The organism is Hymenobacter negativus (assembly GCF_016056375.1).
Lineage (GTDB): Bacteria > Bacteroidota > Bacteroidia > Cytophagales > Hymenobacteraceae > Hymenobacter > Hymenobacter negativus_A.
In genome coordinates this window covers 455037-511440 of sequence record NZ_JAEDAE010000001.1, presented here as the reverse complement: position 1 = coordinate 511440, position 56404 = coordinate 455037, and the positions used below count along the sequence as shown (strand labels likewise).

Sequence of the window (56404 nt, the reverse complement as noted above, 5' to 3'; positions counted from 1 at the left end):
AATACTGCCAACCGTTCAGCGGTGATAAGGTCCTTCGCTGCGCTTAGGATGACAGCGGCCCCGTTACTTTAGCCCCCTCCTCCCGCTAACCATCCTATTCAACCACTCATGCGCCCCCTCCTTCTCCTCGCTCTCATCTTCCTCACCGCCACCACGGCCCGCGCCGCCCGCGTCGATACCCTGGCCATCCCGAGCGCGGCCATGCACAAAACCTACCGCGCCGCCGTGGTGCTGCCGGCTTCCTACGCCAAAAATAAAAAGGCGAATTACCCGGTGCTGTACCTGCTGCACGGAGCCTGGGGCCACTTCGACAACTGGCTGAGCAAAACGCCCGACAAGCAGCTCCTGCACCGCCTCGCCGACCAGTACAACCTGATTATCGTGAACCCCGAGGGCGAAACCTTCAGCTTCTACCTCGACAGTCCCGTGAAGGCTGACAGCCAGTTTGAGACCTACCTCACCAAGGAAGTTATTCCGGCCATCGACCAGGCCTACCGCACCGTGCGCGACCGCAAGGGCCGCGTCATCACGGGGCTTTCGATGGGTGGCTTTGGCGCCTTCTACCTCTCGGCCCGCCATCCCGATTTGTACTGCGCCGCCGGCAGCATGAGCGGCGCCCTGGAATTGAGCAGCGCCAACCGCCATTTCACGCCCGACGAAGTGGCCTGGCGCAACAAAAATATGGCCCCCATCCTGGGCAATGAGGCCGACAATCCCACGTTTTTCAGCGCCAACTCGGTCATCAACATGGCCGACCAAATCCATAAAAATGGCCTGCCCATCATCTTCGACTGCGGCGTGGATGACGGCCTCGTCGACATCAACCGTGAGCTGCACCGCCGCCTCGTGTACAACCATACCCCGCACGACTACACCGAGCGCCCCGGCGGCCACACCTGGGAATACTGGCAAGCGGCCCTGCCCTACCAAGTGCTGTTTCTTACCAATGCATTACAGGCCAACGGGGTGATGGTCCCACGCTAAACTCGGCGCGCATCAGCGGAATAATTACCGCCTTGACCTAAAAACTCCTGCCTCATACTGAGGCAAACAGAAAAAAGGCCCGCTGGCAATGCCAGCGGGCCTTTTTTCTGTTTGTGAATGACCACACCAGCGCGGCAACCTACCGCCGCCGGCCGAAAATGCGCAGCAGAAACAGGAACAGATTCACGAAATCGAGGTACAGCGTGAGGGCGCCCAGGATGGATGCCTTATTGCTTACCTCCTCGCCTTCCGTGATGCCCAGCAGCGCCAGCATCTTCAGCTTCTGAGTATCGTAGGCCGCGAGGGCCGTGAAAATAAGCACACCGACGAAGGAAGTAATAATTTCCACCACCGGGTTATTGAAGAAAAAATTGACCAGCATGGCAATTACCAACCCGATAACGGCCATGCTCAGCAGCTTGCCCCAGCCCGACAAATCGGCTTTGGTGAAATAGCCGAAGAGGCTCATCACGCCAAACGTACCCGCCGTAACAAAGAACGTGGAGGCGATGGACGAGGACGTGTAAGCCAGAAACACGCAGCTCAGCGTCACACCATTCAGCATAGCGTAGCCCACGAAGGCCGCCTGCACCTTGCCCAGGCTCCAGTCGAAAATGCGGGCCGAAAGAAAGCCCACTACCACCAACTCCAGGATAATCAGCCCCAGAAATACGAAAGGCGTACCAAAAACGAAGTTTATCAGCTCCGGCGACGTGGAAGCAAACATGGCAATGCCGCCCGTCAGGCCCAGACCAGCGGCCATCCAGCCGTACACCTGTGCAAAAAAGCGGGCCTGGACCTCGGCGGCTTCTTCGGCCGAAATTTGTATCCGCCGGGGCTCCGGCGTGAATTGGTTGTCTTCCATAAAAACAGTTGGGGTGAAAGGTTGGAACGATGAATAAGTGCGGCGAAGCTACGCAATGGTTTTTCACTTGGTCAAGTGGGGCCGGGCCGGCGCATATCTTCGCCCCATGCACGCTTCCGCCTATCTCACCCTTGCCGCGTTTGGCCTCCTGGCCTGCGGGCAGCAACCAGCCGAAACCGCCACTGCCACTCGCCCGCCTGCGGCCCGTACCGCCCAGCAGCCCGCCCCGGCTCCGTTCCCCGAAACCTTCGAGGCCGGCAGCAAGGGCGCTTACGAAGAGGCCGACGAACCGCTGGCCACCGGGGCCTGGCATTTTCAGGATGCCCTCATTGGCAGCAGCCCGCAGGACCATAAATCCGGCGAGCGGGCCGCCCGCCTGCGCAACCTGGGCCGTATTGCTATGCGCTTCGATGCCAAGGCCGGGGTGCGGCGCATCACCATCTCGGCTGCTGCCTATGGCCAGGACGGTCCCAGCACTTGGGAGCTGTGGCTGAGCCGCGACGGCGGCCGCACCTACGCCCGCACCGGCGCGCCGGTGGTCACCAGCGGCCCCAAGCTCACGCCCCACGTCTTCGCCGGCCTGGCCAACGAGCCGCTGCGCCTGGAAATCCGCAAAACCAGCGGCCCGAAAAACCGGCTCGATATCGACGACATCGTGCTCGAAACCGCTGCCGGCCCGGCCATAGCCGTAGGCGCGGGAGTCACGGGCGGCTATTTCGAGAATCGAAATCAGCCCCAAAACACCCAAAACCCAGTACCCAACACCCAAAGCCAAACACCCAAAACCCAATACCCGGCTGGCACTGGCACCGGCCAGGCCCAGGACCCCAACGATGCCAACCTGGCCTTGGGCAACCCCAGCGGTGCCACTTCCGACCCCAACAACGCGAGCAATTACCTGCTGGTCCACCCCGAATTCACCATCGGCTACAACGCCGCGCGCGGCATTCCGAACTGGGTAAGCTGGCACATCGATAAAGCCGACCTGGGCCAGGCCCCTCGCCAGAACAACTTCCGGCCCGACGCGGCCCTGCCCCGCCAGTTCTACCAAGTAACGCCCGCCAGCTACGCCCGCTCGGGCTTCGACAAAGGCCACAACTGCCCGAGCGGCGACCGTACCGCCGACCTTGACGCCAACGCCAACACCTTCCTGATGACCAACATGGTGCCCCAGGCTCCGCACAACAACCAGCAAACCTGGGCCCACCTCGAAGAATACGGCCGCTCGCAGGTGCAGCGCGGCCAGGAAATCTACGTGATAATGGGCAGCTACGGGCGCGGCGGCACCGGTAGCAATGGCTTCGTCGAAACCCTCGACCAGGGCCGCGTCACGGTGCCGGCCCGCATCTGGAAAGTCATGGTGATACTGCCCGACGGTACCAACGACCTGCAGCGCATCGCCACCGACCCCGCCGTGCGCGTGCTGGCCGTGGATACGCCCAACGACAACAATACCGTGAGCCCGGACTGGCGGCAATACCTCACCTCGGTCGATAAAATTGAAGCCGCCACCGGCCTGGATTTGCTGAGCGCCCTGCCCCGCGTCGCACAGGCCCGCCTGCAAAAGCTGGTAGACAGCGGCCGGGCGGAATAGTTTGGTAGCGTGGACGCTGCGAGTCCACGCATCGTTCTGCCATCTTTCGCCTTCGCGCGGACTCGCAGCGTCCATGCTACCATACGTTATGCACCGCCTCTTCACTTACCTCATTGCCCTGGTTTGGCTGGCCAACGGCCTGCTCTGCAAGCTGCTGATGCTTGTGCCGCGCCACGCGGCCATCGTGGCGCGCATCCTCGGGCCAGCGCACGCGGGCCTGCTCACGCGCCTCATCGGGCTGGGCGAAATCGGCATTGGCCTGTGGGTAATCAGTGGCATAAAGCCCCGCTGGTGCGCCTGGGCTCAGATTATCCTGGTGCTCACCATGAACACGCTGGAAGCCGTACTCGCGCCCGACCTGCTGCTCTGGGGCCGAGCTAATGCCTTGTTTGCCGTGCTATTCTGTGGTTTTATCTACCTTCACTACCTGCGGCCGTCCCGGCTCGCAGCCGCCTAGTTTCACGCATGCTCGCCTGGCTCAAAACCCACCCGTTTCCCGTCGAAGCGTTTTTCGAGCATTCGCTGGTGCTCACCTTTGCCGTGCCCGGGGCCGAGCTGGCGGCCCTGCTGCCCGCCCCGCTGGTGCCCGACACCTTTGCCGACAAGTGGGGCTTCCTGGCCGTGGCGCTGGTCCAGACCCGCCAGCTACGGCCCCAAGGTTTTCCAGCCGCGCTGGGGCAGGACTTCTTTTTGATTGGCTACCGGGCCTTTGTGCGTTACCCCTCGCCCACCGGCAAGCGCCTGCGCGGCCTCTACATCCTGCGCTCCGAAACCGATAAGAAGCGCATGACCCTGCTCGGCAACCTGATGACGCACTATCGCTACCACACCGTCGACATCGCGCAGCAGCACACCGCCGGCCGCTTGCGCATTGCATCGCAGCAGGCCGATTTTCAGGTCACGCTGGCCCCGCCGGCCTCGGAAGTCGTGCTGCCGCCGCAGTCGCCCTTCGCCACCTGGGCCGAAGCCCGGCGCTTTGCCGGCCCCCTGCCCTTCACCTTTTCGGCCGATGCCGCGGCCGGCAGCATGCTGATAGTAGAAGGCGTGCGCCAGCATTGGGAACCGCAGCCCGTGGCCGTAGAGAGCTACCACGTCGGCTTTTTGCAGCACCTCGGGCTCAGCCAGCTGGTGTTGGCCAATGCGTTTTCGCTGCGCGATGTGCCCTATTACTGGAAGAAAGGACGCACCGAGCAATGGCGCCGCTAAGAACCCCGCTGCAAGGCGTCTGGAATGTGGTGCGGTTCAACTGGCATTTCTATCTCGCGGCGGGTGGCGCCGCGCTGGTGCTGGCGGGGCTGTGGCAGGCAGGCCCGTCGGCATTGCGCCCCTACGCCGGGCTGCTGCTGGTTTTGGCGCTGGTGCCCATGCTTGTTTCGCTGCTCATCACGGCCTACATCTACGATTTTTCCGGATTATACCAGTTCAAGTGGCTGCAGGCCGCCGGCCCGGTTCCGGCGGCACTGCTCACAGTCAGCGCCGGGTTCGATGAAATAAGTGCCCCGCTGGCCCACCAATACCCCAATGCTAACCTACTGGCAGCCGATTTTTACGACGCCGCCCGACACACAGAGGTTTCTATTCAGCGGGCCCGCCGGGCGTACCCGCCCTACCCCGGCACGCACGCTGTCGATACCCGCGCGGAGTTGCCGCTGCCTGCTGGTTCCATTGATTTGGCCGTGGCATTTCTGGCAGCCCACGAAATCCGGGATGCCGCCGAGCGGGTAGCTTTCTTCCGCGAGCTGATGCGGGTGCTGGCCCCCACCGGCACGGTGGTCGTAACCGAGCACCTGCGCGACCTGCCCAATTTTCTGGCTTACACCATTGGCTTTCTGCATTTTCATTCACGCCAAGCCTGGTTGGCTACCTTCCGGGCGGCCGGACTGCGGGTTGCGCACGAGGTCAAAATCACGCCCTTTATCACCGCCTTTTTCCTGCGCAAGCATGGTCCTGCAGCTTAGAATTATTGGCTTGGCCCTCGTCGTGTTGGCGCTGTTGCACGCGGCTTTCGCCCGCTACTTCAACTGGCGCACCGAATTCGCACCCGTCAGCCTCATCAACCGCCAGATGATGTACGTGCACACCTTTTTCGTCGCCTTTGTGGTGCTGCTGATGGGCGTGCTCTGCCTCACTTCAGCTCCCGAACTGCTGGGCACGCCACTGGGCCGCCGCGTGGCGCTGGGCTGCGGCATCTTCTGGCTGGCCCGGTTGCTCATTCAATTTTTCGGCTACTCCCCCGAGCTCTGGCGCGGCAAGCGTTTCGAAACCTGCGTGCACCTCATCTTCATCGCCTGCTGGAGCTACCTGAGCGGCGTTTTCCTACTGGCTGGCTTGGGTTGAAGCACGTTATGCCAACTGCTCTAGCTCCGCTTGCGGTCCAGAAAGCGCGTCACCTCCCGCACGTATTTGTCGCCGTACTCCGCCTCGCTCAGCTTATAAAAGCCTTCCCCATGGCCGCCCTCGAAGCTGAGCACCTGCCGGCGCTGCAACCAACGGGCTTGCCGCGCTATCACCACGGAATCGGCTAGCGGCGTGTTGTGGTCGCCGGTGCCGCCTATCAGCAGCCAGGGGCAGTTCACGCGGCGGGCCACCAGCGTGTAGTCGGCGGCTTCGGCAGGCAGCGTCACCGTTTTCTGATAGCGCCCGAATTGCTCGGCCACAATGCGCTGCGGGCTGGCCACGTAGCCTTCGGCAATCAGGAAATCACACCCACCCCGGGCCGCTACTTCCGAGCCCATAATGGTGCCCATCGAGTAGCCGATGATGCCCGTGCGGCTGCGCGGGTAGCGGTGCCGGGCATCGGCCAGCACGGTGCGCAGGTCAGTGCTGAACTCGGGATAATAGAGGTGTTGTCGGTCGATGGCAAAGTCGCTGCTGTGCCCGAAGCCGCGGTAGTCGAACAGGTACACCCTGTAGCCGCCCTGGCTCAGCGCCCGCGCCTGCCAGAGGAAATACGACATATTATTCATGTCGCCGTAGGCCATTACCATTGTGGTATGCCGGTCGGGCACGTTGGCGGCGGGCTCCACTATCCAGCCGGTTAGTTGGGCGTGGTCGGGCGTGGTGAGGGCCGTGGTTTGGTAGCGCAAGCCCAGCGAGTCGGGCGTGGCTATCCACTCGCGGGTGGGTTTCAGCGCACAGGCCCCCAAACTCAGCAATAAGAAACAGCTTACCAGTAAAACGCAGCGCATAAGTAGGAAATGAAAGTGGGGATGAAAGACTGTCGCTACAGACAGCCTTTCACCCCCACCGTTGCAATCGTGCCCCAAAAGGCAGGGTCCGTTAGTTAGTATTAGGTTTCAGTCAATACGGTTTTGAAGCCGGCTAGCGTGCCGTCCATCATTCGCCCCAAAGCGTAGGCGTGGATTTGCGGCCCCGCGCCCACGCGGTAGACCTGCACATCGTTCATGTCCTGTTTCATAAACATTTGCAGGGCCTTGTAGCGGTTGGCCTGGGCTACATCGCCGAGCACGCCATCGTCGGCCGTGTGGTTGCGCAGGAACTGAGTCAACTCTACGGTTTCCACTTTGGCATCGGCGGGCTCGCCCAGCAGCTTTAGCAGCGCGGCGTTGCTGAGCTCGCCGCCCGGCGCGGCGTAGGCCACGGCTTCCAGCGGCGCATCCGATTCGCTCATAAAGTGCAGCCCGGCCACTTGCTTTTGCAGCTCGGCAGGCACGGCGGCGCTGGCATCGGCCCCGGCCGGTTTGGCCTCGGCCAAGCCGCTGCCGCCCTCCACTTTGGCGGCAATGGCAGCCGCCAACTCCTTCATCCGCTCCTCAGGCACCTTGATTTTGGGATTAGCAAAGTTCATGTCCGACACTTTGTTCATCGGAATGAGGTGAATGTGCGCGTGCGGCACTTCCAATCCAATCACGGCCACGCCTATGCGCCTGCACGGCACGGCCGCCTGCACGGCCTTGGCCACGCGCTGCGCAAACACATGCAGGGCCGCCAGCTCATCGGCGGGCATATCAAAAATGTAGTCGACTTCCTTCTTCGGAATCACCAGCGTGTGGCCTTCCACCAGCGGCGTGATATCGAGAAACGCCAGGTGGCGGCCGTCCTCGGCCACTTTATACGCCGGCAGTTCGCCGGAAACGATGCGGGAGAAAATTGAAGGCATGGGAATTGACGCTTGGTTGTTGGAGCTTGTTGCATGGTTTCACGCAGCACAAATAACGGTCTTTCGCGGAAAGCAGCACAAAAAAAGGGCTGCCCCTTTCGGAACGGCCCTTCTGGTAAATTGCCAGGCGCCAAGCACCGGCAACCAGGCACCTATTTGCTAGCGCGAAATCTCCAGAATCTGAAACTGCAGCTTGCCGGCGGGCACCACAATTTCGGCCGTGTCGCCGGCCGATTTGCCCAGCAGGCCTTTGCCAATGGGCGACTTCACCGAGATTTTGCCAGCGGCCAGGTTGGCTTCTTCCTCGGCCACCAGGGTGTAGTCGAGCACCATATTGTTCTTCAGGTTTTTCAGCTTCACTTTGCTCATGATGAGCACCTTGCTGAAATCCATGTTGGTTTCATCGATAAGGCGGGCGTTGCCCAGCACTTCTTCGAGCTTGGCAATTTTAAGCTCCAGCAAACCCTGCGCGTCCTTGGCGGCGTCGTATTCGGCGTTCTCGCTCAGGTCGCCCTTGTCGCGGGCTTCGCGCAGGTCTTCGGCGGCCTTGGCCCGGCCCCGGATTTTAAGGTCCTGGAGTTCGTCCTTCAGTTTTTGCAGGCCTTCGGGGGTGTAATAATTGATAGTAGCCATGGTGGGAACGGATGCGGAACGGAATGGGTAAAAAGCAAGGAGAACGGCTGGCACTGCCAACCGTTCTCCCTTCTTAGGTTCCTGGCAAAGATACGCAAAACGAATTAGCTCCCCGCGTTTGCGCCGAACGTGCCCGCCCGAAAAGCCCGAATTTTCTCCACCAGCACTTCGTTGATGCGGGCATAACTTTCAAATGTCCAGCCGCCTACGTGCGGCGTGAGTACCACATTGGGAGCCGCTCGCAGGAAATCGAACGTGGCTTGCTGCGCCGGGCTGAGGGTATTGAGCTTTTCGTTATCGAGCACATCGAGGGCCGCGCCGCGCACCGTGCCATTTTGCAACGCCCGCACCAGCGCGGCCTGGTCCACTACCTCACCCCGGGCCGTGTTCATCACCCAAACCGGCTTGGCGAAACCGGTCAGGAATACTTCATCCACATAATGGTGGTTGGCTGCCGAATACGGAATATGCAGGCTGAGCACGTCGGCCCGCGTCTGCAGCTCGGCCAGCGGCACCAGCGTGGCGTGGCCGTCGGTGCATACAGCCGGGTCATTGTCATGCGCCAGCACCGTGCAGCCAAACGCCCCCAGCCGCCGCGCAAACGCCCGCCCCATGTGCCCGTAGCCCAGCAGCCCGATGGTTTTGCCGCCGATTTCGGTCCCCCGATTGGCCTCGCGCCGCCATTGCCCATTGCGCACCTCGTGGTCGGCCCGCGCGATGTTGCGTAGCAGCCCCAGCAGCAGCCCCACGGCAAATTCGCCCACCGCGTCGCGGTTGCCCTCGGGTGCATTTAGCAGCGCCACGCCAGCCGCCGCCATCGCGGCTTCGTCGATGTTATCGGTGCCGGCGCCGGCGCGGGCTACGTAGCGCAGCTGCGGGCCGTGGGCCAGCAGGTCGGCGGTTACACGCAACTTGCTGCGCACTACCAGGCCTTCGTAGGGCTTCGCGGCCAGGGCGGCCGGTACCTGGGCGGCCGTCAAGCTGGGTTGGTAATCGATTTCGACGCCGATGCTTTGGAGCAGCGGCTGCAGCGAAGGGTGCATTTCGTCGACGACGAGGCAGAGGCTCATGGTTGGGAAGCGTTAGCGGGCCGGAGCTTCCATGGTGAACTCGCTTTCTGTAAGTGCCATTGCCTCTACGGAAGTGGCTTCACAGTTCATTATATATCCCTGCTTGCGGTCAGTCATGATAAACTTTAGGGGAAGTGCGCCATGGCTGGCTTTTAAAAAAGCGTACCAGTTACCTGCCAAGTGTTTTTTATACAGCTCTGGGTTCACTCGCAGTTTAGGTGAATAATAATACACTGTCGTGATGCCGTCAGTATCAATTTGCAGACTATGACAACCGTAGCCAGCAATAGTCGTCTCACCGGTAAGCGGCTTTATTGTTGCGCCGGGCGTGTCTGTGGCCGCGTCAACCGTGCTATGCTGCCCGTTAATAACGTATTGCATCTGATTGGTCTTAGCCGTATAAAGCTCCAGCATCAGCTTCTTTTCGGTGTAAGACTTATAGTTTTCCCCACTGATGTAGTAGAGGTTCTCAAGACCGAAAATTGGGCTCAACTTTTCGGTGATATCCTGGCCGGCCAGAGTGCTGAACGTGTTGTGGTACACGATTTTGCCGCTAAACCACGGACCATCGGCCGACATGGTAAAGGAGCACAGCAACAGGCTAACGGCAACGAAAACTTTTTTCATTGGAGGAAAATGAAGGAGTTAACTACTGAATTGCACCGAGAAATTAGGCGGTGATGTCGTTGGGGTTCAAATCCGACAACGACGCACCGCCCGCCTGATACTGCTCTACGTGCCGCGTCAGCGCCACAAAATCAGCCACGCTTAGAGTCTCGGCGCGGCGCTCAAAAATGGCGTCCGTCGTCGCCTCGGCAGGGATCCCGAACGGTTTCAGCGCGTTGCGCAGCGTCTTGCGGCGCGTTTGGAACGCCTGTTTCACCACCCGGAAAAACAGCTTCTCATCGCAGTCTAGCTGCTGCACGTCGTTGCGGGTGAGGCGCACTACGGCCGACTCCACCTTGGGCGGCGGGTTGAACACGTGCGGCGGCACCGTAAACAGATAATCTATCTTATAGAACGCCTGCAGGAGCACGCTAAGGATGCCGTAGGTTTTGGAGCCGGGCGGCTCGGCCAGGCGCTCGGCTACTTCCTTCTGAATCATGCCCACCACCTCGCGCACCTGCTGGCGGTTGTTGAGCACGGCGAAAAAAATCTGGCTGCTGATATTGTAAGGGAAGTTGCCGATGATGGCTAGCGGCTGGCCGGGAAACAGCGTGTCCAGGCTCTGCTTCAGGAAGTCGGTGGCATAAATGCGTTCAGCCAGCCCCGGGTAATGCACTTTCAGGTAGGCCACCGACTCAGTATCAATCTCGACCACGCTGGTCTGGTAGGCCGGGTTCTGAAGCAGGTACTGCGTGAGCACGCCCATACCCGGCCCGATTTCGAGCACTTCCTTCACCCCGTTGGGCAGCTGCAAAGCGCCCACGATGTTGCGGGCAATATTCGGGTCGGCCAGAAAGTGCTGGCCTAAGTGCTTTTTGGGGCGGACGGTATTCACGAGAGGAAGATTTTAAAGAGTGTTAATTGCCCGTCGTGTAGGGCGCAGCGCAGCATCCTTACCGCTTCGTTGCAGCAGCATTATTTACTAATGCGATAAAGATGCTGTGCTACGCCCTGCACGACGGGCTGTTTTGGCCGAGTACGACGCACTATTTCGAACGTCAGAAAAACCTCGCTACCTAAACAGTACCTTGCGGCCTCAAATCTACGGCCTTCATCTCCGCTTATGTCCTTAGCCCTCGCTCACGCGGCCGCCGCGCCGGCCCAGTCCACCCAGGTCTTCATCCTGCCCGCTGGCACCACTACCCTGCCCGATGCCGCCGCCGGCGACCTTGTGGCTGCCGCTCGCCAGTACGTAAACGCCGCCCTCGCCGACGAGCAGAAGCTCGTTCATCTCAACCATTTCAGCCACCACCACTACTTCGTGGTGCTCGCCGACAAGCCTACCTCCGCCCAGGTAGCCGAGCAACTGCGCCGCGCCGGCCACACCCTGCACGCCCAGCTGAAAGCCGAAAAAGTAGCCGAAGTTTTCATCCAGAACCTCAGCGCCACGCCCAACGCGGCCCTGCTACTGGCCGAAGGCCTAGCCTTAACAGCTTACCAGTTCGAAGGCTACAAAACCGACGAGAAGTCGCTCAAAGCTCCGGCCCTAAAAACGGTTTACCTGGTGAATGGCCAAACCTCAGTGGCCAAAATTCATGAGCTTGCCAACCTGCTCGCCGGCGTGCAGCTGGCCCGCGACCTCGTTAACGCCCCGCTCAATAAGCTGAATGCCGTGCAGTTTGCCGAGCGCATGGCCCAGGCCGGCGACGAAGCCGGCTACACCACCGACATCCTCGACCTGGCCAAAATTGAAGCCCTGCGCATGGGCGGCCTGCTTGCCGTCAACCTCGGCTCACCGGAGCCGCCCACCTTCAGCATCCTCGAATACAAGCCCGAAGGCGCCAAAAACGAGAAGCCCTACGTCCTCGTCGGCAAAGGCGTGGTATTTGACACCGGCGGCCTCAGCCTCAAGCCCACGCCCAACAGCATGGATATGATGAAGTGCGACATGGCCGGCGGCGCAGCCGTGGCCGGCACGCTCTACGCCCTTGCCAAAAACCAGGTACCGCTGCACGTCATCGGCCTCGTGCCCGCCACCGACAACCGCCCCGGCGGCCTCGCCTACGCCCCCGGTGACGTCATCACCATGCACTCCGGCCTCACCGTGGAAGTGCGCAACACCGACGCCGAAGGCCGCCTGCTTCTGGCCGACGCCTTGAGCTTCGCCAAACGCTACGAGCCCGAACTGGTTATCGACCTAGCCACCCTCACCGGCGCCGCTGTGCGCGCCCTCGGTACCGAGGCCAGCGCCTCAATGGGCACCGCCGAGCCCGCCACCCTGCAAAAGCTCGCCGAAGCCGGCCACGCCGTGCACGAGCGCCTCGTGGAGTTTCCGCTCTGGGACGAGTATGCCGACCACATCAAGTCCGACATCGCCGACATCAACAACCTCGGCAAGGGTGAAGCCGGACACATCTCAGCTGCCAAATTCCTGGAGCGCTTCGCCGTCGGCTACCCCTGGATTCACCTCGACATCGCCGGCCCGGCCTACCTCACCGCGCCCGAGAGCTACCGCGGCAAAGGCGGCACCGGCGTGGGCGTGCGGTTGCTCTATGAGTTCCTGACCAAGCAGCTTGCTTAACCCTCGTTGTCATGCTGACGAAGGAAGCATCTTAATTACGGGTGCTTCTGTCACAATTAACTTACCCTAGCGGCGCGAACTGGATAAGGTCCTTCGCTTCGCTCAGGATGACAGAATAAAAAATGTCCCACAACCTCCCGCGCCTCGGCTTTTCCGTGGGCGACCTCGCCGGCATCGGCCCCGAAGTCATTTATAAAACCCTTCTCGATGAGCGCCTGCTCAAAATCTGCACGCCCGTTATCTATGGCACGGCCACGGCGCTGTTCGATGATTTTCCCACCCCCGCCGATACCGAGCACCTGCAGTTTCGCCAGTTGCGCGATGCCGCTGACATTGCCCCCGGCCGCCTCAATGCCGTGACCTGCTGGGACGAAGATTTTGCTCTCGCCCCCGGCCAGCCCTCCGCCGCCACCGGCGCGGCTGCCCGTGAAAGCCTGCTTTGCGCCGCCCGCGACCTCAAAGCCGGCAAGCTCGACGGCATCGTAACGGCCCCCATCAGCAAAGACAACACCCAGGCCGACAATTTCCGCTACCCAGGCCACACCGAGTTTCTCACCAGCTATTTCGAAGCTCCCGAGAGCCTGATGTTTCTGGTGGACGAGGATGCCGGCCTGCGCATTGCTACCGTCACCGGCCATGTCCCGCTCAAAGACGTGCCCGCCAAGCTCACGGCTGAGCTGCTGCGCACCAAAATCACCCTGCTGCTCAAGTCGCTCAAAAACGATTTTGGCATCCTCAAGCCCCGCATCGCTGTGCTCGGCCTCAACCCCCATGCCGGCGAAAACGGTCTGCTGGGCAAGGAAGAAGGCGACTTCGTGACGCCCGTCATCCAGCAGTTTGCCCACGACGGCCACCTCGTCGTCGGCCCCTTCCCGGCCGATGGCTACTTCGGCACCCAGCAGTTCCGGCAGTTCGATGCCACCTTGGCGCTCTACCACGACCAGGGCCTGATTCCCTTCAAGCTCATGGCCTTCGAGCGCGGCGTGAACTTCACGGCCGGCCTGCCCGTGGTCCGCACCTCGCCCGACCATGGCACCGCCTACGGCCTCGCCGGCCAGTACCGGGCCGACGAATCGTCCTTCCGTGCCGCTGTGTACCTGGCTTGCGACATCTGGAAGCAGCGCTGGGAAGCTGCCCAGCCTCGCTCGGCACGGTAGCATCTTCTCAGAAACGAAATTTTCTTTCTAATTTTGAAACGCGGCTGGCAACGGCCGCGTTTCTGCTTCTATCCGCTCATGGTCATTATCAGCCGAGCCGTGTTGCGCGCTTTTGTATTGGCCCATCCCGATGCGGAATCGGCTTTGGAAGAGTGGTACCACTATGTGCGCGGCGTTGATTGGGCAAATGGTGCAGCCGTGCGGCAGTCTTTTGGTACTGCTGATTATGTTGGCAACCAGCGTTTTGTTTTCAACATAAAAGGCAACCACTACCGCTTGATTGCATCCATTTCTTTCACGACGCGCACCGTTTATATCAAGTTTGTCGGCACGCATCGGCAATACGATGCCATTGACGCGACTACTATTGAGTTTATAAGGCCATGATTATTAACACCCCCGAAGAACTGCGCCAAGCGTTTCGCGAATTTGATACTTTGGAAGCGCAAGACATAGACGCGCATCCGGAAATTCAGCCCCGTGCCCGTGAGTTAGCCGAAGCCATCGAGGACTACGAGCTTCGGATGGAAATTTTTCCCCTGCCGCCCAAGCCCACTACCCTGCCGGCCATGATTGAGTTGAAGCGCCAGCAACAGCACCTTAAGCAAAAGGAACTCGCCGCCCTGCTCGAAGTGCCGCCCGGCCGCCTCTCCCAAATCCTGAGCGGCAAGCGGCGCGTAACCATGGACCTGGCCAAAAAGCTCTACGAGCGCCTGCACATCAGCCCCGAATTCATCCTCAAAACTGCCTGAACAACCGGGAAAATAGCCCGAGCTTTTGGCAAAAAGCCGGATTTTCACTACTTTTGCCCCCTGCTATCCAAGCGACCGTGAAAAAAGAAAGCAAATACGACCTCAACTTAGCCAAGCTGGCGCTGAAAACGCACCACTTTGAGTTCGAGCTGGGTCCCGAATTCTTCGCCCTGTTCGACCAGCCGCTGGTGGAGCAAGGCCACCTGCACGCCGACGTGGAGCTCATCAAAACCGAGCGCCTGCTCACGCTGAACTTCCATATCACCGGCACCGTGCAGCTCACCTGCGACCGCAGCCTCGATGAGTTCGACCAGCCGCTGGATATTCACGAACAACTGCTGGTGCGCTTCGGCGACGAAGCTAAGGAGCTGGACGACAACGTGCTGCAAATCACGCCCGACACCCAGACCCTGCCGCTGGCGCAGCACCTCTACGACTACATCGGCCTGGCCCTGCCCATGAAGAAGCTGCACCCGCGCTTCCAGAACGAGGCCGACGACAACCCCGACGCCGAAACCAAGCTCATCTTCTCGACCCGCGACGAAAACGAGGGACCCGACGACGACGAGCCGGCCGACCCGCGCTGGGCCGCCCTGCGCAACCTGAACTGAATCCGTCAGTGCCCCGAGTCGCTCCCCACTCGTTAACCGCAACTTCAATCCCCTAATTTCAACTAAACCATGGCACATCCTAAGCGCCGCACTTCTTCCGCCGTTCGCGACAAGCGTCGTACCCACTACAAGCTGACCCCTAAGGCCGTGACCTTGTGCCCCAACACGGGCGAGCTGCACCTGCGCCACAAGGCCTACGTAGTGGATGGCGACCTGTACCACAACGGCCAGCTGGCTATCAAAAACTACGCAAAAACCAACGCCGCTCCTGCGGCCGATGCTACCGGCGACGACGAATAGCGCGTTTGGTTGTTACTTCGCGGCACCACTAGGTCCGGCTTCGCTCCTTTTTTAAGCCAGCGGGGCCGGATTTTTGGTACTTTTGATTTTCCGCTGACCTACCTCCAAACACCTCTTTCATGAAAATAGCCCTCGACGCAATGGGCGGCGATTTCGCCCCCCAAGCCGCCGTGGCGGGTGCCCTGCTGGCCGCCGAACAGCTCGCTGGCCGGGCCACCATTGTCCTCATCGGCCAGGAAGACGCCGTGCGTCCCCTGCTTCAGGCTGCCGGCCCGGCCGGAGCCGCGCTCGAGTTCGTTCCCGCGTCGCAGGTTATCGACATGGGCGAGCACCCTGCCAAAGCCTTCCAGCAGAAGCAGGACTCGAGCATTGCCGTGGGCTACAAAATGCTCCTCACGGGCGAAGTCGATGCGTTTTGCTCGGCTGGCAACACGGGCGCCATGCTCGTGGGGGCAATGCTCACGGTGAAGGCCGTGCCCGGCGTGATTCGCCCCGCCATTGCCAATTTCGTTCCCAAAATGACGGGCGAATTCGGCATCCTGCTGGATGTGGGAGCCAATGCCGAGTGCAAGCCCGAAATGCTGGAGCAATTCGGCGAGCTCGGCTTCTTGTATGCCCGCTACGTGCTGGGCATCGAGCAGCCCAAAGTGGGCCTCGTGAACCTGGGCGAAGAAGAGGGCAAAGGCACGCCCATCACCCAGGCCGCGCACCAGCTGCTGAAGGTGAATCCGCACATCCATTTCGTGGGCAACGTGGAAGGGCGCGATATGTTCAACGACAAAGCCGACGTGATTGTGTGCGACGGCTTCACGGGCAACATTCTGCTGAAAATGGCTGAATCCATCTACGAACTGATGGAAGCCAAGCACATCCACGACCCGTTCTTCGACAAATTCAACTACGAAGCCGTGGGCGGCTCGCCCATTCTGGGCATCAACGACAACGCAATTATCGGGCACGGGCGCAGTACGCCTTTGGCCATTGGCAACATGCTGGTGCAGGGCTTCAACATGGCCGATTCCGGAATTGTTGACCAAATAAAGGCTACTTTTAAGTCCTAGCCCCGGTCCCCGGCGGTGAAAAACTTCCGGCTTCGGCCGGATTTTTTTTAGACGCTTGGGCGCTCATTGCCGGGGCGTTGGGTGGCTATTTCCGGCCGCACCGCCGCTCGCATTCCCATTTTACGCTTGCCCCGCCTACTTTTGCCCGTATGAAGATTACTGCCGCCATCACTGGTGTGGGCTCTTATGTGCCCGACTACGTGCTTACCAATGCCGAGCTTGAAAAGCTGGTGGATACCAACGACGAGTGGATTATGTCGCGCACCGGCATTCGGGAGCGGCGCATTCTGAAGGGCGAAAACCAGGGTTCTTCGGTAATGGGCATCAAGGCGGTGCAGCAGTTGCTCGACAAAACGGGCACCGATGCCAAGGACATCGAATTGCTCATCTGCGCGACCGTAACGCCCGACATGCTGTTCCCAGCCACCGGAAACATCATCGCCAACGGCGTGGGGGCCAGCAATGCCTTCAGCTACGATATGAACGCGGCCTGTTCGAGCTTCCTGTACGCGCTGGCCACCGGCGCGCAGTTCATTCAGGCGGGTACGTACAAGAAGGTAGTCATCGTGGGGACCGATAAAATGTCGGCCATTGTTGATTACACTGACCGCGCGAACTGCATTCTGTTCGGTGACGGCGCGGCGGCCGTGCTGCTCGAACCCAGCACCGATGGTTTTGGCGTGCTGGACATGGTGCTGCGCACCGACGGCAGCGGCGAGCCCTACCTGCACCAGAAAGCCGGTGGCAGCCGCCGCCCGCCCACGCACGAAACCATTGACGCCAAAGAGCACTACATCTATCAGGAAGGCGCTACGGTGTTCAAGTTTGCCGTGAAAAGCATGGCTGACGTGGCCGCCCAGGTGATGGAGCGCAACCACCTGGCCAACGAAGACGTGGCCTGGCTGGTGCCTCACCAGGCCAACAAGCGCATCATCGACGCCACCGCCAACCGCATGGGCGTGGGCCCCGAGAAGGTCATGCTCAACATTGACCGCTACGGCAACACCACCAGTGCGACCATTCCGCTGTGCCTGGCCGACTACGAAAGCCAGCTGCGCCGCGGCGACAACCTCATTTTGGCGGCCTTCGGCGGTGGCTTCACCTGGGGCTCCATCTACCTTAAATGGGCATATGATGGCAACCGCGTTGCCGTTAGCTAATGGCCATTAACTGTTAGCTTTGTCCCTCCTTTGGATTTTCGGTTGTTTAATAGCCAAAAGCTTATGAATAACCGCTCACAAAAACACCCACAAAAAAGCTCATAGCTAATGGCTATCAGCTAAAAGTTTAGAAACCATGGCATCAACCGCCGACTTCCGCAACGGGCTCGTTCTTAATTACAACAACGAGTTGCACGTCATCACCGAGTTTCAGCACGTGAAGCCCGGCAAAGGTCCCGCCTTTGTGCGCACTAAGATGCGCAACATCAAAACCGGTCGCACCATCGACAACACCTTCAACGCCGGCGTGAAGGTGGAAACGGCCCGCGTGGAGCAGCGCCCGCACCAGTTCCTCTACAAGGACGACTACGGCTACACGTTCATGAACAAGGAAGACTTCGAGCAAGTGGTGCTGCCCGAGGAGATGGTGCCCTTTGCCGACCTGATGAAGGAAGGCCAGGACGTGACCATCCTCATGCACGCCGAAACCGAGATGCCCCTCACCGCCGAGTTGCCCACCACCGTGGACCTTGTGGTGACCTATACCGAGCCGGGCCTGCGCGGCGACACCGCTACCAATACCCTGAAGCCCGCTACGGTAGAAACCGGTGCGCGCATCCAGGTGCCGCTGTTTATTGATGTGGACACCAAAATCCGCATCAAGACCAGCGACTACAGCTACGTCGAGCGCGTAAAGTAGTTTTTTATAAGCTGTTGGCTTTTAGCTACTGGCTATTAGCTGACGTTCTAGAAAAAGCAAAGAGCTAGCAGCCAAACGCTAGCAGCTAAAGAATATGTCAAATTCGCCCAAAAAGGACGCTGCCATGAAAGCCAAAGAACTCCAGGAGCTGCTCGATTTTATTGCCAAATCGGGACTGAACAAGGTCAACATCGAAACCGAAGAGTTCAAAATCTCGGTGCAGCGCGACCCCAACACCAAAACCGTATTCGGCACGGCAGCGCCGGTAGTGGCACCTGCGGCCCCGGCCCCGGTAGCTGCCGCTCCTGCATCGGTTCCGGCGGCCGCTGCCGCTACTCCGGCCACCGCCGCAGAAGCTCCTGCTGGCAACTATAAGCCCCTGAAAGCGCCCATGATTGGCACTTTCTACCGCAGCAGCGGCCCCGAAGCACCTGCTTTTGTGCAGGTAGGCGATATGGTGGAGAAAGGCCAGGTTATCTGCATCATTGAGGCGATGAAGCTGTTCAACGAAATTGAAGCCGAAGAAAGCGGCCGCATTGTGAAGGCGCTGGTGGACAACGCCACGCCGGTAGAATACGACCAGCCGCTGTTTTTGATTGAGTAGAAGGAACTTGGGGGCTTGGGGACTTCGGGACTTGGATTTTTTGCGTACGGCGAAAAATCTATTGCCCGAGTCCCCAAGCCTTTTTTTGTGCGCTTTGGCCCCCGTTGCCGCCCTTATACTCTCCCACCCAAGTCCCTAAGACCCTAAGTCCCCATGTTTAAGAAAATACTCATCGCCAACCGGGGCGAAATTGCCCTGCGCATTATCCGCACCTGCAAGGAAATGGGCATCAAAACGGTGGCCGTGTACTCGACTGCCGATAAGGAAAGCCTGCACGTGAAGTTTGCTGATGAGGCCGTGTGCATCGGGCCGCCGGCCTCCAAAGACAGCTACCTGAGCATGCCCAACCTGATTGCGGCCTGCGAAATCACCAACGCCGACGCCATTCACCCCGGCTACGGTTTCCTGAGCGAAAACGCGGAATTCTCGCGCATCTGCGCCGAGAATGGCATCAAGTTCATCGGGGCCTCGCCTGAGATGATTAACCAGATGGGCGACAAGGCCACGGCCAAGGCAACCATGATTAAGGCCGGGGTGCCGGTGGTGCCGGGCTCGCAAGGCCTGCTCGAATCGGTGGAGCAGGGCAAGAAAATTGCCAATAAAATCAAGTACCCCGTCATCATCAAGGCCACGGCCGGGGGCGGCGGGCGCGGCATGCGCATTATTCACTCCGACGACGAATTCCAGAAACACTGGGACGACGCGCGCACGGAATCGAAGGCCGCGTTTGGCAACGACGGCATGTATCTGGAGAAGTACGTGGTGCAGCCGCGCCACATCGAGGTGCAGATTGCCGGCGACCAGTTTGGGCACGTGTGCCATCTCTCGGAACGCGACTGCAGCATTCAGCGCCGCCACCAGAAGCTGGTGGAGGAGGCACCCTCGCCGTTTATGACCGACGAACTGCGCGAGAAAATGGGCAAAGCGGCCATTGCGGGCGCGGCGGCTATTGGCTACGAGGGCGTGGGCACCATCGAATTTCTGGTGGATGCCAACCGGGATTTCTACTTCATGGAGATGAACACCCGCATCCAGGTAGAGCACCCCGTGACGGAGGAAGTTATCAACTTCGACCTCATCAAGGAGCAGATTAAGATTGCGGCGGGCATCCCGATTTCGGGCAAGAACTACTACCCCAAGATGCACGCCATGGAGTGCCGCATCAACGCCGAAGACCCGCGCAACGGCTTCCGGCCCGCGCCCGGCCGCATCACCACGCTGCACATCCCCGGCGGCCATGGCGTGCGCGTGGATACGCACGTGTATGCCGGCTACCAGATTCCGCCCAACTACGACTCGATGATTGCCAAGCTCATCACCGTGGCCCAGACCCGGGAGGAGTGCATTGTGAAAATGAAACGCGCCCTGAGCGAGTTTGTGGTGGAAGGCGTGAAAACGACCATCCCCTTCCACCTCGCCCTGATGGACAACGCGGACTTCAAGGAGGGGAATTTCACGACGGCTTTCCTGGAGCAGTCGTTTGATTTCTCGACGATTTAGACTCCGGAATTTTATCCGAAACGCCACTCAAAGAAATAGAAGTAAAGCGCGGTTATTGGCTTTACGATGGAGTAATACGGAAATCAGTCGTGATTTCCTGTATTAATCACGATGTCTATTACGAGTTAGAGAAGGATGAGGGCTTTGATTTGTCTGATGAAACACCTAATCTGAACGAGAAAGGAGAATCCTATCTTATTAGATGGCCTGCCAAAGGCTTTGTGATTGGTACAGGTTCATTTTCTCTTGGTGGTTTAACCCTTGAAGAGGCTGTTGCTGAAGCAGAGCGAATCGTGCAACAGAAAATTAACTGGTTAAATAACTGGTTAAACTAGTCCCCTTGCTTTTAGAATGTCGCTAAGTACTTGCTTGATACTGTCGAAAAGTCGCGCTTTTCTGAAATTATTCCTAGCAATTCTTGTCATTGCAACAGGCACTATTGCAGGCTGCGCCGATTCCTGCAACGGCAGCATCGAAACCACGGTGCTCTTTGCCAAGCCGGGGCCTAAGGGCGTGGGCCGCAACATTTACGTGGACGTGGTGAACAAGCCCGACCTGGGCATCAAGCAAACCCTGATGTACGAGGGCAAGGAATTCGGCACGTTCAACCACGTTGTCATCATCAACGACCCTACCAGTCGGTATGCATCGAACCGCACTATTTGCTTTTCGAAGTTTGAGAAAAATGCGGCCGAAACGGGTGGCGACTTAACAGAAGAAGGGCTGCCGGAAATTACGGTGACGCAGTAGCGCATTGCCAAGCCAGCCGTGCAACCTCATTTAAAGGCCGAGACTCTTGCTTAGAGTTTCGGCCTTTTTTTGTTTGCTCATGCGTTATCGATTCCTGCTTGTTTGCTTTCTGCCGCTCGGTTGCGCTGGTCAGGCAGGACAACCCCAGGCCCAGGCGGCTGCTGACGCTCCGATTCGGGATTCATCTTATGCCGTGCACAACCTGTTCCGGCTACATCGCCATGGGTCGATGAAGGGTGCGTCGCTGGGCTTGGCGGGGCTGTCGGGGGCAGGATTTGAAGTAATGAATCATCAACCCAAAACGGCGCTGAGTATCACCGCTGTAATAGCCTTCTTCACCGTGTTGGACATCCGGCAATTGAACCGGTATAGTGAAAGCAGGGAAGGGCTGGTGGTGCGGCAATACGAGTTGGGCTGGCCGCTGCCAGCGGATGTGCGGCGGCAATTGAAGCCTAAATATTTCAGGCCCATCCTATAATGTCCGGCCCCAAATTATTAAAACGCTCCCGCCGCACAATGCGCCAGGGGCGTTCGGCTTTTGGGCTACCTTTGCGACACCAAACTCCCACCCCACCCTCACTTACCCCCAAATACCCCTCCTTACCTATGGCACGAGTGGAAATGACGATGCCCAAGATGGGCGAAAGCATCATGGAAGGCACCGTCCTGAAATGGCTCAAGCAAGTTGGCGACACAATTGAGCAGGATGAATCAGTGCTGGAAGTAGCCACCGATAAAGTTGACACCGAAGTGCCGGCCATCTATGCCGGCGTGCTGACGGAAATTCTGGTGCAGGAAGGCCAGGTCGTGGCCGTGGGCGCGCCCATCGCCATCATGGAAACCGATGCCGCCGCTGGTGCCGCCGCTGGTGCTGCCGCCCCAGCCAGCGCTCCCGCTGCCCCACAGGCCGCCCCCGCGCCCTCCAGCAACGGCAGCGCCGTGCCCTACCTGCCCGAGCCCCAGGCTCCGCAGCCCGTTCACGCGGTTGCCGGGGCCGAGCACCAGCCCGGCCGCTTCCTCTCACCGCTGGTGCTGAGCATTGCCCGCGAAGAAGGCGTGAGTCTGACCGACCTAGAATACCTGCCTGGCACCGGCAAGGAAGGCCGCGTCACCAAGAAGGATATTCTCGATTATGTAGCTGCTGGTAAGCCCGCACTGACGGGGGTAGCTGCGGCTACGGCCTCGGTGCAGGCTCCGGCAGCTACCCCGCAGCCGCAGGCCGCCCCGGCTGCTCCGGCTCCGGCGGCAGCTACTCAGGCCCCGGCGGCCAGCGTGAAGCCTATGCCCAGCGTGAGCGGCGGCCAGGAGCTGATTGAGATGGACCGCATGCGCAAGATGATTGCGCAGCGCATGGTGGACTCGAAGCGCATTTCGCCGCACGTCACCAGCTTCGTGGAGGCCGACGTGACTAACATCGTGAACTGGCGCAACAAGCACAAGGATGCTTACAAGAAACGCGAGGGCGAAAACCTAACCTTCACGCCCCTCTTCATCCAGGCCGTGGCCCGCGCCATCCAGGACTTCCCGCTGATTAACGTGTCCATCGACGGCGACTACATCATCAAGAAGCGCGACATCAACATTGGCGTGGCCGTGGCCCTGCCCTCGGGCAACCTGATTGTGCCCGTCATTCACAACGCCGACCAGCTCAACCTGAATGGCTTGACCAAGAAGGTGAACGACCTAGCCAACCGCGCCCGCATCAACAAGCTCACGCCCGCCGACCTCGAAGGCGGTACCTACACGCTGAGCAACGTGGGCTCGTTCGGCAACGTGATGGGCACGCCCATCATCATGCAGCCGCAGGTGGCCATCATGGCCGTGGGCGCCATTAAAAAGAAGCCGGCCGTGATTGAAACGCCACAGGGTGACCTCATCGGCATCCGCCACTTCATGTTCCTGAGCCACAGCTACGACCACCGCGTGGTGGACGGTTCGCTCGGCGGTATGTTCGTGCGCCGCGTGGCCGACTACCTGGAGCAGTTCGACCCGAACACGGCGATTTAAGCACCCTCATTCTGTCATCCTGAGCGTAGCGAAGGACCTTATCACGTCATAACGTTTTGGCGTGATAAGGTCCTTCGCTACGCTCAGGATGACAGCTTTTTATCAACATATGAAAAACATTGTTTTCCTCGGAGCACTTGTGCTGGCACTTGGCCTCATTGGCTATTTATACCAACAGCTCGATGCTACTGAAAAGGCGCTGAAACTATCGGAACAGCGCTTCGCTGACTGCCAGAAAGTAACCTTTCAACTGCAAAATCAGCTTGCACCTTTGCAAAAAAAGCAGCCCGGCGGCATTCCGCAGTAACGCTCGATAAAACGCATAAAAAAGCCGCTTCCTGAATCAGGAAGCGGCTTTTTTGCATCAAACTAAATTGCGTTTACAGTCCTTTCAGTGCCTGCTCAAGGGCAGCAATTTTGGCTTCGGCATCGGCCAGCTTCTGGCGCTCCTTTTCCAGCACTTCGGGCTTGGCATTCTGGGCGAACTTCTCGTTGCCGAGTTTTTTCTGCACCGAGTCGCGGAAACCTTGCGCGTATTCCAGCTCTTTTTCAAGGCGGGCGCGCTCAGCGGCCATGTCGATGTGGCCTTCGAGGGGGATAAAAAATTCGCTACCGCCCAGCACGAAGCTAACCGAAGCGGCCGGGCCATTTTCGGCAAAGCTCACTTCCGAAATGCTGCCCAGCTTGCGGATGATGCCTTCGTAGTCGCTCACCAGTTGCGGCTCGTCGGTTTTGGCCACCAGCGTGAGCGGCTTGTTGGGGCCGAGGTTTTTCTGGTTGCGCACGGTGCGGATACCGGCCACGATGGCCAGCGCCTTGTCCATGTTGGCCAGAGTTTCGGCGCTGTTGGCGGGGGCGGTGGCGCGGGGCCAGGGGGCCACGGTCACATAGTCGCGGGGGCCGCGCTCGGCCAGCTCGTGCCACAGCTCTTCGGTGATGAAGGGCATGAAGGGGTGCAGCAGCTTGAGCAGCGTTTCGAGGTAAGCCGTGGTGTGACGCAGGCTTTCGGAATCGATGGGATGCTGATAGGCGGGCTTCACCATTTCCAGGTATTGAGCGCAGAAATCGTCCCACACCAGCTTGTAGATGGTCATCAGCGCATCCGACATCCGGAACTTCTCGAAATGGTCGTCCAGCTCCACGATGGCGGCTTGCAGCCTGGCGTTGAACCAGGTCACGGCCTTTTCATTCACGAAGGGCAACGACGCATCGGCTTCCCAGCCTTTCACGAGGCGGAAGGCGTTCCAGAGCTTGTTCGAGAAGTTGCGGCCCTGCTCCACCAGCTTCACGTCGTAGAGCAGGTCGTTGCCGGCGGGCGCGGAGAACAGCATGCCCGTGCGCACGCCGTCGGCGCCGTACTGGGCGATGAGGTCGAGCGGGTCGGGTGAGTTGCCGAGCTGCTTGCTCATTTTGCGGCCCTGCGAATCGCGCACAATGCCGGTGAGGTACACGTTTTTGAACGGCACCTCTTGGCGGTACTCCAGGCCGGCCATAATCATGCGGGCCACCCAGAAAAATAGGATGTCCGGCCCCGTCACCAGGTCGTTGGTGGGGTAGAAATAGTTGATGTCGGCATTGTCGGGGTCCTTGAAGCCATCGAACACCGAAATGGGCCACAGCCACGACGAAAACCAAGTGTCGAGCACGTCCTCGTCCTGACGCAGGTCGCTGGCCTGCAGGTCGGCGTTGCCGCTCTGCTCGCGGGCTTTCAGCAACGCATCCTCGGCCGTGAGGGCCACCACGAACGTGCCATCGGGCAGGTAGTACGCCGGAATCTGCTGGCCCCACCAGAGCTGGCGCGAGATGCACCAGTCGCGCACGTTCTCCATCCAGGCCCGGTACATGTTCTTGAACTTGGGCGGATGCAGCTTCACGGTGTCGTTTTCTACCACGTCGAGCGCGGGCTTGGCCATCTGTTCCATCTTCATGAACCACTGCAGGCTGAGCTTGGGCTCAATCACGGCCTTGGTGCGCTCCGACGTCTGCACGATGCTGGCGTACTCTTCGATTTTATCGAGCAGGCCGGCTTCCTGCAAATCCTTGGCAATCTGCTTGCGCACGGCAAAACGGTCCTGCCCCACGTAGAGCACGGCCTTTTCGTTGAGCGTGCCATTGTCGGCCAGAATATCGATAACGGGCAGGTTGTGCTTCACGCCCAGCTCGTAGTCGTTCAGGTCGTGGGCGGGCGTCACTTTCAGCGCGCCCGTGCCAAAATCGGTCGAGACGTATTCATCGAAAATAACCGGAATTTCGCGGCCCAGCAGCGGGATGCGCACCTGTGCACCGGCCAGGTGGGCGTAGCGCGGGTCGTTGGGGTTCACGGCCACGGCCACGTCGGCCATGATGGTTTCGGGGCGCGAGGTGGCCACGGTCAGGAACTGGTCATCCTGCCCTACCACAGCGTACTTCAGATAGTACATCTTGGCCTGCACGTCCTTGGCAATCACCTCCTCGTCGGAGATGGCCGTGCGGCCTTCGGGGTCCCAGTTCACCATGCGCACGCCGCGGTAAATCAGGCCCTTATTGTAAAGGTCCACGAACACGCGGAGCACGGCCTCGGTCAGGTCCGGCTCCATCGTGAAGCGGGTACGGTCCCAGTCGCAGGAGGCGCCGAGCTGCTTGAGCTGTTCCAGGATGATGCCGCCGTACTTGTCCTTCCACTCAAACGCGTGGCTGAGGAATTGCTCGCGGGTGAGGTCGGTTTTGCTGATGCCCTGCTCCTTGAGCTGGGCCACGACCTTAGCCTCGGTGGCAATGCTGGCGTGGTCGGTGCCGGGCACCCAGCAGGCTTCCTTGCCCTGCATGCGGGCGCGGCGCACCAGCACGTCCTGAATGGTATTGTTGAGCATGTGCCCCATGTGGAGCACGCCCGTCACGTTTGGCGGCGGGATGACAACGGTGTAAGGCTTCTTTTTAGGGTTGGGTTTGGCTTTGAAAAAGCCCTGCTCCTGCCAGCGTTGGTACCATTTGGCTTCAACGTCGGTGGGCGAATAGGTGGTGGCGAGGGACATGGAGAGTTGTGCAAGTAGCAGAAGCAACAAAAATAGGCATTAGAACTGCGGGAGAATAAGCAGTTCAACCCCAATCTGACTCATTACCCTGTCGGAGCTTCAAATGCCCCCAAGGTATTCATAGAAAATTCACCAATATCAGTCCGCTCATAGCCAATCAGCCACAAACGAAATACCCCTGTCAAAAACCAGTTTTACACAGCCGAATTAGATTCATTTTTAAATACATACAATTTATAAAATACTAATATTATTCAAGTACTTGCTACAGTAAGCCCAATAAGTCCTTATCGTTTTAAAAGTCGCCGACTGTATTCAACGCTGAAAGTTTAATCCGCCGTTTGTACCTTCCGAGAGATTCAGTTTGTGGCTTCGCAAAATTTCATGGCTTCGTTCTTTTCTTTTCGTAAACCTGCACCTTCAGTTCCGGCATTGCCCGACGTGCCGGAACCAATTGGCACGCTACGTATTGGCCTGGGACAACTGCTGGTTGAGGGTGGCGAGCCCGCCCGCAACCTTGCGCGGGCCGTGGAGCAGATTGCCGAAGCCGCCGCCCAAAACTGCGAGCTGGTGCTCCTGCCCGAAACCCTCGATTTTGCCTGGACGCACCCCAGCGCCCTCTACGAAGCCCAGCCCATCCCCGGCACGTATAGCAACATGCTGTGCGAAGCGGCGGCCCGCTACCAGATTTATGTGTGTGCAGGCCTCACCGAGCGCGCCGCCGATGGGCGCAACTTCAACGCGGCAATCCTCATAGACCCGCAGGGCAACATCATTGTTAAATACCACAAGATAAACCTCCTGGACGTAGAGCAGCCGTACTATGCTGTGGGCCAGACACTGAACGTAGTAGACACCCCGCTAGGCAAAATCGGGGTGAACATCTGCGCCGATAACTACCTCGACGGGCTGCCCATTGGCCATACCCTGGCCCGGATGGGTGCCGAATTTATCATTGCGCCGGCGTCGTGGACGGTGGACTATTCCATCACCGAGGAGCACGACCCCTATCAGGAGAAATGGGTGAAGCCGTTTTCCATTCTTGCCCAGCTCTACAACGTAGTGGTGGTCAGCGTCACATCCGTCGGCTACATTGTGGGCGGGCCGTATGAAGGGAAAAAAAGTGTGGGCTGCTCTCTGGCCGTTGACGCCCACGGCGTGCGCGCACAGGGAGCTTTCAATGAGTTTGCCGGCCAGCTGGTCGTGGCCGACCTTGCGCGCCCCCATCGCCCCGAGCGGGGCACCGACATTGGCCTTATGCTTCAGCGCAAAGGCTACCGCTTCGACCAATTGCCCTAAGTATCTGCCTTCTGCCTTATAACTTTTACTCTCTACCGAATTGCCTGCTTTCCGTTTAACTGCCACCCACCTGCAGTACCTCACAATCTGTCTTTGCTGTACACCCATAGTTCGCTATACGGCCCCCCTTATTTCCATTTCCATTGCTAACACAATTACGCTCCCAGGACTTCTCACCTACAACGGATTCAGCGGCTGACTATCAGCGTTGCACCCGGTGTGTGATGGATACCACTGCGCCGGGCATCACCTTTGATGCGGAAGGCAACTGCTCATTTTGCGACGTGCACGACCGCATGGAAACCGCCTTCCCCCTTGGCGAAGCCGGCCGCGAAACCGTGCGGCGCCAAGCCGAGGAGATGCGCCGGGCCGGCCGCAACCGCCGCTACGACTGCGTGGTGGGCGTGAGCGGCGGCCGCGACAGCACCTACACGCTCTGGTACTGCGTCACCCAACTTAAGCTACGCCCACTGGCCGTGCACTTCAACGACGGCTTCGGCAACCCCGTGGCCGGCGAAAACATGGTGCGCACCTGCCAGCGCCTGGGCGTGGAGCTGCGCACCATCACCTCGGACTGGCGCGAGTCGAAAGACCTGAAAATAGCTTTTTTGAAAGCCTCCGTGCCCGACATGGAGGAAGGCACCGACCTGGGCATCGCCACTGCTTTGTATGGCGTGGCGGCCAAGGAGGGCATCCGGCACCTGGTCATCGGCCAGTCGTTTCGCACCGAGGGCATTGCGCCGCTCAGCTGGAATTTTCTGGACGGGCGCTACCTGCGGGCCGTGCACAAGCAGTTTGGCACGGTGCCGCTGCGGCGCTGGCAGCCCGCCGACCCGGGCTTCAATCTGGGCATCAAGGAGATGTTCTATTACGCATTTGTGCGGCGCATCAAAACCGTGACACTGCTCTATCACCTTGATTACGTGCGGACCGAGGTCGACGAGTTGCTGGTGCGGGAGCTGGCTTGGAAAAGCCCGGGCGCGCATTATTCCGACGACCTTTACCAGAGCCTGATTTATTACCTCAACCGCGTCAAATTCAACATCGACCGGCGGCTGTTTAATTATTCGGCGCTGATACGCTCGGGCCAGATGAGCCGGGAAGTGGCGCTGCACCGCATTTCCAGTGTCAATTTAATTGAGGACGAGGCGGTAATTGCACTCTGCATCAAGCGCCTGGGGCTGACGCGCGCCGAATTCGAAACCATTGTGGCTGCCCCACCCAAAACCTTCCACGACTACCCCAACAATTACGCGCTGCTTCAGCTGCTGCGCGGTCCCATCAAGCTCATGAGCCGGCTGAATCTTATTCCAGAATCGGCTTACGATAAGTACTTTAACTGCGGCACCTGAGTCGCGAATTCAAAAAGAGAGGCCGCTTCCTGCATAGGAAGCGGCCTCTCTTTTTGAGCGAAATTGCTTGCCGTCAGATTAGGCGGCAATGTGCAGCCAGTCTTTCTTTTCGAGCAGGCGCTCGCGGGTTTCGCGGTAGTCGGGGTCGTCCACGCAGCAATCGACGGGGCACACGGCAGCGCACTGCGGCTCTTCGTGGAAGCCTACGCACTCAGTGCATTTATCCGATACGATGTAGTAGTACTCGTCCGATACCGGAGTTTGCGGGGCCGTGCCCGATACCACGGTGCCGTCGGCGGCGGTTACTTGTTTTAGCGTGGTGCCATCGGCCCAGCGCCACTGCGCGCCGCCTTCGTAAATAGCGTTGTTGGGGCATTCCGGCTCGCAGGCACCACAGTTGATGCACTCGTCGGTTATCATGATGGCCATGGGGCGTCGGGGTTCGGGAGGTGAAGTAAGGAAACCAAAGCAGAACGAAGGAGCTTTACGTAAAACGCCCGCCCCGCGCCGTTCTTTGGGCCTGCAAAATTAACCAACAACGGTTGGGTTTGCACAGTTTAAGCCAATTTTGCCGGGTAATCTTCCGTGCGGGCCACTTTTGCGGCTCGTGCCCTCCCCTTTTCTCATGAATCATTCCGAACGCCTAGCGGCTTTTGTGGCCCTCGGCCAGCGCCTTGCCACCATTTCTACCGATGAGCTGACCGGCCTGGCAGCCCGCGCCCGCAACCAAAACGCCTGGTTCGACCTGCCCAACGTGACGGCCGCCGTGGCTGGCATCGCGCACCTGCTGGCCGAAGAGCCGCTGCGCCACTGGGCCGCGCGCTACCCGGCCGAGCCCACCACCGTGCGCCAGGTGGGCGTGGTGATGGCCGGCAACATTCCCATGGTCGGCTTTCATGACCTGCTGTGCGTGCTGCTCAGCGGCCACGTGCTGCTGGCCAAGCCCAGCGCCGATGATACCGTGCTGATGACCTGGCTGATGGAAGAGCTGGTGAAAATTGAGCCGCGTTTCGCGGATTTTATCAAAGTATTGCCGCGCCTGAACGCGGCCGATGCCTTCATTGCCACCGGCTCGGATAATACGGCGCGCTACTTTGAGTTTTACTTTGGCCAGCGGCCCCACCTTATCCGCCGCAACCGCACCAGCGTGGCCGTGCTAACGGGCCAGGAAACCAGCGCGGAGCTGGCCCTGCTGGGGCCGGACATCTTCCAATACTATGGCCTGGGCTGCCGCAATGTGAGCAAGCTCTTTGTGCCCGAGGACTACGACTTTGTGCCATTGCTCGATGCTCTGCAAGGTTTTGGAGGTGTGCTTAATCATCACAAATACAACAACAACTACGACTACAACAAGAGCATTCTGCTGGTAAATGGCGTGCCGCACTACGACACCGGCTTCCTGCTGCTCACGCGTGGCGCGGCGCTGGTGTCGCCTATTTCGGTGATTCATTACACCGAGTACGCCAGCGAGGTTGACCTCGTGGACCAGCTCACCGACGTGGCGGCCCAGACGCAGTGCGTGGTGTCGGCCAGCGGACGGTTTGCGGGCAGCGTGCCGTTTGGCAGGGCCCAGGCCCCGGGCGTGGACGAGTACGCCGACCGCGTGGACACGATGGAATTTCTGGCGCAGCTGCCCTAGAAATTTTCATCAAAAAATCAGACGCAAGCGGGTAGATTATCGTTTGGATAGACCAACGGGGGCACTTTGCCGCCATCTCCTCCACCCACCCGATTTTAAATTACCGCCATGTCATTTACCTATTCTGCTGATACTGTAGAAATTGTTGAGAAGGAAGAAATAGCCAACATGCAATTCGGCCAGGCCGATGTGCTCACCAACGAAGCCGACCGCCAGCGCCGCCGCGCCGATGCCGACCGCGCCGTGACCCTGGGCAATGCCTACCATGGCAAGCTCGATATCTATTTCCAGACGGCCGACGGCGCCACCAAGCGCGTAGCCACCACCATCTGGGCTGCCGATGCCGAGCATCTCACCCTGAAATCAGGCTCCTCATTGCCGTTGCGTGCCGTGCTTGGGTTCGATTTCTATTAACCGGTAACGGGAATAAAAAACGGTCATGCTGCGCGCAGCATGACCGTTTATAGTTAAGCGAATTCTTGCGCCTACTTCGCTACCAGATGCTGGAGCGTGCGTTCAATCATGGCATCGACTACGGCCCCGGCATTCTCGGCAAATTCGCCGGTGGCGCGGTTGGCCACGATGGCATTCAGCGACAGTACTTCGTGGCCAAGCAGGCGGCCCAGAGAATAATAGCCAGCCGTTTCCATCTCGAAATTGGTGAGACGGAATTCGCCTTCGCCGCTCTGGTGGCGGAAATTCTGGAGGCGGGAGATGTAGTCGGACTGGCGCAGCGGCAGGCGCAGGCTGCGGCCCTGCGGGCCGTAGAAGCCGGGGCAGGTGAGCGTGTTGCCCATCGTCATGCCCGCACCCAGCTGCTCGCGCAGCAGGTCGGAGCCGCGCACCACGTAGGGCGCAAATGAAATACCCAGCGTGCGTTGCAGCTCGGTAGCTACTTCGGTTTCGAGGCCGGTTTCCATCAGCGGATAAAACTGCATGAGGCTGTCGAGGCCCACGGCGTGCTCGGTGGCCAGCATTGCGCCGATGGGCACATCGGCCTGCAAGCTGCCGCTGGTGCCCAGCCGGATGATGCGCAGGCTCATGCGCTCCTCTTCGGGGCGCACCTCGCGGGCCATGAAGTCGATGTTGACCAGGGCGTCGAGCTCGTTCATCACGATGTCGATGTTGTCGGTGCCCATGCCGGTGCTGAGCACGGTGAGGCGCTTGCCGCGGTAGTAGCCCACGTGGGTCACGAATTCGCGGTGGGTGGTTTCGAACTCCACCGAATCAAAATGCCGGCTTACCTGAGCCACCCGCGCCGGGTCGCCCACGGTGAGGATGGTGTCGGAAATGTGGTCGGGCAGCAGGTTGAGGTGGTAAATGCTCCCGTCGGGATTGAGGATGAGTTCGGAATTGGGAATTGTCATCGTGGGCGGTGTTGAGTAGTCAGAAATCAGGCGGCGAAATAATCGGCAAGAAACGCAACCGACGGCAAGTACCGTCTACTGACTACTTAATCCGACTACTAAGATTTAGGCTTTGTAGGAGGCCAGGCCCTGGGCGGGGTTGTAGTGGTTGCTGAGCTTGGGATAGGTGCCGGTGCCGTCGTACACGCGCTTGTCGGGGTGCTGGGCGCAGGCTTCGGAGCAGGCACCTTGCAGGGTTTCACCGCAGCTTTCGCAGAGCGGCAGGTGGGCGTTGCAGTGCGGGTTGGCGCAGTTGATGAGGCGGGCGCTGGGCTGCTGGCAGTAGTGGCAGCGCGATATCACGGTGGGATTCACGCGGTTCACGTCCACGGCCACGCGGTTGTCGAACACGTAGCACTGGCCGTCGAAATCTTCGCCTCCGGCCTCGATGCCGTACTTGATGATGCCGCCGTGCAGCTGGTACACGTTTTCGAAGCCCTGCTCCAGCAGGTAGGCGCTGGCTTTTTCGCACTTCACGCCGCCGGTGCAGTAAGTCAGAATTTTCTTGTCCTTGAACTCCTTGAGGCGCTCGACGCGGTCGGGAAAATCGCGGAAATTCTCAATGTCCAGCGTCACGGCGTTTTTGAAGCGGCCGAGGTTGTACTCGTAGTCTGAGCGCACGTCAACGACCACCACGTCGTCGCGGTCCTTCAGCGCCTTGAATTCTTCGGGCGAAAGGTGCTGGCCGGTTTTCTCGTGGGGCCGCACGTGGTGCAGGCTGCTGTGCACGATTTCGGGCTTCACCCGCACGTGTAGTTTCTGAAACGTATGGGCAGCCACGTCGTCAATCTTGAATTCCAGCGCGGCGAAGCGTGGGTCGGCTTTCACGGCGGCCATGTAGGTCGCGCAGCTTTCGCGCGTGCCCGATACCGTGCCGTTCAGCCCCTCGGCCGCCACAATGATGCGCCCGCGCAAATCCAGCGCCAGGCACAGGCGGTGGTGCTCGTCGCGGAACTGCTCGGGGTTTTCGAGCGGGGTATAGCAGTAATAAAGAAGAACCTGATACATGGTAAGTTATGAGTTAAAGTTATGAGTTAATAGTTATGGTCAGGAGCATCGTCGGACAATGAACGAAAACTCCTAACCCATAATTTTTAACTCATAACTCCTTTAGACCTTAACCGCCGGGTTGCCGAATACCGTTTGGCCATTCGGAACATCGGCCACTACCACCGAACCAGCGCCAATGCGGGCCTTGTCGCCGATTTTTACGCCGGCCACCACTACCGCGCCGGCGCCGATGAAGGCTTGTTCGCCTACTTTGGCATCGGCTCCGAGCAGCGCACCGCTGCCCAACTGGGCGTAGTCGGCCACGGTGGCGCGGGCTTCTACCACGGCATTAGCGCCCACCAGGCAGCCGTCGCCGAGGGTGGCGGTGGCAGCTACCACGGCATTGGGGCCGATGTAGTTGCCGTGGCCCAGGATGGCGTGGTTCGATACGCTGGCCCGCTCGTGGATGGCATTCACAGGCACGGCTTCGTACTCGGTGCGCAGCATTTGGGTGAGGCTGCGGCGGCTGGCAGTGTCCTCGGTGGCCACGAAAACTTCGCACTTTTTGCCGAGGAGTTTCAGCAGCTCGCCGTCGTCGGTGTTGCCCATCACGGGCACGTCGAGCAGTTCGGTGCCTTGCAGTTTCTGGTCGTCGTCGAGCAGGCAATACACCACCACGTCGTTGGAAAGGAAAGCGTCGAGGGCAGCGGTGCCCACGGTTTGGGCACCAAGAATGATAACGGGGTTTTCCATGGAGGGAATTCGGATGAGGGAGGCCCGGCCAGTCGGCCGCAAATTGCGCCGCTGCCCGGCCAGGCAGTGTAAAGGTACGGCACACGCCGCAGGGGCCGTTTCGGTAGCATGGCCCGCCCGGGCCAACGGCTACTTTCCCCGCAACCCGAGCCGCCGCAGCACAGTCGCGGCGTAGTCATTTTGGAGCAGTAGCAGCACCAGGTAAGGCATCAAGTCGCTGCGGTAGCGATGCAGCGAGCCCAAATTGGGTGTGGTCAGCCCCATCAAAGCCGCCAATACAATGCAGAAAATCAATAGCCCCAGGCCTAGTATAAATGGCAGGTGGCCTGCCCGGCCCCGCACGGCCCCCACAGCAGCCGTTATAATTAAAACCAGCAAGAGCAGGTTTTCGGCCCCGGCAGCGGCTAGGCGGAGCTCGCGGGCCTCGCCAAGGAAAGGGCGCGTAAGAGTATTGGCCACCGCCAGCGGGGCGTAGCTCAGCACGCTTTCCAGCGTGGGGCGCAGGTCGGGGTACTCAAAATGGGGGCGTCCCACCAGATTGGGCAGGTCGGAAGTGTACACGCGCACCACCTGGTTGGTGAATTTATTCACGCTGAAGGCCACGCTCACCTGCTGCGCCAGCCAGAGGCCGGAGGCCAGCACTGTCACCAGCGCCACGGCCTGCGCCCAGCGGGGCCGCGCCAGCCCGCGCACCTGCAGGCTCCGCACCAGCGCAATGCCTACCAGCACGGCCAGCAGCGGTGCGGCAAAAAAGTAGCGCATTTTGAAGTGCACAAAGGCCAGTACGCCAACCGCCACCCACCACCCGGCCTGGCTCCTCCAGGTGGCAGGCGGCCGCACCGCCGAGTCTTCGTACAAGCGTTCCAACACCAGCGCAGTGAGCCACGCTCCGCTCCCCACCAGCAGCGACTCCTTGCTCAGCCCCGTAGCCCAGAACCACACCGATGGCCACAGTAAAAACGCCACCGCGCCCGCTCCGGCCGGCGTATTTGGGAATACCCGGGCCAGCACCCGCACTAGCTGCCAACTGCTCACAAACGCGAACAAGCTCAGGTACAAACCATTTAGCCAGCCAATTCCGCCTGAAGCCAGGTTTAAAAAAGCCAGAGCTTTAATAAAAAACCAGGTATTGGAAAGACCCTGAAAAACAGCCGTATAATACTTAAAATGAATAAGCGTCACTGCCTGAGTGAGCGTTTGCCACGCTTGGCCCGGGTGCGCCCATAGCTGCGCCGTGATGGGTTGGCTCAGGTCGCTCATGAACTTGGCATCGAGCTGCAAATCCCAGTTGCGCAGCAGGCCCACGGCTACGCGCACGCCCAGGCCGGCCACCAGGGCGGCCCGCCACCAGGGCGCCGGCGCTTCGCGCCACTGCCGCCGTAGCCACGGCAGCAATCCGGCCAGCAGGGCCGCATTCAGCAAAATGGCCAGCACTACCTTCACCGGACCACGCGGGGTTGTTGCACCAGCCGGCTGCCGATGGCGCAGTGCAGGCAGCGGCGCGGGGCGCAATAATTCTTGTGCAGCGCGAGCAGGCCCTGAGAGTCGGCCGCCGTGCGGTGCGCGAAGCCCAGCGCCTCATACACATCGGTATACTGGTTGTGTTCGGGCGGTAGCTCGCTCAGCAGGGCCACGCTGCTTTCTACTACCTCGGGCTTACCTACGTATCGGGCGTAGGCCACGCGCAGCGGCACCACCACGTTGGTGATGAGCAGGTCGATGCTGCTTTTGCCCAGGCCCGGCACCTTGCCCGGCCGCCCGGGGCGGAAGTGCGCCCGCCAGTACGCCGGGGCGGGGGCCTGGAAAAATTCCGTCAGCGCGGCCACGCTTTGGGCCGTCAGCAGGGCATCAAACAAGGCCGGCCGGGCGTGGAGCAAGCCCGCCAGCTGCCCCAGCCGCACGGGCGGGAAGTTGGCCGGCCGCAGGCGCAGGTAGTTCCACTCGTGCACAGCCAGGGCCGCATCGGTCAGGCTGTACTTGTGCCGCAGAAACTCGTATTCCTGCCTCAAGTCCCGAATGTAGTCATCAGCAGCAGTTTCCTCATTATCAACCAGAAATCCCGCCTGACCAAATAGCAAAGCTTCGAGCTGGCGTTGGTCGTGGCGGTAGCGGCGCAGCACGGCCAGCGGCAGAGCTTTGGCCAGGCGCGCCAGCGGCTCGCTGTTTTTCTGGAAGCCAAAAGCGGCCATCAGCGCGTGATAGGCGGTGGCTTCCCAGTCGTGCCCGAGGTGCTGCTGCAGCGCCATCACGTCGTCAGCCTTGCGTTCCACGCGCTCCAATAGCGCCCGTTCGGCCATCATCGTGCGGGTGATTTCGGGCACCAGATTCAGCAGCGGCGCACAGGGCAAGGGGGCGGCCGTTGGCGCATCCACCAGGGCCTGGTAGCGGGCCAGCAGCTCCGGGGCAAGGCGGGCCTGCAGGGCCAGCGCGGGAATCAGGCTGCCGTTGGTGCGGGCCACGTCGGCATCGTGCTGGCCCACCACGTGCAGAATCACCTGGTCGTATTTGGGGTCGGTTTGATGGTTGTGGCGGGTCCAATCAGAGGCGCGAAGGTGGATTTCCACGGCGCCGTTCCATTCCACATCGCCCACGCGCAGGCGGGCGTTCAGAAAATCGGGCCCGGCATCGGCGTTGCGGTGGCCGGGTTTCAGCACCTGGATTTCCTCACCGTCGGCCGTGCGCAGGTCGGCTTTATCAAAATACTGGTGTTGCCAGACGTAATGGTAGAAATCTTCGCGCATGGGGCAAATGTAAAACGGCCCGCCTCTTTCGAAGCGGGCCGTTTTTCAAATCACGTTATTTCCGAATTTTAGCGCAGGTCCACCACTTTCACGCCTTTATACTTGGCCTTGTCGAAGGCAAACGTGGTGGCATCGACTGGCGGGTTGGGCTTGAAGTTCTTGATGAGGAAGGTGTACTGGTTGCCGTTCTTCTTGAACATCTGCCAGCTTTTCACGGAGGCATCCTTCTTACGCACCTTCAGCCGCACCTTAAACACGTCATTCTGGCGGTTTTCGGGGGCCAACTCAATCACGTCGAGCGGCTCGCCGCTTTCCGTCACCTGCTGCACGTAGGTGTATTTGTAGCCCTTTTTATACATCGTGTAAATCTGGGAGGGCGACATTTCCTGCGAATCCGGGTCCGAATCGGAGATATTCACCTCGTTTTCGTTCTTCAAGTACGTCCAGGTGGTTTTGCCGTCGTTGATGACTTCCTGGCCACTGATTTTGAGGCGGAACTTCTGGCCGCTCACCACGATGTCGCCGTTGATGTTTTGCTTCACCTTGGCACTGGGGTTCTCCAGGGTTTGGGTAAAGGTGGCCTGGAAGGCTTTCAATGCCTGATACTTGGCGCTCATCTGGTCGAGGATTTTGCCAGCTTTAGGGTCTTGCTGGGCGGCGGCGGGCAGTGACAGCGTAGCCGCGAACATCAGCAGGGAGAGGGTCTTTTTCATTTAGAAAATAAGGGTCAAGAGGCGCAGGAGCCTCACTTGGAATGCCTGATACGGAAGATGGATAACAAACGTCCGGCCAGTTTGCCAATGAAGTAAGAATGAAGGCAAAAAAAGTAGCGCAAGCTCGGGCTTACGCTACTAATTGATACTATTTCATCGAGTTCAGCAATTGCTCCAGCTGGTACTCGTCGGGAATAAGCACGTCGCGGGCTTTGCTGCCCTCGAAGGGACCTACGATGCCGGCGTGCTGGAGCTGGTCGATGAGACGGCCGGCGCGGTTGTAGCCGAGCTTGAGCTTGCGTTGCAGGAGCGAGGTGCTCCCCTGCTGGTGCAGCACGATGCAGCGGGCCGCATCCTCAAACATGGAGTCGCGCTCCGAGGGGTCCATGTCTTCATTGCCGCCACCAGCGTCGCCGTCGGCCCCGGCCACTTCGGGCAGCATGTAGGCATCAGAATAGCCCTGCTGCTCGCCGATGTAGTCGCAGACGCGGTCCACTTCCGGCGTGTCGATGAAAGCACACTGCACCCGAATCAGGTCGGAGCCGGCCGAGAACAGCATGTCGCCCTGGCCGATGAGCTGGTCGGCCCCGCCAGTGTCCAGAATGGTGCGCGAGTCGATTTTGCTGGTCACCTTGAAGGAGATGCGGCAGGGGAAGTTGGCCTTGATGATGCCGGTAATCACGTTCACCGACGGGCGCTGGGTGGCCACGATGAGGTGAATGCCGATGGCGCGGGCCAGCTGGGCTAGGCGGGCAATGGGCGTTTCCACTTCCTTACCGGCCGTCATCATCAAGTCGGCCAACTCGTCGATTACCAGCACGATGAAAGGCAGGAAGCGGTGGCCTTTCCTGGGGTTGAGGCGGCGCTCGATGAACTTGGCGTTGTACTCCTTGAGGTTGCGGCAGCCGGCTTCTTTCAGCAGGTCGTAGCGCCGGTCCATCTCCATGCACAGCGAGTTGAGCGTGTTCACCACCTTCTTTGTGTCGGTGATGATGGGCTCCTCGGTGTCGGGCAGCTTAGCCAGGTAGTGGCGCTCAATCTTGTTGAAAATGCTCAATTCCACCTTTTTGGGGTCGACGAGCACGAACTTGAGCTGCGCGGGGTGGCGCTTGTATAGCAGCGAGGCCAGAATTACGTTCAGGCCCACCGACTTGCCTTGGCCCGTGGCACCGGCCATGAGCAGGTGAGGCATTTTGGCCAAATCGGCCACGAAAACTTCGTTGGTGATGGTGCGGCCGAAGGCAATGGGCAGGTCCATTTCCGAGCGGGCGAATTTCTCCGAACCCAGCACCGAACGGATGCTCACCATCTCCTTCTTGGTGTTCGGTACCTCGATGCCGATGGTGCCCTTGCCGGGAATGGGCGCAATGATGCGGATACCAAGCGCAGCCAGGCTCAGGGCAATATCGTCCTCCAGGCTCTTGATTTTGGAGATGCGCACGCCGGCTTCGGGTACGATTTCATAGAGCGTGACCGTGGGCCCAATAGTGGCTTTGATGCTGGCAATGGCGATGCTATAGTGGCCCAGCGTCTCCACAATGCGGTCTTTGTTGGCCTCCAGCTCTTCTTTGGTTACCTGGGCCTTGGGCGTGCCGTAGTCGTTGAGCAGTTCCAGCGTAGGGAACTGGAAGCGCGAGAGGTCCAGCGTGGGGTCGTAGTTGACGTTGGGCATGGCGTCGGCATCCTCGTCTTCGTCGGCCACGGCGGCGATGTCGGCCCCGGCGTTGGGGTCGAGGTCGTCGCGGCCGGGCACGGTGATTTCGAGCGGGCGGACGGCCGGAGTGGGAAGTGGGGAGCGGGGAGCGGGGAGCGGCGCATCCTCATCGGCCAAATCGGCCAGCGAGAGCGGCGTGGGCACTGTCGAAGCTGGCGGAGCCGGGGCGGCGGGCTCGTCAGCCACCGGCATTTCAATGGAGAAGGCCGGGCCGCTGACGGCCAGCGGAACCGAAGCCGCCGCCAAAGCGCCCCCAGCAACTGATGTACCGAGCGAGGAAGATGCGGCCGCCGTGCCCAGCGCGCCAGCGGCTACGGTGCCGGCCACGCTCAGCGGCAGGCCCGCGCCGGGCCGCGGGGCGGGCTCGTATTCTTTTACAAATGCCTGGGCCTCGTCCGTCTCATCGTCTGCATCAAGCTCCAGCGATGGGCCAGTAGCCTGCATGCCACCGGCCGCAACCGTGGCGGAAGAGGTGGCCGTGGCCTCCGGCGCAGCCGGACGGGTTTTCAGCGTCATGGCCGGAGCAGCAGGCGCGACGGCGGCTACCGGCTGGACCGCGGCAGCAGCTTGCTCGGCAGCAATTTCGGCCTCCAGCTCGGCGTCTTCGTCGGCATCGTCCTCGGTGCTGAGGCTGCGGAAGCGGCCCAGGTTGAGGCTGGTGACGTTGAAGAAGAACACCACGAACGATATCAGGGCAAAAGCTAGCAGCAGCACCGTGCCCCAGCCAATGAGGCTGTCGAGCCAGGAAGCAGCCTCGAAACCCGCGCCGCCGCACAGAAAATCGAGGCGGTGGGCCAGCACGGGGTCGGCCCCTGGCGCGGCCAGGCTCACCACCACGTAGCCCAGCAAAATACTCAGCCAGGCCATGCTGAACAGCCCCAGGGCCAGGGTATAGCTCACCGAAACCGGCGCGGTGCGGAACACAATCTTATACCCCAGAAAAAACACGATGGGAATGAGCGCAAATGCCGCCACCCCAAACAGCTTGTAAATGAACAGCTCGGCGGCCCAGGCCCCGAGCAGCCCCAGCCAGTTGTGCGATTCGGCCCCGGCTTCCCGCACCGGAATGGTGCTCATGGCGCCCACCACGCTCTGGTCGGCGTGGCCGGTGAAGAGGAAGGAGGTAAAGGCAATGGTTAGGTAAAGGCTGCCCAGCAGCAGCCCAAACCCCACAAACAAGTGAAAGCGGCGGTCACGCAACAGGCTCAGCAGGTTGCCCACGCCCGGCAGGGGACCGCGCGGAGCACGGGGCGGCTTGATGGGTTTGGCCGGCGGGGCTTGTTGGGCGGCGCGGGCGGCTTTGGGCACGTTGGCGGCGGGGCGGGGCTCCGGGCGGGCAGCGGGGGCAGGCTCGGGGGCCGGGCCGTTGGTGCGGGGCTCGTTGCGCCGGTTGGCCTTGGGCTCGCTCGGGCGGTTGGCCGAGGGGCCGGCAGGAGGGTTCTTATAACGATTATCGGCCATTCGACGGGTGCAGAAAGGTCAAATTTACACAATGCGGGCGGGTAATCTAGGGTATGGGGGTAAGAGGGTATGATGGCAGGATTTTCTGCCAAGGCGAGTAGGCAAAACATGTATCGCGCAACGGCAAGACTTGCCACCGAATAAGCCCCTGTCATGCTGAAACTTCCTACCCTCCTACCCCCATACCTCCTACCCTATCAGCTACGCGGATGAAACTCGGTGATGACCTGCCGCAGAAAGTCGCGGTCCAGGTGGGTGTAAATCTCCGTGGTGGTGATGCTGGCGTGGCCCAGCATTTCCTGCACGGCACGCAGGTCGGCCCCGCCTTCAATCAAATGTGTGGCGAAAGAATGGCGCAGCGTGTGCGGGCTAATGGTTTTGCGCAAGCCGGCCTGCTCGGCCAGCTTCTTAAGAGTAGTGAACACCGTGATGCGGGAGAGCGGCCGGCCGTTCTTGCTCAGGAACACAAAATCTTCGCTGCCGGGCTTGATATCGAGGTGGCCGCGCACGCCGCTGAGGTAAAAGTTGAGGTGCTTAAGAGCTTCGCGGCCCACGGGCACGAGGCGCTCCTTATTGCCCTTGCCCACCACTTTCATAAAGCCTTCGTCGGCGTAGATGTTGCTCAGGCGCAGGTCGCAGAGCTCGCTCACGCGCAGGCCGGAGGAGTACAGCACTTCGAGCAGGGCGCGGGAGCGCAGGCCTTCGTCGGTGCTGAGGTCGATGGCGGCCAGCAGCTGCTCTACTTCGGGGTAGCTGAGGGTATCGGGCAGGTGGCGGCCGGTTTTGGGGGCTTCGAGGGTGTCGGTGGGGTCGAGTTTCAGCAGGTCCTCCATGATGAGGAAGCTAAAAAACGCCTTCAGGCCCGAGAGTGTGCGGGCCTGCGAGGTGGCGCTCAGGCCCAGTCCCTGCAGCGTAGCCAGAAACTCGCGCAATACTTCGGTGCTCACCTGCGTGGGGCCGAGGTGCAGCTTCTGCATGATGAGAAACTGCTGGAGCTTGCTGATGTCGCGCACATAAGCCTCCACTGAGTTGGGCGAGAGGGATTTTTCGAGGCGCAGGTAGCCGTCGAACTGTTTGAGGGCTTGGGGCCAGGTCATGGAGTTGGGGTTACGAGGCCCAAAGAACGGGTGTAGAGACGCGATACTTCGCATCTTGGCGTCCGAGCAGTTCGGTAATCGCACCTCATTGTTCGGGCATTATTCAATGCGGAGACGCGAAGTGTCGCGTCTCTACACCCGTTCTTTGATGCTTCAAGACTTCCAACATGGACATCCTCATCCTCAACGGCCCCAACCTCAACCTGCTCGGCCGCCGCGAACCCGGCATCTACGGCAACCGCTCCTTCGAAGACTTTTTCCCCGAGCTTGAGGAAGCCTTCCCACAGGTGAAGCTCACGCACTTTCAATCCAACCACGAGGGCGCCATTCTCGACAAGCTGCATGAAGTCGGCTTCATTTACCACGGCATCGTGCTCAATGCCGGGGGCTACACCCACACCAGCGTGGCCCTGGCCGATGCCGTGGCCGCCATCAGCGCGCCCGTGGTGGAGGTGCACCTTAGCAACCTGCACGCCCGCGAGGACTTCCGCCAACGCAGCTTCCTCGGCCGGCACTGCGCCGGCAGCATCAGCGGCTTCGGGCTGGAAAGCTACCGGCTGGCCGTGCAGTGGTTCGTGAACCAGACGCCCAGGCGCGTCGGGTTTCGGGTGTAGTCTGAACCACGGATTCGGCGGATTTTTCGGATGAATTGAATTTTGTAGACGGTAGTTGTCTGCGACCTTTGCAGGCCGCAACTTTCCGGCCGGCTACACGCTTTCGCAAGCGTCCGCGCCAAGGCCGGGGCTGTGGCTCCCTGGGCGAAATGTCGCCTACGCAATCTGATTCATCCGAAAAAAACCGCCGAATCTGCGGTTCAGACATATGTACACCTTCAATCCCGGCCCTTCGGCCGTATATCCGGCCGTTCGGCAGTACCTCACCGATGCTTTTGATGAGGACTGGCTCTCGGCCGGGCACCGCTCCGAAAAAGTCATCAGCCTGGTGCGTCAGACCGTGGCCGACCTCAAAGCTAAGCTCAACGTGCCGCAGGACTACACCGTCCTGTTCACCGGCTCGGCTACCGAGTGCTGGGAAATCCTGACGCAGAGCCTCACGCCGCGTCGCTCGTTTCATATTTACAACGGCGACTTCGGCGAGAAGTGGTATAAGTACGCCAAGGCCATCCGGCCGGCCAGCACAGGCCTGAGCTTCGGTATCGACGAACTGCCCGACATTGCGAGCCTGCCCTTCGCCCCCGACGATACCGACCTGGTGTGCATCACCCAGAACGAAACCAGCACCGCCACCCAGCTGCGCGAAGGCTTCATCCTGAACCTGTATAACCGCCTCGGCGGGGCACTGCTGGCCGTGGATGCCACCAGCTCGCTGGCCGGCCTGAACCTGAAATACATCAAGGCCGATGTGTGGTTCGGCTCGGTGCAGAAGTGCTTCGGATTGCCGGCCGGCCTGGGCGTCATGCTTTTATCGCCCCGCGCCGTGGCCCAGGCCAAGCTTGTGAACGACCGCGCCCATTACAACGCGCTGCCCGCCCTGCTGAGCCAGATGCTGAACTACCAAACCAACTACACTCCCAACGTGTTGGGCATTTACCTGATGAGCCGCGTGCTGGCCGACCGCGAGCCCATCAAAACCGTGGCCCAGCACCTGGCCGAGCGCGCCGAGAAACTCTACGCCTTCTTCGAGCAGGCCACCCCCCTCTCGCCCCTCGTCCACAACTACGAAACCCGCTCCACCACCGTCATCGGCCTGCGCGGCGAGGCGGGATTGATTGAGGAAATTAAAGCCAAAGCCAAGGAAGCCGGCCTGCAGCTGGGCAGCGGCTACGGCCCGCTCAAAAACACCACCATCCGCATCGCCAACTTCCCCGCCGTGCCCGATGCCGCTATGGAGGCGCTGGTGCAGTTTTTCGCGAAGGAATACCCGGGGTAATGTTCATTGGCATACACAACGGCTGTCATCCTGAGCGCAGCGAAGGACCTTGTCGCGTTTGCGCCGTTTGACATACTACAAAACATCCACCGGCGATAAGGTCCTTCGCTGCGCTCAGGATGACAAACGCCCTACCCATGTTCTCCCTCCAGCAAATCTTCTCCGTCACGCTCACGCTGTTCGCGGTGATTGACATCGTGGGCTCCATCCCGATTATCATCCAGATTCGGCAGCGCGAGGGGCAGATTAAGGCCGAGCTGGCCACCTTCGTGGCGGGCTGCCTCATGGTGGCGTTCCTGTTTCTGGGCCAGAGCATCCTGCGGCTGTTTGGGGTCGATAATGAGAGTTTCGCACTGGCCGGCGCGGTCATCATCTTCCTTATCGGGCTGGAAATGATACTCGGCATCCAGCTTTTTCACTCCGACCTCACGGCCAGCACGGGCTCCATTGTGCCGCTGGCGTTTCCGCTCATCACCGGGGCCGGCACCATGACCACGCTGCTCTCGCTGCGCGCCGCCTACTCGCTGCCCAACATCTTGGTCGGCATCCTGCTCAACCTCGTGTTTGTGTACGTCGTGCTCAAAACCAGCGCTTGGATTGAGCGCCAGCTCGGCAAAGCCGGCGAAGACATCCTGCGCCGCGTGTTTGGCGTGATTCTGCTGGCCATTGCCATCAAGCTGTTCAAAGCCAATTTTTAATGTAGGGACTTAGTGTTTTGGGGACTTAGGGACTTGGTGATGGTCAATGAAACATTGCTGAGAAAACCAAGTCCCCAAGACCCCAGGTCCCCAAGTCCCTAATATGATTCACCTGTTCACCGACGGCTCGGCCCGTGGCAATCCCGGTCCCGGCGGCTACGGCGCCATTCTGCGCTATGGCCCTCACGAGAAGGAACTTACCCAGGGCTTCCGCCGCACCACCAACAACCGCATGGAGCTGCTGGCCGTAATAGTCGGCCTCGAAGCCGTGACCCGCCCCGACCTGCCCATCCGCGTCGTGTCCGACTCCAAGTACGTGGTCGATGCCGTGGAGAAAAAGTGGGTTTTCGGTTGGGAAAAGAAGCCTGACTTCGGCAAAAAAGCCAACGAGGACTTGTGGCGGCGCTTCCTGCGCGTCTACAAGCAGCGCAAAGTCAGCTTCCACTGGATAAAAGGCCACGCCGGCCACGCCGAAAACGAGCGCTGCGACGTGCTGGCCGTGCAAAGCGCCCTGGGCAAAGGCCTGCTGGTAGATGAGGGCTACGAGGCTATCGAAGCCACCAAGTCGCTGCTGTAGCCGTTTCATGTCCAACGACTACTTCCAGTTCCAGCAGTTCCGCATCGAGCAAGCTGCTTGCGCCATGAAGGTGAGCACCGATGCCTGCCTGCTGGGCGCGGCCGCCGACCTCACCCACGCCACCCGCTTGCTGGATATTGGCACCGGTACCGGCCTGCTGGCCCTCATGGCCGCTCAGCGCCACCCCACTGTCGAAATTGAAGCGGTGGAAATTGATGCTGCCGCAGCTATTCAGGCAACAGCAAATGCGGCAGCCAGCCCGTGGGCAGGGCGCATTCGGGTGCGGGCGCTGAGTTTGGCGAAGTTTGAGACTACACACCCCGCGCCTTTTAGCCACATCATCTGCAATCCGCCGTTTTTTCGGCAGTCGCTGCGCTCACCGGATACGGCGCGGAGCACCGCCCGGCACGAAGATGCCGCGTCGCTGTCTTTCGAAGCCTTAGCAGCTTTTGCGGCGGAGTTTCTGCTGCCATCGGGCTTGCTCACCGTGCTACTGCCGCCGCCCGAGATGCGGGCTTTTGAGCAGGAGGCGGCCGCCGTTGGCCTGCACCCGGCTACGCGGCTGGTGGTGCGCCACCGGCCCGGCAGTAAGCCGTTGCGGCACATCACCGGCTTTCGACGCGCGGCAGCAACGGTGCGGGAAAAGGAGCTGATTATTCGCACGGCAGAAAATGACGCGGAATATTCGGCGGCGTTTCGGGCACTGCTGGCGGGGTTTTACCTGGCACTGTAGCGCGGACTCGCAGAATCCGCGCTACAACCCGCTATGTCAGCCCGGCGAGCAGGCCCAGCTTTTCGCGGTGCAGGCTGTCGAGCAAATCATTTTCCAGTGAACCAAACTCACTGGCCGCATAGTGGCGCTGCACGCGCCCATCCACCAGCACCGAGATTTCATCGCAGGTTTCGGTGAGGGCACCCAGGATGTGCGAGGTGAGCAGAATGCCCGTGCCCCGGTCGCGCAGGCGCTTCAGAATGGCCTTCAGCAGCAGGTTGGCTTCGAGGTCCAGGCCATTGAAGGGCTCATCGAGAATCAGGTAGTCGAACTGCTGCACTAGCAGCGCGAGCAGGGCCAGCTTCTTGCGCATGCCAGCCGAGTACTCATCGGCATACTGGTCGAGGGGTAATTCCAATAGTTGATTCCAGCCGGTGAAATCAACCACCGGCCGGCCCCGCGCCTGCAGGCAAAACTCCAGGTACTCGCGCCCCGTGAGGCGCGGGTAGAAATAGGGCTCGTAGGGCAGCAGGCCGCATTGCTCCCGCACCGCCGGGCCCACCGTATTATGAACGGTGCCGGCGAAGTCATTTTCCAGCCCGTAAAGGCAGTTGATGAGCGTGGTTTTCCCCGCGCCATTGGCTCCCACTAGGCCGTGGATGGTGCCGGGCAGCAAGCTCAGGCTGAGGTCGTGCAGCACGACGTGTGAGCCGTAGGCTTTGCGCAGGTTCTTGATTTCAAGCATGGTTTTCGGTTTGTCCTAGCACAGCGCGCAACCGCCGCCGGCTTTGCCAGATGAGGCCGCCAACCGCCACCAGCAGCAGTACCGGGTACACCGGATGAGCAAATAAGGTAAGCGCCACGCCCACTACCAGCGCCTGCGTGGTGCGAATGTGCGAGGCGTTGGGGTAAAATGCGTATTTGGTGAGCATGAGCAGGGCCACCAGCCCCAGCCAGAACGCGGCCACCGCCACTGCGCCGCCCACGCCCGCCGGCCCCGTCGCCAGGAGCCAGAAAAATGGGGACGCCGTGAGCGCAGCATAGCTCACGCCCAGCCCCAGCCGCCGCCGCAGAAACTGCCCCGGTGCGCGCGCCGCCAGCACCAACATGGTCACCGGCTCGGGCGTGCCGTAGCAGGCCAGCAGCACCAGCAGCCATGCCACCAGCGCCACGCCCGGCCCCAGCGGCGAGCCGTGCTGCCACACGGCCCCGGCCAGCAGCACCGGCCAGGCCCAGAGCCCGCCGCCGCGCAGCCCGCTCACCCACTCAAAGGCCTCGCTGCGAAACAGGCTGCGGGCGCGGTGTTGTGTACCGCGGCTGTCGCGGGCTGCGGGCAGCAAGGCCGCCGTAGCGGGCAGCACCAGCGTCAGCAGGGCTGCGCCCCAGTCTTTGAAAACGGCCAGCACCGCTGCTAGCGGTAGCGCCAGCAACAGGTACTCCACGGCCAGCCAGCGTCGAAAGTACGGCGCGCTGATGAACAGAAAGCGTAAGTCGGCCCGCTGCCGGTGGGCCGCTGCCAGCGTCAGGAACGTCAGAAATGGTATGGCCCATTGGCCCTGCGGATGCGGGGCCGCCAGCACCAGCGCCCGGCCTCCGGCCGTCAGCAGCACCGGGGCCAGCAACGCCAGCCGCAACGCCCCAATTTCGCGCAGCAGCCGGCCCAGTAGACGGACGCGCAACCGTGAATAGGCCCGAAGTTGCATCATGCGCCAAAGTAACGCCCGCCGGGCGTCAGCTATTGCAGCGCCAGGCCCGGGCGGCGGCGTAGGTACGGAATGCTTAAACCGTTGCCGTCGCCAGTTCCTCAGCGTAACTGGCAGCCGACCCCCGGCTATCAATCTGGCAATCACCCTATCCGGCAGCCGATTAGTACGCTGCCCGGTATTATTTTCTACTCAAAACTCCGTATCTAGCTGCCGATTTCCACTTTCAGCCGGTACTTATGATAAAAAACCCTACCCCTACAGCGCTTCAGTGTGCGCGGTCCGTTTTAATGCTGTGCCTGATGGGGCTTGGCAGCCTGACGGCCCGGGCGCAGGCCCCTGCCAACGACGACCCCTGCGGCGCAACTGTCCTCACCCCGCAAGGCAGCCTTTGCGCGGCGGCCACCACGGCTACCAACCAGGGCGCCACTACCACCGTGCCAAACGGCTACACCAATACCGGCAGCCCCAAAGACGTGTGGTTTAAGTTCACGACGGCAGCCAGCGGGCCGGCCAGCTTTGGAGCCACCGTGACGGTGACGGGCAACCCGGCCGGCTTCATTCAACTGTTTGCCGCTGCCAGCGGCTGCACTGGGCCGTTTTCCCTTATTGATTTCAGCCCGAACCCACTGAGCAGCGGCGCCCCCAACACGGCCGCTCAGCGCCTGACCACGGGTGTGCTCATACCCAACACCACCTACTACCTGCGGGTAGCGGGCTTCACCGATGCTGACCTCACCGGGGCATTCACCATCTGCGTGGCCGATGGGCCGGGCCTGCCCACCTGCGGCGCGCCCACCCTCGGCACGCCCACGTATGCCTCGACCACCACGGCCACTATTCCGCTCACGCTCGGGGCCAACAACACCTGGCCCGTGGCGGTGCTCGTGACCGGCCCCAACGGCTTTAGCCAGACCACCACGGCCGCGGCCTCGCCCATTCAGCTGAGCGGGCTGACCCAGGGCACCACCTACACCGTGCGCGTGACGGCTCCCTGCGCCGCCAGCGGCCAGACGGCCCCGGCGGTCACGCGCAGCATCAGCACGCCCACGCGCTATTGCAGCACCGGGCTCGGCGGCAGCTGCGGCTTCTCTAACATTACCGATGTAAGCATTGCGGGCACCACGCTTACCAACACCTCCCAGTCGCCGGCCTGCACTACGGGGGGCTACACCAACTTCCCGGCCGCCAGCCCCACCACGGCCACGCTGCAACCGGGCACCTCGTATTCGCTCAGCGTGAAGACGGCAAATGTTAGTGCAACCGACAATGTGGCGGCCTGGCTCGACTTCAACCAAAACGGTGTGTTTGAGGCCAGCGAGAGCATTATGCCCGCCAGCGTGACCAGCGCCAATATTACCCGGACAGTTTCCTTCACCATCCCCCAAACGGCCCTGGCCGGGCCCACGGGGCTGCGGGTGCGCTCGCTGGCGTCAAGCTTTTCGGGGCTGGGCACCGGGGCGGCCTGCACCAGCCTCATCGGCGGCGAAACCGAGGACTACACCGTGACCCTGACAGCCCCGGCCGGCTGTGCCGCACCCACCGGCCTCGTCATCAGCAACCTCACCGCCACCACGGCCACCCTGAGCTTTACGCCCGTGGCCGGGACCGTGAGCTACACGGTGACGTATGGCAGCTACATTGGTATTGGCAACACATCCATCTACACGCTGCTCGTGACGGGGTCGCCGGTGCAGCTCACCGGCCTTATTGCCAGCGGCAGCAGCAGCGCGACCGTGGTGGCCAACTGCGGGCCGGGCTCGGCCTCATCTCCTGCAACGGTAGGATTCGTGACGCCGCCGGGCGCCCCCGCCAACGATGATTGCGCCAATGCCATCCTGCTGGTCACGGGCATCAGCCCGCTGCCCGTGAGCGGCAACTCCAACGGCGGCACCGTGGCGGTGCCCGCGCCCCCAGTGCCCACCGCCGCCTGCACCGTGCCCATCAATCAGGACGTGTGGTACCGCTTCGTGGCCACCGGCCCGGCCCACAACGTGGTGGTGGGCATCGACGACCGGGGCAGCATTCTGGTTGATGCCTTTGCCGGCACCTGTGCCGGCTTCACGCGGCTGGCCTGCACGCGCCACCTCGCCAATGCCGCCGGCAACCAAAACGCCACCCTCACGCTGCCCCTTACCAACTTGACGCCCGGCCAGACCTACTACATCCGCATTGGCCAAGAGCTGACCACGGCCTATGCGTGGCCGTATGAAATATCGGTGCAGCAGCCTAACTCCGGCTACTGCGTGGGCAGTCACGGCATTACCAGCACAACCTGCCCTGCCCCCAGCCTGACCAGCGCAGCCATTGCGGGCACCACGCTCAACAGCGTGGCCCCGGCCTGCCAACCGGGCTCCGCCTACGTCGAATATGACCCTTCCGGCTCCGGCACGGCCACGCTGCTGGCGGGCACCACCTACCAGCTGCAAACCACCGCGGGCAGCGGGCCAGCCGACATCGGGCTCTGGATTGACTATAACCTGAACGCCGTGTTCGAGCCCGGCGAGTTTACGCTGGTGGGCCAGAACGTCACCGGCAACACCACGGTATCGTTCACGGTGCCGGCTTCAGCCACAGTGGGCGCTACCCGCCTGCGGCTGCGCACCACGGCCGCCGGGGCCGGCCTGGGCGCGGCCGATGCCTGCACGGCCTTTACCACGGGCCAAACGTCAGACTTCCGCATCACCATCGGGACGACGGTGCCCAATGGCTGCCCCACTCCCACCAACGTTAGCGTGACGCGCAGCACGGCCGGGCCCCTCACAGGCCTCACGGTAGCCTTCACGGCGGGCACGCCCAGCACTACTGGTACCACCATCACGGCCACGCCGACGGGCGGGGGCACGCCCATTACGGCCACGGCCGTGAGCTCGCCTTACACCCTCACCGGTCTGGCCCCCAACACTAGCTACCAGGTGTGCGTGGCCAGCACCTGCGCTGGAGGGGTTACGTCGCTGCCGCCGGTGTGCACCACGGCCAGCACCGCCCTGGCCACCCGGCCCGCCGCGCTGGCCGCCCTGGTGGGCCTGTTTCCCAACCCCGCCCACCGCACCGCCACGCTGGCCGTGCCCGCCGCCCTGCTCCACCAAGCCGCCGAGCTAACCCTGCTCAACTCGGTGGGGCAGGTGGCACGCCATATGATGGTGCCCGCCGCCCGCGCCGATGCCCAAGTGGCCCTTGACCTGACCCACCTGCCGGCCGGCCTCTACCTGGTGCAGCTAGCCACCGACCAGGGCCCGCTGGTGAAGCGCCTAGTGGTGGAATAGTTTCGGCTACTTTTTCCTTCGATTTTGTTGCTATCAAAACAGCCCTTCCGATGACCTGACTGGTCATCGGAAGGGCTGTTTTAATTGGTAACGATGACAGTTTGGGTAGTTAAAGGGCTGAGCTGACAGTGGCAGTGCTATTGTGCCTCCTCCTCATGGAAGTGGATGCCGTAGTCCGTGGCCAGCTCGTCCAGAATGGGCTCGTACAGGTCGGCATTCACTGGAATCAATACCCCGCGCTGGGGCACTTCGCCGCGCAGCAGGTGGCGCACGGCCATTCCCAGCGGCAGGCCCACGGTTTTGGCCATGCCGGTGTGGGTGGCGTCGTCGCCTTCCACGGCCAGCGACGAGGTGAGGCGGTGCGTGGTGCCGTGCAGCTCAAACTCGAAGAGGTGCTGCATCACAATCAGGTCGTGGTCGTGGGGTTGGAGCTGCCATTTTTCAGCCAGCAGGCGTTCCAGCAGCTGGGCAGGCGTGGCATAGGCGTGGCCCACGGGCCGGTCCGAAAACAGGCCCAGCCAATTCAGGCGGTCCATTTCTTCGCCAGTGGGGTTCAGGCCCAGGTAGGTGGCCGTGCGCTGGGCCAGGTCGAGATGGGGAATGAGCGAGGTGGGCAAATAGGCTTCCACCAGTTCGGCCCAGGTCATGGTTTCGGGGTTATCAAGGTTCACCGAATCATCCGTCAAACCCAGCCGCACTAACGCATGCCAAGCCGCAGAGTAGCCCGGCCGCCGCAGCGTACCTCGCAAAATGGTCGGAATATTCTCCAGCCCATACGGCGCGCGGTAGCTCAACGAATCCCGGTTGGCGTAGCCTTCAAAATCGCCGTATTCGGGCACCGTCAGCGTTTCGGTGCGGGCAAAAAGCTGCTGATACGGAATGAAGCGCGGCAAGCCATTTTCCAGGAATTTGGCCGTGCTCTGGCCCGCCAGCACCACGTTGCGCGGGTTCCAAGTGAACTTATATTTCCACGGATTGTCGCCTTCCGCCGCCGGGGCCAGCAGACCGCCGCAGTAGCTTTTGAAAGAGGTAATAACCCCGCCCCGCGCCCGGATGTGCGCGATGGCGCGCATGGCCGACATATGGTCGAGGCCCGGGTCCAGCCCGCATTCCATGAGCAAGGTCACGCCCGCGGCCACCGCGTCCTCGTGCAGCGCCCGAATCTCGGGGCTCACGTAGCTGGCCGTGGCCAGGTGGCGGCCGTGGCGCACGCAGGCCCGCGCCACTACCGGGTGCAGGGCGGCCGGCAGCATCGAAATAACAGCATCAGCCTGGCTCACCAGCTCATCCAGTTGCGCTTCGTTATCGGTAGAAAACGGCACGGCCCGGGCGTATTCGGTGTGGGCGGCCAGCACCGGTACCAGGTGCGCCGGGTTCACGTCGGCCACGGTCAGGAACCAGTTTTCGGTGGGCGCGTGGCGCAGCAGGTATTGGATGAGGGACGAGGCCGAGCGGCCGGCCCCGAGGAGCAACAGGCGGGAAGTCATGCGGCAAAGATGGGGCCTCGGGGCGAAGACGGCGCGGGTGAAGTGGCAAACCCAGGCCGCCGGCCATAATTTTTTCCGGTCCCGGCGGCCCGCTTTCCTCCTACCCCAGCGTGTGCAGGCGGCGTAGCAGCTCGGCGTGGTAGGTTTCGCTCACGGGCAACACCTGCTCGCCCACCTGCACCAGATGGCGCACCGGGTCGAGCCGCTCGATGTAGTCGAGGTTGACAAAATAGCTGCGCTGAATCTGCACAAACCGGTCGGTGGGCAGGTGGCGCACCAGCTCGCGCAGCGGCATCCGCACCTGCACCACGCGCCCGGCCAGCACCAGGCGGCACGTTTTATCGCTGGCCTCCACGCTGCGAATGCTGTCGAGCAGAATCTTTTCGAGCAGTCCGTTTTCCTTCACAAAGAGTGCTGCCGACCGGCCTGCGGCGGCTTCGGTTGGCGCCGCCGCGGGTTCAGTTGGCGGGGCCATGAAGCCGTCCACGGCCAGGGCCATGGCGCGCTGCAGGGCGTCGGGGGCCACGGGCTTGATGAGGTAAGCGGCCGGCCCCAGCGGGCGGGCGCGGGCAAAGGTTTCGTCGTCGGCGCAGGAGGTCAGAAACAGCAGCGGCACCGGTCGCTGGGCTAGCAGCTCGGCGGCCAGCTCAATGCCGTCCATCGCCCCGCGCAGTTGCACATCGAGCAGCACCAAATCGACGGCCTCGGCCCGAAACAACGCCAGCGCGGTGCGGGCGTTGGCCGCCGGTCCCACCGGCTCGTAGCCCAGCCGCTGCAGGTGCAGCTCCAGCTGGTCGGCGTAGAGCGGTTCGTCCTCCACAATCAGCACTCGGATGGGTAAGGCGTCGGGCATGCAGCAAATAAGCAAAACAAAAACCGCCAGTGACGCCGGCGGGCCACAAAGCTACACCGTGTGGCCCGGCGCTAGGCCACGGCAGCGTGGGGTGTAGCTGCATCGGGCACCGAAAGCGCGGCAGGGCCCGCCGCAGCCGCCGGCAGGGTGAGCACCGCCGTAGTGCCCTCGCCCGGCTGGCTGTGCAGGGCCAGCCGGCCGCCTTGCACTCGGGCAAACGCCTGGCTAAGCCGCAGCCCCAACCCGGCCGCCCCCGAACGCCCGGAGGTGATGGGCGCCCCGCCCGACACACGCTGTAATTGCGTGGCCGTCATGCCCTCGCCGGTATCGCGCACTAGCAGGCTCAGCCCCCCGCCTGCGGCCGGCGCGGTCGCCAACTCGATGCGCCCCCCGGCCGGTGTGGCGCGCAGCGCGTTGCTGATGAGGTTGCGCAGTACGGTGCGCGTCATGTTGCGGTCGGCCAGCAGGTGGCCGCTGGCCTCGGGGGCCACTACCAGTTGCACGCCAGCGGCTTCGGCACTGGGCTGGTATAGCCCGGCGGCTTCGGCCAGCAGGTCGGCGGCGGCCAGGGGCTCGGGGCGGGGCGTAAGTTCGCCGCGCTGCGCCAGGGCCCAGCTGAGTAGGTTGTCGAGCAGGCCACGCAGGCCCTCGGCGGCTTGGCGCATGCGGCCGCCCAGGCGCAGCAGCCGGGCCGTGTCGTGGCGCTCCACATAGCTGGTGAGCAGGTCGGCTAGGCCGGTGAAGGCCACTACCGGGCTGCGCAAGTCGTGGGCAATGAGAGCGTAGAGCCGGTCTTGCTCGGCGCGGGTGGTGGTAAGCTCCTCGTTTTGGCGGGCCAGCAGGGCGCGGCTGCGGCGCAGGCGCCAGCCCAGTACGCCCGCCGCCAGCAGCCCGGCGGCCACAGCCAGTAGCAGGCCGCCCAGCCACCACAGGTAGCGCCGCTGCAGCTGGGTGCGCTGCGTGAGGGCCAGCACGCGGCTTTGCTGCCGCTCCGAGTCGAACTGCACCCGCAGGCGGGTAAGGTCCTGGCGCCGCTCGGTGGCCTGAATGCTGTCGAGCAGGGCCTGGCCGGCGCGGGTTTGCTGGTAGGCTTCGAGGCCCTGCCCGGTGGCGGCCAGGGCGGTGGCCAGGCTCTGGCGGGCCTGGGCTTCGAGGCCGGACAGGTGCAGCTGGTGGGCCCAGGCCAGCGCCGGGCGCAGCAGCTGCACGGCCTCGGCGGGGCGGTGGCGGGCGAGCAGCACGTCGGCCAGACTCAGCTGGTTCTGCGTTTGCCCGAAACGCTCGCCAAACCGCTCATACAGGCGCTGGGCGGCGCGGTGGTAATACTCGGCCGAGTCGTAGCGCTGGTGCTGGGCATACACCAGGGCCACGTCGCTGAAGCAGGAAGCCAGCTTGGCATCGGGCGGCAGGCGGCGGAAGGTGGCCAGCGCATGCCCGGCGTAGCGCAGGCTAAGCCGGCCCACGGAGTCGGGCGCGGGCAGGCCCGAGCGCTGCCACTCGTAGTACAGCATCGACAAATGGTTTTGCACCATGCCGATGTCGGAGGCCGATGCCGGCTTTTGCTGTTGCATACGGGCCAGGGCCTGGCGGAAATATTTTTCGCCCTCGGCAAAGTCGCGCTGCTGGTTGGCGATGCGGCCCAGGCCCAACAGCGCCAGCGACAGCAGCCGGCCGGCGCGGGGCTCGGTTTCGGCCACCCGAATGGCCTGCTGGTAAGAGCGGCTGGCGGCGGGCTCGTCATGCTGCACGTAGGCGGCCAGGGCCAGGGAGTTGAGCACGTACACTTCGCCCAGGCGGAAATGCAACTCCCGGGCCAGGGCCAGCCCCTGCCGGCCGTAAGCCTGCGCGGCGCGGGCGTCGCGGGTGGCGTTTTCCCAGCACAGCAGGTTGAGCAGCAGCACGCGGCTGGTATCGGGCCGGGAGGCGGCCAGGCGCTGGCGCAAGCTGTCGAGGCGCGCCTGGGCCGAGGCACCGAGCGGCAACAACACAAGCAGCAGGCAAACGAGGCGCTTCATAAATACAGCCGGACGAATGAAGCCCTAAATTTAGGAGTTGCCGCCCGCACTACCCAACGCCAGTCCGGCTTCGCGCCGCCCGCGGCCGGACTCACGGCGCAAACCGGCCAACTCGCGCCAAAGCAAGCTAAATGGGGTATTTCAGCCGGTAACTTGCCCGGCAAGCAGGCCACCCAGCCCGGCAGGCCGGCGGCTGGTCATCTCTTCACCTCTCCCTTTTTCGTCTTATGAACCCACGTTTTACTGCACTGCTTCGTGCCCCATGGGGCCGGGTGGCGGCCCTGGGCGCGCTGCTGCTCAGCGGGCCGGCGGCCCTGGCCCAGCTCAGCGGCACCTACACCATCAACGACGCACAGGCTACCGGCGGCACCAACTACGCCAGCTTTGCGGCGGCCGCCACGGCGCTGAACACCAACGGCGTGAGCGGGCCGGTGACGTTCAACGTGAGCGGTGGGCCTTACACCGAGCAGCTGCGCCTGCAGGCCGTCGTCGGCACCAGCGCTACCAACCGCATTACCATCAACGGCAACGGCCGAACCATTCAGTACAACGCCACGGTGCTCACCGAGCCGGCCGTCGTCACACTGAACGGGACGGATTACGTGACATTGAACAACCTAACCGTGGTGGCCACCGGCGGGGGCACGGGCTCCTACGGCTGGGGCATTCAGCTGGTGAACAACGCCGACAACGACGCGGTGAGCAACTGCACCGTGACCTGCGGCGTGACGTTCAACTGCGCCGGCATTGTGTCGAGCGGCAGTGCCTCGAATATGACCGGCACTGGCGCAACCACCAACCAGAACCTGAGCATTACCAACAACACCGTGACGGGCGGCTACTACGGCATTACGGCCGTGGGCAACTCCACCACCGCACCCACGCCGGGCATCGTTATCAGCAACAACACGGTGCGCGACTTCAACCAGTACGGCCTGTACGTGGGTTACGTCAGTGCCCCGCAGCTCATCGGCAACGACGTGGCCCGGCCCAATGCAACGTCCGTGTCGTCTTACTACGGCATCTACCTGACCTCCGGCGTGAGCGGGGCGGCGGTGGAAAAAAACCGGCTGCACACGCCTTTTGCGGCGGGCGCTACCAATAGCGCGGCCTTCGCCATTTATGTGAACACGACCACCGCCGCCACGGCCGCCGCGCCCAACGACGTGGTGAACAACCTAGTGTATGACATGGTGACGACGGGCAGCACCTATGGCATCTACAACGTCAGCTCCGCCTACTGCCGCTACTACCACAACACCGTCGACCTGGACATGCCTGCTAACACCAGCGGCAACAGCGCCTATGGCTTTTACCAGCTGACCGGGGCAAACGTGGAGTTCAAAAACAACGTGGTGCGCGTGAACCGCGGCGGCACCGCGCCGCAATACGCCATCTACCAGTCGCTGGGTACCACAGGCTCCACCGTTTCCGACTACAACGACCTGAACGGGCAGGGCCTCAACTTCATCACGGGCTACACCGCCAGCACCGCCTACCCGACCCTGGCCGCCTGGCAGGCCGCTACCGGCGGCCCCTACGACCTGAACAGCACCGCCGCCGAGCCTGGCTTCGAGAACCGTGCCACCGGCAACCTGCGCCCCACCGCCAGCCCGCTCGATGGCCGGGCCACCCCGCTGGCCCGCGTGCCGCAAGACGTGACCGGTGCCACGCGCAGCACCACCGCCCCCGATATGGGCGCTTACGAATTTACCGCCCCGGCCCTCGACGTGGCCCTGCTGCGCATCGACGCGCCGGCCTCGCCCGCTGCGGTGGGCAGCGGCCCGGTCACGGTCACCGTCCTCAACAACGGCAGCACCGCCCTCACCAGCGTGCGCCTCGAATACGTGCTCAACAACGGCACGCCGGTGGCCCAAACCTTCGCCCTGAGCCCGGCGCTGGCCCCCGGCGCCACCACCAGCCTCAGCTTTAGCACCACGGCCACGCTGGCGGCCGGAGCCAGTACCCTCAC

The 56404-nt window shown here is 61.5% G+C and carries 55 protein-coding genes (1 of these 55 running past the window's edge); 33 read left to right on the top strand and 22 right to left on the bottom strand.

What is annotated here, in order from left to right; translation table 11 throughout:
• The first annotated feature begins 108 nt into the window (after window positions 1–108).
• Window positions 109–984 carry an alpha/beta hydrolase gene (locus I7X13_RS02255; protein ID WP_198074181.1) on the top strand — a complete coding sequence of 292 codons (876 nt, stop codon included), beginning with the start codon at window positions 109–111 and terminating at the stop codon, window positions 982–984.
• Between the two features lie 139 nt (window positions 985–1123).
• Here I7X13_RS02255 and I7X13_RS02250 read toward each other — a convergent pair whose 3' ends face one another.
• Window positions 1124–1849, bottom strand: a complete 726-nt coding sequence (locus I7X13_RS02250) for a Bax inhibitor-1/YccA family protein (RefSeq protein WP_198074180.1) — start codon at window positions 1847–1849, stop codon at window positions 1124–1126.
• A gap of 106 nt (window positions 1850–1955) precedes the next feature.
• On the opposite strand from I7X13_RS02250, the gene I7X13_RS02245 reads away from it, so the two are divergent.
• From I7X13_RS02245 to I7X13_RS02225, 5 genes are all read left to right on the top strand, one after another.
• A complete protein-coding gene (locus I7X13_RS02245) occupies window positions 1956–3443 on the top strand; it encodes a DNA/RNA non-specific endonuclease (RefSeq protein WP_233454637.1) in 1488 nt (495 codons plus the stop codon).
• Between the two features lie 88 nt (window positions 3444–3531).
• A complete protein-coding gene (locus I7X13_RS02240; RefSeq protein ID WP_233454636.1) occupies window positions 3532–3900 on the top strand; it encodes a DoxX-like family protein in 369 nt (122 codons plus the stop codon).
• Window positions 3901–3908: 8 nt separating this feature from the next.
• Entirely contained in the window at window positions 3909–4649 is a 741-nt protein-coding gene (locus I7X13_RS02235) for a DUF2071 domain-containing protein (RefSeq protein WP_198074178.1), read from the top strand.
• A complete protein-coding gene (locus I7X13_RS02230) occupies window positions 4637–5401 on the top strand; it encodes a class I SAM-dependent methyltransferase (protein ID WP_198074177.1) in 765 nt (254 codons plus the stop codon). Before I7X13_RS02235 ends, I7X13_RS02230 begins: the two co-directional genes overlap by 13 nt.
• Entirely contained in the window at window positions 5385–5780 is a 396-nt protein-coding gene (locus I7X13_RS02225; RefSeq protein ID WP_198074176.1) for a hypothetical protein, read from the top strand. The genes I7X13_RS02230 and I7X13_RS02225 overlap by 17 nt, the downstream gene beginning before the upstream one ends.
• A gap of 20 nt (window positions 5781–5800) precedes the next feature.
• Here I7X13_RS02225 and I7X13_RS02220 read toward each other — a convergent pair whose 3' ends face one another.
• The 6 genes from I7X13_RS02220 to rsmA form a co-directional block, all read right to left on the bottom strand.
• Window positions 5801–6631 (bottom strand): alpha/beta hydrolase, encoded by an 831-nt coding sequence (locus I7X13_RS02220; protein WP_198074175.1) that lies wholly within the window; start codon window positions 6629–6631, stop codon window positions 5801–5803.
• Between the two features lie 101 nt (window positions 6632–6732).
• Window positions 6733–7563, bottom strand: a complete 831-nt coding sequence (locus tag I7X13_RS21860; RefSeq protein ID WP_198074174.1) for a nuclease A inhibitor family protein — start codon at window positions 7561–7563, stop codon at window positions 6733–6735.
• 159 nt (window positions 7564–7722) lie between these two features.
• Window positions 7723–8196: a transcription elongation factor GreA gene (greA, locus tag I7X13_RS02210; protein WP_198068144.1), complete on the bottom strand. Its 474-nt coding sequence runs from the start codon at window positions 8194–8196 to the stop codon at window positions 7723–7725.
• Window positions 8197–8300: 104 nt separating this feature from the next.
• Window positions 8301–9266, bottom strand: a complete 966-nt coding sequence (locus I7X13_RS02205; protein ID WP_198074173.1) for an NAD(P)-dependent oxidoreductase — start codon at window positions 9264–9266, stop codon at window positions 8301–8303.
• A 12-nt stretch (window positions 9267–9278) separates the two neighbouring features.
• Window positions 9279–9893: a hypothetical protein gene (locus tag I7X13_RS02200; RefSeq protein ID WP_198068142.1), complete on the bottom strand. Its 615-nt coding sequence runs from the start codon at window positions 9891–9893 to the stop codon at window positions 9279–9281.
• Between the two features lie 43 nt (window positions 9894–9936).
• Window positions 9937–10767, bottom strand: coding sequence for a 16S rRNA (adenine(1518)-N(6)/adenine(1519)-N(6))-dimethyltransferase RsmA (rsmA, locus tag I7X13_RS02195; protein WP_198074172.1), 831 nt, complete (start codon window positions 10765–10767; stop codon window positions 9937–9939).
• A 228-nt stretch (window positions 10768–10995) separates the two neighbouring features.
• On the opposite strand from rsmA, the gene I7X13_RS02190 reads away from it, so the two are divergent.
• The 16 genes from I7X13_RS02190 (at window position 10996) to I7X13_RS02115 (ending at window position 23362) form a co-directional block, all read left to right on the top strand.
• Window positions 10996–12453, top strand: a complete 1458-nt coding sequence (locus I7X13_RS02190) for a leucyl aminopeptidase family protein (RefSeq protein WP_198068140.1) — start codon at window positions 10996–10998, stop codon at window positions 12451–12453.
• A 122-nt stretch (window positions 12454–12575) separates the two neighbouring features.
• Window positions 12576–13610, top strand: a complete 1035-nt coding sequence (gene pdxA, locus I7X13_RS02185; protein ID WP_198074171.1) for a 4-hydroxythreonine-4-phosphate dehydrogenase PdxA — start codon at window positions 12576–12578, stop codon at window positions 13608–13610.
• A 78-nt stretch (window positions 13611–13688) separates the two neighbouring features.
• Entirely contained in the window at window positions 13689–13997 is a 309-nt protein-coding gene (locus tag I7X13_RS02180) for a type II toxin-antitoxin system HigB family toxin (RefSeq protein WP_198068138.1), read from the top strand.
• Window positions 13994–14362: a helix-turn-helix domain-containing protein gene (locus I7X13_RS02175; RefSeq protein ID WP_198068137.1), complete on the top strand. Its 369-nt coding sequence runs from the start codon at window positions 13994–13996 to the stop codon at window positions 14360–14362. The genes I7X13_RS02180 and I7X13_RS02175 overlap by 4 nt, the downstream gene beginning before the upstream one ends.
• Before the next feature lie 77 nt (window positions 14363–14439).
• A complete protein-coding gene (locus I7X13_RS02170; RefSeq protein ID WP_198068136.1) occupies window positions 14440–14973 on the top strand; it encodes a YceD family protein in 534 nt (177 codons plus the stop codon).
• Between the two features lie 69 nt (window positions 14974–15042).
• Entirely contained in the window at window positions 15043–15273 is a 231-nt protein-coding gene (rpmF, locus tag I7X13_RS02165) for a 50S ribosomal protein L32 (RefSeq protein ID WP_198068135.1), read from the top strand.
• A gap of 119 nt (window positions 15274–15392) precedes the next feature.
• Window positions 15393–16334, top strand: coding sequence for a phosphate acyltransferase PlsX (plsX, locus tag I7X13_RS02160; RefSeq protein WP_198068134.1), 942 nt, complete (start codon window positions 15393–15395; stop codon window positions 16332–16334).
• Window positions 16335–16483: 149 nt separating this feature from the next.
• Window positions 16484–17494 carry a beta-ketoacyl-ACP synthase III gene (locus I7X13_RS02155; protein ID WP_198068133.1) on the top strand — a complete coding sequence of 337 codons (1011 nt, stop codon included), beginning with the start codon at window positions 16484–16486 and terminating at the stop codon, window positions 17492–17494.
• A gap of 136 nt (window positions 17495–17630) precedes the next feature.
• Complete coding sequence (efp, locus tag I7X13_RS02150) at window positions 17631–18194, top strand: elongation factor P (RefSeq protein WP_190922262.1); 564 nt, start codon at window positions 17631–17633, stop codon at window positions 18192–18194.
• Window positions 18195–18318: 124 nt separating this feature from the next.
• Window positions 18319–18798, top strand: a complete 480-nt coding sequence (gene accB / locus I7X13_RS02145; RefSeq protein ID WP_198068993.1) for an acetyl-CoA carboxylase biotin carboxyl carrier protein — start codon at window positions 18319–18321, stop codon at window positions 18796–18798.
• Window positions 18799–18951: 153 nt separating this feature from the next.
• Complete coding sequence (gene accC / locus I7X13_RS02140) at window positions 18952–20298, top strand: acetyl-CoA carboxylase biotin carboxylase subunit (RefSeq protein WP_198068132.1); 1347 nt, start codon at window positions 18952–18954, stop codon at window positions 20296–20298.
• Between the two features lie 89 nt (window positions 20299–20387).
• Entirely contained in the window at window positions 20388–20633 is a 246-nt protein-coding gene (locus I7X13_RS02135) for a hypothetical protein (protein WP_198074170.1), read from the top strand.
• Window positions 20634–20649: 16 nt separating this feature from the next.
• A complete protein-coding gene (locus I7X13_RS02130; RefSeq protein ID WP_213019004.1) occupies window positions 20650–21048 on the top strand; it encodes a hypothetical protein in 399 nt (132 codons plus the stop codon).
• A gap of 79 nt (window positions 21049–21127) precedes the next feature.
• Window positions 21128–21526, top strand: a complete 399-nt coding sequence (locus I7X13_RS02125) for a hypothetical protein (protein WP_198074168.1) — start codon at window positions 21128–21130, stop codon at window positions 21524–21526.
• A 128-nt stretch (window positions 21527–21654) separates the two neighbouring features.
• Window positions 21655–23055, top strand: coding sequence for a dihydrolipoamide acetyltransferase family protein (locus I7X13_RS02120; protein ID WP_198074167.1), 1401 nt, complete (start codon window positions 21655–21657; stop codon window positions 23053–23055).
• A gap of 109 nt (window positions 23056–23164) precedes the next feature.
• Window positions 23165–23362, top strand: coding sequence for a hypothetical protein (locus tag I7X13_RS02115; protein ID WP_198068127.1), 198 nt, complete (start codon window positions 23165–23167; stop codon window positions 23360–23362).
• Between the two features lie 73 nt (window positions 23363–23435).
• On the opposite strand, the gene I7X13_RS02110 is transcribed toward I7X13_RS02115, so the two are convergent.
• Window positions 23436–26066: a valine--tRNA ligase gene (locus tag I7X13_RS02110; RefSeq protein WP_198074166.1), complete on the bottom strand. Its 2631-nt coding sequence runs from the start codon at window positions 26064–26066 to the stop codon at window positions 23436–23438.
• A 441-nt stretch (window positions 26067–26507) separates the two neighbouring features.
• Here I7X13_RS02110 and I7X13_RS02105 point away from each other — a divergent pair, with 441 nt between their 5' ends.
• Both I7X13_RS02105 and I7X13_RS02100 read left to right on the top strand, forming a co-directional pair.
• Complete coding sequence (locus I7X13_RS02105) at window positions 26508–27365, top strand: carbon-nitrogen hydrolase family protein (RefSeq protein ID WP_198074165.1); 858 nt, start codon at window positions 26508–26510, stop codon at window positions 27363–27365.
• A 221-nt stretch (window positions 27366–27586) separates the two neighbouring features.
• Window positions 27587–28717, top strand: coding sequence for an adenine nucleotide alpha hydrolase family protein (locus I7X13_RS02100; RefSeq protein ID WP_198074164.1), 1131 nt, complete (start codon window positions 27587–27589; stop codon window positions 28715–28717).
• A gap of 78 nt (window positions 28718–28795) precedes the next feature.
• Here the strand turns inward: I7X13_RS02100 and I7X13_RS02095 are convergent, their stop codons facing one another.
• Entirely contained in the window at window positions 28796–29146 is a 351-nt protein-coding gene (locus I7X13_RS02095) for a 4Fe-4S dicluster domain-containing protein (protein ID WP_198068123.1), read from the bottom strand.
• Window positions 29147–29342: 196 nt separating this feature from the next.
• Here I7X13_RS02095 and I7X13_RS02090 point away from each other — a divergent pair, with 196 nt between their 5' ends.
• Window positions 29343–30356, top strand: a complete 1014-nt coding sequence (locus tag I7X13_RS02090; RefSeq protein ID WP_198074163.1) for an acyl-CoA reductase — start codon at window positions 29343–29345, stop codon at window positions 30354–30356.
• A gap of 108 nt (window positions 30357–30464) precedes the next feature.
• Window positions 30465–30770 (top strand): hypothetical protein, encoded by a 306-nt coding sequence (locus I7X13_RS02085; protein WP_198068121.1) that lies wholly within the window; start codon window positions 30465–30467, stop codon window positions 30768–30770.
• A 71-nt stretch (window positions 30771–30841) separates the two neighbouring features.
• Here I7X13_RS02085 and I7X13_RS02080 read toward each other — a convergent pair whose 3' ends face one another.
• The 8 genes from I7X13_RS02080 to xerD form a co-directional block, all read right to left on the bottom strand.
• Window positions 30842–31723, bottom strand: a complete 882-nt coding sequence (locus tag I7X13_RS02080) for a nucleoside phosphorylase (protein ID WP_198074162.1) — start codon at window positions 31721–31723, stop codon at window positions 30842–30844.
• A gap of 105 nt (window positions 31724–31828) precedes the next feature.
• Entirely contained in the window at window positions 31829–32770 is a 942-nt protein-coding gene (trhO, locus tag I7X13_RS02075; RefSeq protein ID WP_198074161.1) for an oxygen-dependent tRNA uridine(34) hydroxylase TrhO, read from the bottom strand.
• Between the two features lie 102 nt (window positions 32771–32872).
• Window positions 32873–33505 (bottom strand): NeuD/PglB/VioB family sugar acetyltransferase, encoded by a 633-nt coding sequence (locus I7X13_RS02070; protein ID WP_198068118.1) that lies wholly within the window; start codon window positions 33503–33505, stop codon window positions 32873–32875.
• A gap of 129 nt (window positions 33506–33634) precedes the next feature.
• On the bottom strand, window positions 33635–34948 hold the full coding sequence (locus I7X13_RS02065; RefSeq protein WP_198068117.1) for a hypothetical protein: 1314 nt from the start codon (window positions 34946–34948) through the stop codon (window positions 33635–33637).
• Entirely contained in the window at window positions 34945–36246 is a 1302-nt protein-coding gene (locus I7X13_RS02060) for a DUF2851 family protein (RefSeq protein ID WP_198074160.1), read from the bottom strand. The genes I7X13_RS02065 and I7X13_RS02060 overlap by 4 nt, the downstream gene beginning before the upstream one ends.
• A 68-nt stretch (window positions 36247–36314) precedes the next feature.
• Entirely contained in the window at window positions 36315–36959 is a 645-nt protein-coding gene (locus tag I7X13_RS02055; protein WP_198068115.1) for a LolA family protein, read from the bottom strand.
• A gap of 148 nt (window positions 36960–37107) precedes the next feature.
• Window positions 37108–40134, bottom strand: coding sequence for an FtsK/SpoIIIE family DNA translocase (locus tag I7X13_RS02050; RefSeq protein ID WP_198074159.1), 3027 nt, complete (start codon window positions 40132–40134; stop codon window positions 37108–37110).
• A gap of 197 nt (window positions 40135–40331) precedes the next feature.
• On the bottom strand, window positions 40332–41231 hold the full coding sequence (gene xerD, locus I7X13_RS02045) for a site-specific tyrosine recombinase XerD (protein ID WP_198068113.1): 900 nt from the start codon (window positions 41229–41231) through the stop codon (window positions 40332–40334).
• 167 nt (window positions 41232–41398) lie between these two features.
• Between xerD and aroQ the strand changes: the two genes are divergently transcribed.
• The 5 genes from aroQ to I7X13_RS02020 all read left to right on the top strand — a co-directional run bounded on the left by aroQ (window position 41399) and on the right by I7X13_RS02020 (window position 45129).
• Complete coding sequence (gene aroQ / locus I7X13_RS02040; RefSeq protein ID WP_198074158.1) at window positions 41399–41845, top strand: type II 3-dehydroquinate dehydratase; 447 nt, start codon at window positions 41399–41401, stop codon at window positions 41843–41845.
• Window positions 41846–42053: 208 nt separating this feature from the next.
• A complete protein-coding gene (locus tag I7X13_RS02035) occupies window positions 42054–43121 on the top strand; it encodes an aminotransferase class V-fold PLP-dependent enzyme (RefSeq protein ID WP_198074157.1) in 1068 nt (355 codons plus the stop codon).
• Between the two features lie 137 nt (window positions 43122–43258).
• Complete coding sequence (locus tag I7X13_RS02030) at window positions 43259–43819, top strand: MarC family protein (protein ID WP_198068992.1); 561 nt, start codon at window positions 43259–43261, stop codon at window positions 43817–43819.
• Between the two features lie 103 nt (window positions 43820–43922).
• Complete coding sequence (gene rnhA / locus I7X13_RS02025) at window positions 43923–44396, top strand: ribonuclease HI (RefSeq protein ID WP_198068110.1); 474 nt, start codon at window positions 43923–43925, stop codon at window positions 44394–44396.
• 7 nt (window positions 44397–44403) lie between these two features.
• A complete protein-coding gene (locus tag I7X13_RS02020) occupies window positions 44404–45129 on the top strand; it encodes a tRNA1(Val) (adenine(37)-N6)-methyltransferase (RefSeq protein ID WP_198074156.1) in 726 nt (241 codons plus the stop codon).
• 31 nt (window positions 45130–45160) lie between these two features.
• On the opposite strand, the gene I7X13_RS02015 is transcribed toward I7X13_RS02020, so the two are convergent.
• Together I7X13_RS02015 and I7X13_RS02010 are read right to left on the bottom strand one after the other, a co-directional pair.
• Window positions 45161–45853, bottom strand: a complete 693-nt coding sequence (locus I7X13_RS02015) for an ATP-binding cassette domain-containing protein (RefSeq protein WP_198074155.1) — start codon at window positions 45851–45853, stop codon at window positions 45161–45163.
• The gene (locus I7X13_RS02010) at window positions 45846–46814 is read right to left on the bottom strand and encodes a hypothetical protein (RefSeq protein ID WP_213019003.1); all 969 of its coding nucleotides are present in this window, start codon (window positions 46812–46814) and stop codon (window positions 45846–45848) included. Before I7X13_RS02010 ends, I7X13_RS02015 begins: the two co-directional genes overlap by 8 nt.
• A gap of 299 nt (window positions 46815–47113) precedes the next feature.
• On the opposite strand from I7X13_RS02010, the gene I7X13_RS02005 reads away from it, so the two are divergent.
• Window positions 47114–50077: a GEVED domain-containing protein gene (locus I7X13_RS02005; RefSeq protein ID WP_198074153.1), complete on the top strand. Its 2964-nt coding sequence runs from the start codon at window positions 47114–47116 to the stop codon at window positions 50075–50077.
• A gap of 137 nt (window positions 50078–50214) precedes the next feature.
• On the opposite strand, the gene I7X13_RS02000 is transcribed toward I7X13_RS02005, so the two are convergent.
• The 3 genes from I7X13_RS02000 to I7X13_RS01990 form a co-directional block, all read right to left on the bottom strand.
• Window positions 50215–51564, bottom strand: a complete 1350-nt coding sequence (locus I7X13_RS02000) for a saccharopine dehydrogenase family protein (RefSeq protein WP_198068105.1) — start codon at window positions 51562–51564, stop codon at window positions 50215–50217.
• Window positions 51565–51664: 100 nt separating this feature from the next.
• A complete protein-coding gene (locus I7X13_RS01995; protein ID WP_198074152.1) occupies window positions 51665–52417 on the bottom strand; it encodes a LytR/AlgR family response regulator transcription factor in 753 nt (250 codons plus the stop codon).
• Window positions 52418–52488: 71 nt separating this feature from the next.
• Entirely contained in the window at window positions 52489–54432 is a 1944-nt protein-coding gene (locus I7X13_RS01990) for a sensor histidine kinase (protein ID WP_198074151.1), read from the bottom strand.
• Window positions 54433–54659: 227 nt separating this feature from the next.
• Here I7X13_RS01990 and I7X13_RS01985 point away from each other — a divergent pair, with 227 nt between their 5' ends.
• Window positions 54660–56404, top strand: the start of a protein-coding gene (locus I7X13_RS01985) for a beta strand repeat-containing protein (RefSeq protein WP_198074150.1). It continues 2476 nt past the right edge of the window; only the first 1745 of its 4221 coding nucleotides appear in the window; the start codon lies at window positions 54660–54662; its stop codon lies off the right edge, out of view.

Coding starts and splice junctions, on each gene's coding strand:
- plsX (WP_198068134.1), top strand. CDS start 15,393: ATGAAAATAGCCCTCGACGCAATGGGCGGCGATTTCGCCCCCCAAGCC.
- I7X13_RS02190 (WP_198068140.1), top strand. CDS start 10,996: ATGTCCTTAGCCCTCGCTCACGCGGCCGCCGCGCCGGCCCAGTCCACC.
- aroQ (WP_198074158.1), top strand. CDS start 41,399: ATGGACATCCTCATCCTCAACGGCCCCAACCTCAACCTGCTCGGCCGC.
- I7X13_RS02020 (WP_198074156.1), top strand. CDS start 44,404: ATGTCCAACGACTACTTCCAGTTCCAGCAGTTCCGCATCGAGCAAGCT.
- I7X13_RS02240 (WP_233454636.1), top strand. CDS start 3,532: ATGCACCGCCTCTTCACTTACCTCATTGCCCTGGTTTGGCTGGCCAAC.
- I7X13_RS02090 (WP_198074163.1), top strand. CDS start 29,343: ATGAATCATTCCGAACGCCTAGCGGCTTTTGTGGCCCTCGGCCAGCGC.
- I7X13_RS01995 (WP_198074152.1), bottom strand. CDS start 52,417: ATGCCCGACGCCTTACCCATCCGAGTGCTGATTGTGGAGGACGAACCG.
- I7X13_RS02220 (WP_198074175.1), bottom strand. CDS start 6,631: ATGCGCTGCGTTTTACTGGTAAGCTGTTTCTTATTGCTGAGTTTGGGG.
- I7X13_RS02060 (WP_198074160.1), bottom strand. CDS start 36,246: ATGCGCGAAGATTTCTACCATTACGTCTGGCAACACCAGTATTTTGAT.
- I7X13_RS02235 (WP_198074178.1), top strand. CDS start 3,909: ATGCTCGCCTGGCTCAAAACCCACCCGTTTCCCGTCGAAGCGTTTTTC.
- I7X13_RS02175 (WP_198068137.1), top strand. CDS start 13,994: ATGATTATTAACACCCCCGAAGAACTGCGCCAAGCGTTTCGCGAATTT.
- I7X13_RS02130 (WP_213019004.1), top strand. CDS start 20,650: ATGTCGCTAAGTACTTGCTTGATACTGTCGAAAAGTCGCGCTTTTCTG.
- I7X13_RS02070 (WP_198068118.1), bottom strand. CDS start 33,505: ATGGAAAACCCCGTTATCATTCTTGGTGCCCAAACCGTGGGCACCGCT.
- I7X13_RS02000 (WP_198068105.1), bottom strand. CDS start 51,564: ATGACTTCCCGCCTGTTGCTCCTCGGGGCCGGCCGCTCGGCCTCGTCC.
- I7X13_RS02085 (WP_198068121.1), top strand. CDS start 30,465: ATGTCATTTACCTATTCTGCTGATACTGTAGAAATTGTTGAGAAGGAA.
- I7X13_RS02010 (WP_213019003.1), bottom strand. CDS start 46,814: ATGATGCAACTTCGGGCCTATTCACGGTTGCGCGTCCGTCTACTGGGC.
- I7X13_RS02205 (WP_198074173.1), bottom strand. CDS start 9,266: ATGAGCCTCTGCCTCGTCGTCGACGAAATGCACCCTTCGCTGCAGCCG.
- I7X13_RS02015 (WP_198074155.1), bottom strand. CDS start 45,853: ATGCTTGAAATCAAGAACCTGCGCAAAGCCTACGGCTCACACGTCGTG.
- I7X13_RS02200 (WP_198068142.1), bottom strand. CDS start 9,893: ATGAAAAAAGTTTTCGTTGCCGTTAGCCTGTTGCTGTGCTCCTTTACC.
- I7X13_RS21860 (WP_198074174.1), bottom strand. CDS start 7,563: ATGCCTTCAATTTTCTCCCGCATCGTTTCCGGCGAACTGCCGGCGTAT.
- I7X13_RS02030 (WP_198068992.1), top strand. CDS start 43,259: ATGTTCTCCCTCCAGCAAATCTTCTCCGTCACGCTCACGCTGTTCGCG.
- I7X13_RS02035 (WP_198074157.1), top strand. CDS start 42,054: ATGTACACCTTCAATCCCGGCCCTTCGGCCGTATATCCGGCCGTTCGG.
- I7X13_RS02115 (WP_198068127.1), top strand. CDS start 23,165: ATGAAAAACATTGTTTTCCTCGGAGCACTTGTGCTGGCACTTGGCCTC.
- efp (WP_190922262.1), top strand. CDS start 17,631: ATGGCATCAACCGCCGACTTCCGCAACGGGCTCGTTCTTAATTACAAC.
- greA (WP_198068144.1), bottom strand. CDS start 8,196: ATGGCTACTATCAATTATTACACCCCCGAAGGCCTGCAAAAACTGAAG.
- I7X13_RS02155 (WP_198068133.1), top strand. CDS start 16,484: ATGAAGATTACTGCCGCCATCACTGGTGTGGGCTCTTATGTGCCCGAC.
- rnhA (WP_198068110.1), top strand. CDS start 43,923: ATGATTCACCTGTTCACCGACGGCTCGGCCCGTGGCAATCCCGGTCCC.
- I7X13_RS02225 (WP_198074176.1), top strand. CDS start 5,385: ATGGTCCTGCAGCTTAGAATTATTGGCTTGGCCCTCGTCGTGTTGGCG.
- I7X13_RS02180 (WP_198068138.1), top strand. CDS start 13,689: ATGGTCATTATCAGCCGAGCCGTGTTGCGCGCTTTTGTATTGGCCCAT.
- I7X13_RS02250 (WP_198074180.1), bottom strand. CDS start 1,849: ATGGAAGACAACCAATTCACGCCGGAGCCCCGGCGGATACAAATTTCG.
- I7X13_RS02245 (WP_233454637.1), top strand. CDS start 1,956: ATGCACGCTTCCGCCTATCTCACCCTTGCCGCGTTTGGCCTCCTGGCC.
- I7X13_RS01990 (WP_198074151.1), bottom strand. CDS start 54,432: ATGAAGCGCCTCGTTTGCCTGCTGCTTGTGTTGTTGCCGCTCGGTGCC.
- I7X13_RS02080 (WP_198074162.1), bottom strand. CDS start 31,723: ATGACAATTCCCAATTCCGAACTCATCCTCAATCCCGACGGGAGCATT.
- trhO (WP_198074161.1), bottom strand. CDS start 32,770: ATGTATCAGGTTCTTCTTTATTACTGCTATACCCCGCTCGAAAACCCC.
- I7X13_RS02110 (WP_198074166.1), bottom strand. CDS start 26,066: ATGTCCCTCGCCACCACCTATTCGCCCACCGACGTTGAAGCCAAATGG.
- I7X13_RS02125 (WP_198074168.1), top strand. CDS start 21,128: ATGCGTTATCGATTCCTGCTTGTTTGCTTTCTGCCGCTCGGTTGCGCT.
- I7X13_RS02230 (WP_198074177.1), top strand. CDS start 4,637: ATGGCGCCGCTAAGAACCCCGCTGCAAGGCGTCTGGAATGTGGTGCGG.
- xerD (WP_198068113.1), bottom strand. CDS start 41,231: ATGACCTGGCCCCAAGCCCTCAAACAGTTCGACGGCTACCTGCGCCTC.
- accB (WP_198068993.1), top strand. CDS start 18,319: ATGAAAGCCAAAGAACTCCAGGAGCTGCTCGATTTTATTGCCAAATCG.
- rpmF (WP_198068135.1), top strand. CDS start 15,043: ATGGCACATCCTAAGCGCCGCACTTCTTCCGCCGTTCGCGACAAGCGT.
- I7X13_RS02050 (WP_198074159.1), bottom strand. CDS start 40,134: ATGGCCGATAATCGTTATAAGAACCCTCCTGCCGGCCCCTCGGCCAAC.
- I7X13_RS02255 (WP_198074181.1), top strand. CDS start 109: ATGCGCCCCCTCCTTCTCCTCGCTCTCATCTTCCTCACCGCCACCACG.
- I7X13_RS02120 (WP_198074167.1), top strand. CDS start 21,655: ATGGCACGAGTGGAAATGACGATGCCCAAGATGGGCGAAAGCATCATG.
- I7X13_RS02005 (WP_198074153.1), top strand. CDS start 47,114: ATGGGGCTTGGCAGCCTGACGGCCCGGGCGCAGGCCCCTGCCAACGAC.
- pdxA (WP_198074171.1), top strand. CDS start 12,576: ATGTCCCACAACCTCCCGCGCCTCGGCTTTTCCGTGGGCGACCTCGCC.
- I7X13_RS02095 (WP_198068123.1), bottom strand. CDS start 29,146: ATGGCCATCATGATAACCGACGAGTGCATCAACTGTGGTGCCTGCGAG.
- accC (WP_198068132.1), top strand. CDS start 18,952: ATGTTTAAGAAAATACTCATCGCCAACCGGGGCGAAATTGCCCTGCGC.
- I7X13_RS02055 (WP_198068115.1), bottom strand. CDS start 36,959: ATGAAAAAGACCCTCTCCCTGCTGATGTTCGCGGCTACGCTGTCACTG.